Source organism: Phaeobacter sp. JH20_02 (assembly GCF_048056915.1).
In the GTDB taxonomy this organism is placed as follows: Bacteria; Pseudomonadota; Alphaproteobacteria; order Rhodobacterales; family Rhodobacteraceae; genus Phaeobacter; species Phaeobacter bryozoorum.
On record NZ_JAYMVP010000032.1, the window covers coordinates 1 to 56532 of the forward strand.

Here is a 56532-nt window from a genome sequence, read left to right on the forward strand (position 1 = left end):
TTATGGCTGGCGGTTTTTCGGGTCTGGCGCGTGGTGTATGAAACCGGTCGGCAGCCGACAATCGACATATCGCGCCTGGAGTGTGGCTCCCTATGGGGGCCTTGTTTTATTCACTGTCGGGGATATGGTGCCCAGGAGAGGACTCGAACCTCCACGTCCATACGGACACTAGCACCTGAAGCTAGCGCGTCTACCAATTCCGCCACCTGGGCAGGTGTCGTGAGGGGCGTATAAGCAGAAGCGACGGGGCCGTCAAACGGAAAATTCACCGCTGCGATATGTTCTGTTCTGACGATGGTATTCACAGAATACAGCTACCTGTGCAGAGCTGCTGAGTCGTCATGATCTGCGCTCTCCGATCTGATTTGAAATCACCGATACGATCCGCTGGCGTCGCCAAAGCATCATAGCAAGGAAGATCAAATCGGGCGTTAAGCAGCCATAACTTGCAGCGTTGCACCTATTGCCTCGACTTTGGTCGATTTGCGCCTTGTTCCAAAGGGCGCGGGGCGGTAAATCGAAGCAGCAGCTAAGGTAGGAGCCAAAAGATGTCCAAACTGGTCACGATCTATGGCGGGTCCGGTTTTGTCGGCCGTTACATTGCGCGCCGCATGGCCAAGGAAGGTTGGCGTGTGCGGGTGGCCGTGCGTCGGCCGAACGAAGCCATGTATGTCAAACCCTACGGTGTCCCGGGGCAGGTAGAGCCTGTGTTGTGCAATATTCGCGACGATGCGTCTGTTGCGGCGGTGATGCAGGGGGCAGATGCAGTGGTGAACTGCGTTGGCATCCTGAACGAACTGGGCAAGAACACCTTTGATGCGGTTCAGACCGATGGCGCTGGTCGAATTGCGCGAATCGCTGCTGCACAGGGCGTCGGAGCCATGGTGCATGTCTCGGCCATCGGTGCCGATGAAGACAGCGACAGCGATTATGCCCAGTCCAAGGCGGCCGGGGAGCGGGCTGTTCTGGAGCATATGCCCGAGGCCGTGATTTTGCGGCCGTCGATCATCTTCGGGGCTGAGGATCAGTTCTTCAACCGTTTTGCCGCGATGGCACGCCTGTCGCCGGTGCTGCCGATTGCCCATGCCGACACAGAATTCCAGCCGGTGTACGTCGACGATGTTGCCAAGGCTGCCGTCGCCGCGGTTGTCGGGAAGGCAAAGCCTGGCGTGTATGAGCTTGGCGGCCCCGAGGTGAAGAGCTTCGGCGCACTGATGCAGCAGATGCTCGATGTGATTGACCGTCGGCGCCTTGTGCTGTCGCTGCCGGGCCCGATTGCGAAGCTGGTCGCGCTTGGCTTTGATATTCTGCAGTTCGTCAGCTTTCAGCTGTTCGAGAACAAGATGCTGACCCGTGACCAGCTGAAGAACCTCGAGAACGACAATGTGGTTGCCGAGGGCGCAAACGGGTTCGAGGCGCTGGGCATCCACCCGGTTTCATTGGCGTCTGTGCTGCCGGACTACCTGTGGAAGTTCCGCCCGGCTGGTCAGTACAGTGAGTTGATGGATTCAGCCCGCAACCTGCGCAACGACCTCTGAATTCGCTTAGAGGTCAAGGTTGGCTAAGATTTGAAAGGCGCGGGTTTGACCCGCGCTTTTTTGGTTCTGATGGCCGGATCCGGTCGATCAGGCCTGATAGGCGATCATCAGGAGAATCGCGCCCAGAACGACGCGATAGATCACATAGGGTGTGAAGCTGACCGAGCGCAGCATGCGCATCATCAGCGACAGGGCAGCAAGGGCGGCCAGCATTGAGAGCGCCGCAGCGATAGCTGCATCGCGAATGAGGGCCGGATTTGCCTCGACGGCGACTTCGGCACCCAGCAAAACACCAGAGGCCACGATTGTTGGGATCGACATCAGCATTGACAGCCGTGCTGCATCGATCCGGGCGTAGCCCAGCTGGCGGGCGCCCGTAATAGTGATGCCCGAACGGGAAGTGCCGGGGATTAGCGCCAGCATTTGCCACAGCCCCATGATCAGCGCATCTCGTGGCCCCCAGTTCGCGCTTTCCTTGTCGGTTGGGCCAAACCGATCTGCCACATAGAGTACCAAGCCAAAACCAAGCATCGTCCAGCCGATGACTTTCATCGACCTGAGTGCGTCACTCCATCCGCTGAAATGCAGAAAGGCGCCAAACAGGATTGTAGGGATGGTCGCGATGATCAGCCCCATCGCCAGCCGTGCCCCGGGTGTATCGAGGCGTCCTATGAGGGCGCGCGGCAGACCGATCAGCCCCACCCGCACCTCTTTCCAGAAGAACAGGACCACGGCGACCAGTGTTCCGACGTGAACGGCGACGTCGATAACCTGCCCCTGATCGTCGAGCCCGGTCAGTCCCGGCAAAAGGATCAGGTGCCCGGATGAAGAGACGGGCAGGAATTCCGTGATGCCCTGAATCAGGGCGATAAGGATCAGCTGAAAAAGCGGCATGATATAGGTCCGATTGGGGTTCCGCAGGGATGGCAAAGAACGGTCTGGGTGTAAATCCGTTGATTTCATTGGCGGGATTGCGTTAATGGTCCGTATCGGACCTAAAATGTCTGTACATTTCTGCTGGAGAAGGTATCAGGACATAACTGCTGACATATTAGGTCAGCAAAGTTGACTTTTAATTCGCTCCGCTCCGATGGATCATTTATCGCAGCCAGCCCAACATGGAGTCCGCCCCGTGGCCAAGCAACCGATGCTCAAATTCGTGCAGATCGACCGCGACATGCCCAGCAAACGGGCCGCAGAAGATCGCCGGGAAGATTTCGACGAAATCTACGCAGAATTCGCGGCCGCCAAGGCCGAGGAACAGGCCAGCCGTTGCAGTCAATGCGGTGTACCTTATTGCCAGTCGCATTGCCCCCTGCACAACAACATTCCCGATTGGCTCCGCCTGACTGCCACGGGCCGCTTGCACGAGGCCTATGAGATCAGCCAGGCGACCAATACCTTCCCCGAAATCTGTGGTCGTATCTGTCCGCAGGATCGCCTCTGCGAAGGCAATTGCGTCATTGAGCAGTCCGGCCACGGTACTGTCACCATCGGTGCCGTCGAGAAATACATTACCGATACCGCCTGGGACAAAGGTTGGGTGCAGCCCATCGCCCCGGCGCAGGAACGTGGCGAATCCGTGGGGATCATCGGGGCGGGTCCGGGCGGCCTCGCCGCAGCCGACATGCTGCGTCGCGCAGGCGTGAAGGTCACCATCTACGACCGCTATGATCGTGCCGGTGGCCTGCTGACCTATGGTATCCCGGGTTTCAAGCTGGAAAAGGACGTCGTGATGCGCCGCAACCAACTGCTTGCGGATGGCGGTGTTGAATTCGTGATGAATTGCAACGTGGGTCAGGACATCTCCTTTGACGATATCCGCGCCAAACATGATGCGGTGATTATCGCCACCGGCGTTTACAAATCCCGTGATCTGGAAATGCCGGGGTCAGGTTCTGGTGGCATCGTAAAGGCGATCGACTTCCTGACCGTGTCCAACAAAGCGTCGAATTTCGGCGACAGCATCGAGGAATTCGACAACGGCACCCTGAACGCCAAAGGTAAGCGTGTCGTTGTCATCGGCGGGGGCGATACGGCTATGGACTGCGTGCGGACCTCGATCCGTCAGGGTGCAACGTCGGTCAAATGTCTCTACCGCCGTGACCGTGCCAATATGCCCGGTTCGCAGCGCGAAACCCAGAACGCCGAGGAAGAAGGCGTGGTCTTTGAATGGCTGTCCGCGCCCAAGGGTTTCACCGATGAGGGCGGCAAGGTTGCTGGCGTGATGGTACAGAAGATGCGTCTCGGCCAGCCTGACGCCTCGGGCCGCCAGGCTCCCGAGGTCATCGAGGGCGCCGATTACATCGAGCCTGCCGAGCTGGTGATCAAGGCGCTTGGCTTTGAGCCGGAAGATCTGCCGACGCTCTGGGATCAGCCGGAACTGCCGGTCACCCGCTGGGGCACCGTAAAGGCTGCATTCCAGACCGGCGCGACCGATCTCGATGGCGTCTATGCCGTTGGTGACATCGTGCGCGGCGCGTCGCTGGTGGTCTGGGCCATCAAGGACGGGCGCGATTGCGCTGAGGCGATCCTCGACCGTTTCAACACCGCCGCCAGCAGCCTGGCCGCCGAGTAAACAGATTTCTACCGGGCAGGTGCCGCCCTTAGGGGGCCGCCCACCGGAACGGGAGCATGACATGACAAAATATGATGCAGAATGGGTTCGCGCCGAAGAGGCAAAGCGTCAATGGATGGCCGAGAACGGTCTTTATGCCGAGGAGGAAGAGCATTCCTCCTGCGGTGTTGGCCTTGTTGTCTCGGTCAACGGCAAGCGCAGCCGCAAGGTGGTTGAGGCCGGCATCAATGCGCTGAAAGCGATCTGGCACCGAGGTGCAGTTGATGCGGACGGCATGACCGGCGATGGCGCCGGTATCCACGTTCAGATTCCGGCACCGTTCTTCTATGATCAGGTGCGCCGCACCGGCCACGAGCCGCGCGAAGATCAACTGATGGCGGTAGGCCAGGTCTTCCTGCCACGCACGGACTTTGGCGCTCAGGAACGCTGCCGGACCATCGTGGAAAGCGAAGTTCTGCGGATGGGCTACTACATCTACGGCTGGCGCCATGTGCCGGTGGATGTCACCTGCCTCGGCGAGAAGGCCAACGCCACCCGCCCTGAGATTGAGCAGATCCTGATCTCCAACTCAAAGGGTGTGGACGAGGAAACATTCGAGCGCGAGCTCTATGTTATTCGCCGCCGCATCGAAAAAGCCGCTGCCGCTGCGCAGGTCGGCCAGCTCTATATCGCGTCGCTGTCCTGCCGCTCGATCATCTACAAGGGCATGATGCTGGCCGAGCAGGTTGCCGTGTTCTACCCCGACCTGATGGACGAACGGTTTGAAAGCGCCTTTGCAATCTATCATCAGCGCTATTCCACCAACACGTTCCCGCAGTGGTGGCTGGCCCAGCCCTTCCGCATGCTCGCCCATAACGGCGAGATCAACACGCTGAAAGGCAACATGAACTGGATGAAGAGCCACGAGATCCGTATGGCCTCTTCGACCTTTGGTGACTATGCCGAGGATATCAAACCCATCGTCGCCAGCGGGTCCTCCGACTCCGCGGCACTGGACTCGGTGTTTGAAGTTCTGGTCCGCGCCGGTCGTTCGGCGCCGATGGCAAAGACCATGCTGGTTCCCGAAAGCTGGTCCAAGCAAGCGGTGGAGCTGCCGCAGGCCTGGCGCGATATGTATTCCTATTGCAACTCCGTGATGGAGCCCTGGGATGGCCCGGCCGCGCTGGCGATGACCGATGGCCGCTGGGTTTGCGCCGGTCTGGACCGCAACGGCCTGCGCCCGATGCGCTACGTGGTCACCGGCGATGGTCTGGTGATCGCAGGCTCCGAGGCGGGCATGGTTCCGATTGACGAGGCCACCGTGGTTGAAAAGGGTGCGCTTGGTCCGGGTCAGATGCTGGCTGTCGACATGAAGAAGGGCAAGCTGTTCCACGACACCGCGATCAAGAACAAACTGGCCTCCGCGCTGCCGTTTGGCGATTGGGTGAAGAAGATCAACGATCTGGACAGCACCCTGGCCACCGTTACCGAAAAGCCGTTGTTCAGCGGGGACGCACTGCGCCGCCGCCAGATTGCCGCTGGCTATACCATTGAGGAACTGGAACAGATTCTTGCGCCGATGGCCGAGGACGGCAAGGAAACTCTGGCCTCAATGGGGGATGATACGCCGTCGGCAGTGCTGTCGAAAATGTACCGCCCGCTGAGCCATTTCTTCCGCCAGAACTTCTCTCAGGTGACCAACCCGCCGATCGACAGCCTGCGCGAATACCGTGTGATGTCGTTGAAGACCCGGTTTGGTAACCTCAAGAACGTGCTTGATGAAGACAGCTCCCAGACCGAGATCATCGTGCTGGAAAGCCCCTTTATCGGCAATTCCCAATGGGATGAGCTGGTCAAGAACCTGAACGCGCCGCTGGCTGAAATCGACTGTAGCTTTGCCCCCGGCCAGGGGTCTCTCAATGCGGCGCTGGCCCGTGTCCGCGCCGAAGCGGAGGAGGCTGTCAGCTCCGGGGCCGGTCACATTGTCCTGACCGATCAGCATTCGGGCGAGGGCCGCGTGGCGATGCCGATGATCCTGGCGACCTCCGCCGTGCATTCGCATCTGACCCGCAAGGGCCTGCGGACCTTCTGTTCGCTGAATGTGCGCTCTGCCGAATGTATCGACCCGCATTACTTTGCGGTGCTGATCGGCTGTGGTGCCACCGTTGTAAACGCCTATCTGGCCGAGGATTCGCTGGCTGACCGTATTGAGCGTGGCCTGCTGGATGGCAGTCTGACCGAGAATGTCGCCCGTTACCGTGAAGCCATCGACCAGGGTCTTTTGAAGATCATGGCGAAAATGGGCATCTCGGTGATCTCCTCCTATCGTGGTGGTCTCAACTTCGAGGCGGTTGGCCTCAGCCGTGCGATGTGTGCGGAATATTTCCCCGGTATGGTTTCCCGGATTTCTGGTATCGGTGTCACCGGCATTCAGACCAAGCTGGAAGAAATCCACGCCAAGGCATGGTCGGGCGGTCAGGATGTCCTGCCCATCGGTGGCTTCTACAAGGCGCGCAAATCCGGCGAAACCCACGCCTGGGAAGCGACCTCGATGCATATGATGCAGATGGCCTGCAACCGGGCCTCGTTTGAGCTGTGGAAGCAATATTCGGCAAAGATGCAGTCGAACCCGCCGATTCACCTCCGCGATCTGCTGGACATCAAGCCTCTGGGCAAGCCGGTGCCGATTGAAGAGGTCGAGAGCATCACTTCGATCCGCAAGCGCTTTGTCACGCCGGGGATGAGCTTGGGCGCGCTGTCGCCTGAGGCGCATAAGACTCTGAACGTCGCAATGAACCGCATCGGTGCCAAGTCCGACTCCGGCGAGGGCGGCGAAGATCCCGCACATTTCGTGCCGGAGCCGAACGGCGACAACCCGTCGGCAAAGATCAAGCAGGTGGCGTCGGGCCGCTTTGGTGTGACCGCTGAATATCTGAACCAGTGCGAAGAGCTGGAAATCAAGGTGGCCCAGGGCGCCAAGCCCGGCGAGGGCGGCCAGCTGCCGGGGATGAAGGTCACCGACCTGATTGCCCGCCTGCGCCACTCGACCAAAGGTGTGACCCTGATTTCGCCGCCGCCGCACCACGATATCTACTCGATCGAGGATCTGGCGCAGCTGATCTACGACCTGAAGCAGATCAACCCGCGCTGCAAGGTGACGGTGAAACTGGTGGCGTCCTCGGGCGTTGGCACCATCGCGGCCGGCGTGGCCAAGGCAAAGGCCGACATCATCCTGATTTCCGGCCACAATGGTGGCACCGGGGCCTCGCCTGCGACCTCGATCAAATATGCTGGCCTCCCGTGGGAGATGGGCCTGACCGAGGCGCATCAGGTGCTGAGCATGAACAACCTGCGTGACCGGGTGACGCTGCGCACCGATGGCGGTCTGCGCACCGGCCGCGACATCGTCATGGCGGCCATGCTGGGCGCCGAGGAATATGGTATCGGCACCGCTGCGCTGATCGCCATGGGCTGCATCATGGTGCGCCAGTGCCAGTCCAACACCTGCCCGGTGGGCGTGTGTACTCAGGATGAGGCCCTGCGCGGCAAGTTCACCGGCAATGCCGACAAGGTGGTAAACCTCATCACCTTCTATGCGCAGGAAGTACGGGAAATTCTGGCTTCCATTGGCGCGCGGTCGCTGGAGGATGTCATTGGCCGTGCCGATCTTCTGGCGCAGGTGTCGCGTGGCTCTGCCCATCTGGACGACCTCGACCTGAACCCGCTTCTGATCACGGTCGATGGCTCTGCCAATATCGTCTACAACCGCGATAAGGAGCGCAACCCGGTGCCGGATACGCTGGATGCGGAGATCGTACGCGATGCCGCCCGCTTCCTGCAGGACGGTGAGAAGATGCAGCTGTCCTATGCGGTGCAGAACACCCACCGGACCGTGGGCACCCGCACCTCCAGCCATATCGTCCGCAACTTCGGTATGCGCAACACGCTGCAGTCAGACCACCTGACGGTGAAGCTGCAAGGCTCCGCCGGGCAGTCGCTCGGTGCCTTTGCGGCCCCCGGTCTGAAGCTTGAGGTCTCCGGGGATGCCAATGACTATGTGGGCAAGGGTCTCTCCGGTGGAACCATCGTGGTGCGCCCGCCGATGGCATCGCCGCTGAACGCCAGCGAAAACACCATCGTCGGCAATACCGTTCTCTATGGTGCGACGGCTGGCTATCTCTTCGCAGCGGGTCGTGCCGGCGAGCGGTTCGCGGTTCGTAACTCAGGGGCGAGCGTGGTTGTCGAGGGCTGCGGTGCCTGCGGCTGTGAATACATGACCGGCGGGATCGCGGTGATCCTGGGCAAGATCGGCGCCAACTTCGGCGCGGGTATGACCGGTGGTATGGCCTACATCTACGATCCCGAAGGCAAGGCAGAAACCCTGATGAACATGGAGTCACTGGTGACCTGTCCGGTGACCGTGGCGCATTGGGAAGATCAGCTGAAAGGTCTGATCGAGCGCCATCTGGAGGAAACCGGCAGCCGCAAGGCCGCTGAGATCCTGCAGCATTGGGAAAATGAGAAGGGCAATTTCCTGCAAATCTGCCCGAAGGAAATGCTGAACAAACTGCCCCAGCCTTTGGCGATCGAGGCAGCAGCCGTTCCGGCGGAATAGGCCCCGCCACTTCCTCTGCATGTGCCTTGGATGGGCTCCGGTCGCTGCTGCGGTCGGGGCCTTTTCACCTCAGGGCGCTTGCTCTGGGCAATCTCTTGCGGGCCAAGGGATTTCGCGGTTGGAGCGGGCCCGTTCTGTGCCGTATAGAGACCCTATGGCGAAGGCAGGAAAATCAACCGGGGCATCCAAGGCTCCCCCCAAGGGCAAAGCCCGCAGCAAGGCAGCAGCCAAGGGTAAACCCCGCGCAAAGCTGTCACCGCGTCGTCTCCTGCGTCGCTGGCTGGGACGGGCTGCGCTGGTCTTTGTTGCGCTGACCCTGCTGCCGATCCTGCTGTTTTCCGTGATCAACCCGCCGATCACCCATACCATCTGGTCTGAATATCGCCGTCTTGGTGATATTGACCGCGAATGGGTTCCCATCGAACATATCGCTCCGGCCTTGGGGCGTTCGGTTGTCGCCGCCGAAGATGCCCGGTTCTGCCAGCATTGGGGCCTTGATGCGGAGGCCATCCGCGCGGCAATCGCCGAAGGCGGCCAGCGTGGAGGGTCGACCATCTCTCAGCAGGTGGTGAAGAATGTCTTTCTGTGGCAGGGGCGCAGCTGGTTCCGCAAGGCGCTGGAAACACTGATGACGCCGATGGTTGAGGCGGTCTGGAGCAAACGGCGCATTCTGGAAGTCTACCTGAATGTCGCTGAAATGGGCGAAGGTGTGTTTGGCGCCGAGGCGGCCGCGCGGCATTATTTCGGTGTCGGTCCGGATGAGCTGAGCCGCAGGCAGGCTGCCCTTCTGGCCACCGTTCTGCCCAATCCCAAAGAGCGTTCGGCAGCAAAACCCACTGCGTTCATGCGCAAGCGGGCGGCGCAGATCATGGATGGGGCGGCCACCATTCGCGCAGATGGCAGGGCGGCCTGTTTCGAGGATTGAAACTTCTGGCGCTTTTAGGCATTGCTGTCTGATCCCAGCCACCCGCAACAGGAGATCCGCTGTCCCATGGCCCGCCTCTATCATGTGCCCCTCTCCCCCTTCTGCCGCAAAGTGCGCCTGTCCCTGGCCGAAAAGCGGATCGAGGTCGAGCTGGTCGAGGAACGCTACTGGGAGCAGGAGGCCGATTTCCTGCGCCGCAATCCGGCGGCGAAGGTTCCGGTGATCCGCCTGGATGGCAAGCTGATGGCCGAAAGTGCCGCGATCTGCGAATACCTTGAGGAAACCCGCCCGGAACCCTCGTTGATGCCCAGCGATCCCGATGGTCGCTACGAGGTGCGCCGCCTGGTCAGCTGGTTCGATGATAAATTTCACCATGAGGTCACCTCAAAGCTGCTCTATGAGCGGGTGAACAAGAAGGTGACCGGGCAGGGCTACCCCGACAGTGGCAACGTCAAGGCGGGTGCGCGGGCGATCAAATATCACCTCGACTATCTGGCCTGGCTGCTGGACCATCGCCGCTGGCTGGCTGGCGATCAAATGACCCTGGCAGATTTCGCCGCCGCCGCGCATCTGTCGTCGTTGGACTATATCTCCGATGTTGATTGGAACCGGTCCGCCGTGGTGAAGGACTGGTACGCAAAGATCAAGTCACGCCCGGCGTTCCGGTCGATCCTTGCCGATCAGATCCCCGGTTTCAGCCCACCGGCCCATTACGCCGATCTGGATTTCTGATAGACACGGGCAGAAGGGGGCTGTCTGCCCCCTCTTGAGTCCCTTGGACTCAATTCACCCCCGAGGATATTTCTAGCCAGATGATAGCAACACACGGCATCAAGGACAGGTTGGTGAAACAGGCCCTTGCCGAGGGGTTTGTGGCCTGTCGGATCTGTCGTCCCTGGGATGTGCCGCAGGTGCCCGCTCGGCTTCAGGCGTTTCTTGAAGCGGGATATCACGGTCAGATGGGCTGGATGGAGGAACGCAGCCACTGGCGCGGCGATCCAGCCCAGCTCTGGCCTGAGGCGCGCTCTGTGATCATGCTGGCTGAAAGCTACACGCCAGAGGTGGATCCGATGGCCGTTGTGGGGCAGGCAGAGCGCGGCGCGATTTCCGTCTATGCGCGCAACAAGGATTATCATGATCTTGTGAAGAAGCGCTTGAAACGGCTGGCACGCTGGCTGATCGCGGAAGCCGAGCGGGCGGATGAGCCTGCCGAGGTCAAGGTATTTGTCGACACCGCGCCGGTTCCGGAGAAGCCGCTGGGCCAGGCTGCGGGCCTTGGGTGGCAGGGCAAACACACCAATCTGGTCAGCCGGGACTGGGGCAACTGGGCCTTCATAGGCTCTGTTTTCACAACATTGGACCTGCCTGCCGACCCGGCAGAGCGCGACCATTGCGGATCGTGCCGGTCCTGTCTGGCGGCCTGCCCGACAGATGCGTTCCCCGCCCCGTATCAGCTGGATGCGCGGCGTTGCATTTCTTACCTCACCATCGAGCACAAGGGCCCGGTCGATGAGGAGCTGCGCGCCAAGCTGGGCAACCGGATCTACGGCTGTGATGATTGCCTGGCGGCCTGCCCCTGGAACAAATTTGCAGTCGCCGCCAGCGATATGCGCTATGCGGCGCGACCCGAGTTCGAGGCTCCGCAGCTGGCGGAGCTGGCTCGGCTGGACGATGCCGGGTTCCGGGCGTTGTTTTCCGGTTCCCCCATCAAGCGGATCGGGCGAGATCGCTTTGTGCGCAATGTGCTTTATGCCGTCGGTAACTCCGGCCTGTCGGCCCTGCGGCCCGTGGCCGAGGCTCTGGTCGCGGATCCTGACCCGACTGTGGCGGATGCGGCCCGCTGGGCGGTTCAGCGACTGAGGTGACGCAAACAGGATGGATCGTCGCGGCAGCTTCGCTAAACCGATGACCAGGATCAAGATTAAGGCGAACGGAGGACGGGCATGGCGCTTTTGCTTGGGGTGGACACGGGCGGAACCTATACCGACGCGGTATTGATTCGGGATGATCGCGATGTGCTGGCAAAGGCCAAGGCGCTGACGACGCGGCAGGATCTGGCCATCGGAGTTGGGGAAGCCGTCGCTGCCGTACTTGCGCAGGCGCAGGTAGCACCGTCTGAGATCGCGCTTGCAGCTTTGTCCACGACGCTTGCGACCAATGCGCTGGTCGAAGGGCAGGGGGGCCGCGTTGCGCTGATCTATATCGGGTTCGGCGAGGCGGATTTGGATCGTCACGGCCTGCGCGAGGCGCTGAAGGGCGACCCGGCGCTGGTGCTGGAGGGGGGGCACAGCCATTCCGGTAGCGAGGCGGCGCCCTTGGACCGGGAGACACTGCGCGCGTTTCTCCAGCACGAGGCCGCATCGGTCAGCGGTTTTGCAATTGCCGGCCAGTTTGCGACGCGCAATCCAGCGCACGAGCTGGAAGTTGCCCGGATCATCGCCGAAGAAACTGGCGTTCCGGTGACCTGTTCGCACCAGCTGTCGGCGCGGCTCAACGGGCCGAAGCGGGCGTTGACGGCTGTGCTGAACGCGCGGCTCATCGGAATGATCGACCGGTTGATCGGGCGCGCTGAATCCCGCCTGAGCGAGCTCGGCGTGACTGCTCAGATGATGGTTGTGAGGGGTGATGGCGCCTTGATGTCGTCACAGCAGGCCCGCGCCCGTCCAATTGAAACCATCCTGAGCGGACCGGCTGCATCGCTGGTCGGTGCCCGCTGGCTGACCGGCGTCGAGACTGCGCTTGTCAGTGATATCGGCGGCACCACCACCGATGTCGCATTGATCGAGAACGGCAAGCCCAAGATTGATCCGGCCGGCGCCGAGGTTGGCGGCTATCGCACCATGGTTGAGGCCGTGGCCATGCGCACCAGCGGCCTGGGCGGTGACAGTCAGGTGCATCCGATCGCTGCCGGTATGAGTGGCGGTGTGACCCTTGGCCCGCGTCGCGTGCTGCCGATTTCCCTGATCGCCGATATGTCCCCTGAGGTGGTTCATGCAACGCTCGACAGTCAGCTGCGCGCAGTGACTGTTGGCGAATATGACGGGCAGTTTGTTCGCGCGATTCCGGGACAGACACCAGTGGGGTTGAGCGACCGGGAGGCCCGGGTTCTGGACCGGATCGGGACGCAGACACATCCGCTGGGCGCCGTGCTGCACACCCGGATCGAGCAGGGCGCGCTGATGCGGCTGGTGGATCGCGGCCTGGTGCAGATCGCCGGGGTCACCCCGTCCGATGCCAGCCATGTCCTTGGACGGATTAGCAGCTGGGATGGCGATGCAGCGCAGAAGGCGCTGACGCTTTTTGCCCGCCGCCGCGTGGGGTCGGGGGACCGGCTGGCACCGGATGCTGTGACATTGGCACGGATGATCGTAGATCAGATGACGGAACAGACGTCGCTCACCCTGTTAGAGACTGCTATTGCCGAAGATGCTCCGGCCTTTGGAACCTCGCCGGATCAGCTTGCCCGCCATGTTCTGATGCAGCGCGGGCTATCCCGACATCAGGGGCTGGTCGCTCTCAGCGCTGGCCTCAATGTCGATGTCGTCGGGCTTGGAGCCTCGGCGCCCAGCTACTATCCGGCGGTCGGGACCCGGCTTCATTGCCGTATGATCCTGCCGGAACACGCAGGCGTGGCAAATGCCATTGGCGCGGTGGTGGGCCGTATCACCATGCGGCGCAGCGGCACGGTTACCGCACCTGAGGAAGGCCGGTTTCGCGTCCATCTGGAGAATGGCCCGGAGGATTTCACCGGTTCGCAGGAGGCTCTTGAGCGGTTGGAAGCCGAGCTGCGGGCCGAAGCCCGTGCCGCCGCAGAGGCCGCAGGCGCGCAGGATATTTCCATCCAGGTGAACAGGGATATCCGCATCGCCGAAGTCGAGGCGCGGGAGGTTTTTGTCGAGGCCTTTCTGACGGTGGAGGCGAGCGGTCGTCCGCGCATTGCCCACGGCTGACCGGCAGAACATGCGCAAGGCAGCAAAAGGCCCCGCCGATTGGCGGGGCCTTTTATCTAGAATGCCGGATATCGCATGGTGAGCCGATTACTCGGCAGCGGTCTCGTTCCTGCGGGGCAGAACCCAATCCGGGCGCGCAAAGTGGCAGGTGTAGCCGTTTGGCTGCCGTTCCAGGTAATCCTGATGCTCCGGTTCGGCCTCCCAGAAATCGCCAACGGGTTCGACCTCGGTCACCACCTTGCCGGGCCAGAGACCTGACGCATCGACATCCGCAATGGTGTCTTCGGCAATTTCTTTCTGGCGGTCGTCAACATAGTAGATCGCAGAGCGGTAGCTCATGCCCAGATCATTGCCCTGCTGATTGACCGTGGTTGGATCATGGATCTGAAAGAAGAACTCCAGCAGCGTGCGATAGCTGGTCTGGCTCGGGTCAAAAATCACCTCGATCGCCTCGGCATGGGTGCCGTGGTTCTTATAGGTCGCATTGGGCACATCGCCGCCGGAATATCCAACCCGGGTGCTGATGATACCGGGGCGCTTGCGGATCAGGTCCTGCATGCCCCAGAAACACCCACCGGCCAAGACGGCGCGTTCTGTTGTGCTGCTCATCTAATATCCTCCACTTGATCGATATAGTCGCCGTAGCCTTCCGCCTGCATATCGTCCAGATGGACGAACCGCAGGGAGGCCGAATTGATGCAATAGCGCAGACCGCCGCGATCTGCCGGGCCGTCCGGGAACACATGGCCCAGATGGCTGTCTCCATGGGTCGAGCGGACTTCGGTGCGGATCATCCCCAGGCTCCGGTCTTCCAGCTCCTGAACATGGGCGGTTTCGATGGGTTTGGTAAAGCTGGGCCAGCCGCAGCCGGACTCATATTTGTCTGACGAGGCAAACAATGGCTCACCGGAGACGATATCCACATAGATCCCCGGCTCCTTGTTGCCCAGCAGCTTGCCGGTGCCGGGGCGTTCGGTGCCGGATTGCTGGGTGACGTAATATTCTTCTTCCGAGAGGGCCGCAATGGCGTCCGGGTCTTTGGAATAACTGCGCATCATGTCCTCCGATCTTGGCTGTTCAGCTGTAAATGGTGTCCTTCGGGGCAAAAGCAAAGCTGTATTTCATCCGCTCGCGTTTGTGTGTGACGAAAGAGGCAGGGCACGTGTCACCCTCAGGGGCGCTGCTGCGCCGATTGCCGCGCCAGCTGGACCGCCAGAATGCCAAAGGTGACGATACCGACGCCGATCAGGTCCAGCAGCCCCAACTTTTCGCCCAGCAGCAGACTGGCAACAGCCACACCGAAGACTGGGTTGAGAAAATGGAAGGTGGCGGCCCGCACGGCACCGATCCTGTTCAGCAGCAGAACCCAGATGAAGGTCGCCGTCAGCCCCGGCACCAGGGTGGTGTAGAGAAAGGCCAGCGCCAGCGGCCAGCTGGGGTTCAGCCGGAAGGTTTCCACCATCGGTGCAACTGCGAACAGCACGGCAGAGCCGACCAGCATCTGCAACCCCACCACCATCATGAAGTTGCCACCCGAGGTTGCCCCCCGCAGCGCCAGGGTGGCCAGCGTCAGGGCCAGAACACCGATCCCGCAGAGCGTGACGCCAAAGAGGTCGACACCCGCGCTGATGCGGGTTCCCATGATCAGGGCAACCCCCACCACCCCGGCCAGCAGCCCGGCAACACCCAGCCGGGGCAGCCGCTCACCATAGGCCAGCCAGAGCGCGATGGCGACCAGCATCGGCATGGTCGATGCGATGATCGCGGCCAGCGAGGCTTCGATGGTTTCCATGGCGACGAAGTTGAGGCCCAGATAGAGCGCGTTCTGGCAGATGCCAAAGACGATGGTGGCGCGCAGCTGGCCGCGTGTCAGACGCCAGCTCTGGCCCATGTAGCGGGCAACAGCGACACCGATCAGGCCGGAAATAAGAAAGCGGAAGGCAAGCGAGTATAGCGGCGAAGCATCGGCGACGATGATCCGCGCCGAAGTAAAGGCAGACGACCACATGAAGGCAAAGGCCAGCCCCATCGCCAAAGCGCGCAGATCCATCGACATATCCCCCTGCCGGTCCGGTGCCGCAGCCCGTTCGGGTGTGGTCGCGATATGTTTAGCAAGGCAAGCATTCGCTGGGAACCGAATTCGGCTGGCCGGTCGGGGATCTTGACTTTTTCGGGAGCTGCGCTGTTCAGGCACAAAAAAGGGCCGCCCGAAAGGCGACCCGAAACACGGTCAACCGTGCCTTGACCCTTAGCCGTTCACGCTGTCTTTCAGCGCTTTGGCGATGGTCATCTTGACCACTTTGTCGGCCTCTTTGGTGAATTTCTCACCGGTGGCCGGGTTGCGCACTTCGCGCTCGGGGCGCTCGCGGCAGTAGATCTTGCCAACGCCGGGCAGAGTCACGGCACCACCGCCGGAAACTTCGCGGGTGATCAGCGCGCAAACGGCGTCAAGCGCAGCGCCTGCCGCTTTTTTGTCGCTGTCCATCTCTTCAGCCAGTGCGGCAACAAGCTGGGTCTTGGTCATCGGTTTGGACATTCTTAGGTCTCCTTGTCACTGCCCGAGTTATGGGGCCTCATCGCGTAACTCTAGCGTTATGTTGTGGCCGAACACAACGAGTAGTGTTGTCAAAAACCCCATAAAATAGGGGTTTTTGAAGAATTAGCGGGAAAATCACCCTCAGAGAAAGGCTGTTTCGTCAAAGGAACGCAGTTTTCGGCTGTGCAAACGTTCCAATGGCATGCCACGCAACTGCTCCATCGCCTTTATCCCGATCTGCAAATGGCGGGCAACCTGGGTGTGATAAAACTCAGATGCCATCCCCGGTAGCTTCAGTTCGCCATGCAGCGGCTTGTCCGACACACAGAGCAGCGTTCCATAGGGCACCCGGAAACGATAGCCATTGGCGGCGATGGTGGCGCTTTCCATATCCAGCGCGATGGCACGGGATTGCGACAGTCTCTGCACGGGGCCGGATTGATCGCGCAGTTCCCAATTGCGGTTGTCGATGGTGGCAACGGTGCCGGTCCGCATGATCCGCTTCAGGTCGTAGCCTTCAAGCTCCGTCACCTCGGCCACCGCATCCTCAAGCGCGACCTGGATTTCCGCCAATGCCGGAATCGGGGTCCAGATCGGCAGATCGTCGTCCAGAACGTGATCCTCGCGCAGATAGCCGTGCCCCAGCACAAAATCGCCCAGCGTCTGAGTGTTGCGCAGCCCGGCACAGTGACCGACCATCAGCCAGGCGTGCGGGCGCAATACCGCGATATGGTCGGTGGCGGTCTTGGCGTTCGACGGGCCGACGCCGATATTGACCAGCGTGATGCCCGAGCCGTCCTGCCGTTTCAGGTGATAGGTCGGCATCTGCGGCAGCTTCGCAATCGGCGGGATCTCCGCGTCCGCGCTGGTGATTTCATGATCGCCGGTGCTGACAAAGCTGCTGTAGCCAGAGTCCGGATCCGCCAGCTGCGCACGGGCGTAGGCTTCGAATTCGGCGACATAGAACTGGTAGTTGGTGAACAGCACGTGATTTTGAAAATGCTGCGGGTCGGTTGCCGTGTAATGCGACAGCCGGGCCAGCGAATAATCAATGCGCTGCGCGGTAAAGAGCGACAGCGGACCAATATTGTCCGGCGACTGATAGGTGCCGTTTACAATGTCGTCATTGGTGGTCGCCAGGTCCGGCACGTCGAAGACATCGCGCAGCGTGAAACCGGCAGCGCCTTCCTGTGGGACCGTCAGGCTGGGATCGGCCGCCACGGCAAAATGCACCGGGATTGGCGTATCTGAGACAGCGATGGTCACCGGCTGTCCGTGGTTGCGGATCAGCAGGCCGATTTGCTGGGTCAGGTAATGCCGGAACAGATCCGGGCGGGTCACCGTGGTTGCATAGGTGCCGGGGGCCGACACATGCCCATAGCTCAGTCGGCTGTCGACCTGTGCAAAAGACGACGTGGTAAAGCGGATCTCGGGGTAGAATGCGCGGATACGCGGGGTGGTCCCGGTGCTGCCGACGGAGGGACCATCGGTCAGGATGCGCGAAAACTCGGCGCATAGAAACTGTGTCGCCTCACGGTACAGCTGCTCCAACCGGGCAACGGCCGCCGCGGCATCTGTAAACTCTTCTGCTGCCGGAAGCTGCGGGATCTTAACTGTTGTCATGATTATGCTCGATCACTGAAAAACGGGGGCACTCTGCCATCGGATGACGGGGTGGCTCTGGAATGGACACGGGGGCCGGCCGACACGCGCCGGGGGTCAGGACGGCCCGGCGCTTGCGATGACTGGTATCTTCTCGAAGCTGCGCACATCCACCAGTCCCAGATCGGAAATTCGCAATTCGGGGATCACCACCAGCGCCAGCAGGGAATGCTGCATATAGGCGTTGTTGAGCTTGCAGCCGCAGGTCTCCATCGCCTCGACCATCTTCTGCGCCTTGGCGGCAACCTCCGTCGCGGGGCTGTCGGACATCAGCCCGGCGATGGGCAGCTCAACCAGAGCCAGCTCCTGTCCTTCGCGGAAGATGGTGATGCCGCCGCCCACCTCGGCCAGACGATTGGCCGCCAGCGCCATCTGCGCGCGGTCAGTGCCGACCACGATCATATGGTGGCTGTCATGCGCCACGGTGGAGGCCATCGCCATCTTGCCGCTGTAGCCAAAGCCGGAGACAAAGGCGTTGGTGACGCCACCCGTCGCCCGGTGGCGTTCCACCAATGCAATCTGGCAGATGTCGCCCGCCTCGGCCAATGTGGCCTCGACCAGCCCGTCCTGCACCGGCAGCTCTGCCTGTAGCGCTTTGGTCGGGGCCTGGTTCTCAACCACACCGATGACATTGGCGGTGATCACATTTGCGCCCTCAGGCGCGGCGATCTCAAAATCCTGAGCACCCAGCTGATGGCCCAGATGCACCGTGCCACGCGCGGTTTCGGGCCAGTCCAGATGCGGGCAATCCACGGTGATCTCGCCATCCTTGGCTACGATCTCGCCACGGGCAATCACCAGCTCGATCGGCAGGGTCTTCAGATCGGAGGTCAGGATCACATCCGCGCGCCGACCCGGGGTGATAGAGCCGATGTCACGCTCCAGCCCGAAATGCGTCGCGGTGTTGATCGTAGCCATCTGCAAGGCAATCAAAGGGTCACAGCCGCAGTCAATCGCGTGGCGCACCACCCGGTTCATATGGCCGTCATTGACCAGCGTGCCGGAGTGGCAATCGTCGGTGCAGAGAATGAAATTGCGCGGATCCAGTCCCTTTTCGGTGATCGCGGTGATCTGCGCCTCAACGTCATACCAGGCCGAGCCGAGCCGCACCATCGCGCGCATCCCCTGTCGCATCCGGGCAATCGCGTCCGCCTCGCAGGTGCCTTCGTGGTCATCCGCCGGACCGCCAGCCACATAGGCTGCGAAATCCGGCCCCAGATCAGGCGAGGCATAGTGCCCGCCAACGGTCTTGCCCGCGCGCTGGGTTGCGGCGATCTCTGCCAGCATCTTGGGATCGCCCGCTGCCACACCGGGAAAATTCATCATCTCGCCCAGCCCGATGATGCCCGGCCAGCTCATCGCCTCGGCCACATCCTCGGGCGAAATCTCATATCCGGTGGTTTCCAGCCCGGGCGCTGAGGGCGCGCAGCTCGGCATCTGGGTAAAGATATTGACCGGCTGCATCAGCGCCTCGTCATGCATCAGGCGCACGCCCTCCAGACCCAGCACATTGGCGATCTCATGCGGGTCGGTGAACATCGAGGTGGTACCATGTGGGATCACCGCACGGGCGAATTCTGCGGGGGTCAGCATCCCGCTTTCGATATGCATATGCGCATCACAGAGGCCGGGGATCATATAGCGCCCATTGGCCTCGATCACCTCGGTGTCGGGGCCGGTGCAATAGCTGGCATCGGGGCCGACATAGGCGATGCGCCCGGCCACGATGGCGATGTCATGATCGGGCAGTTGTTCGCGGGTGTGAACATTGACCCAGACCCCCTGGCGGATCACCGTGTCCGCAGGGCGGCGACCTGCCGCAACTTCAATCAATTGGGGGGCTACATCGGGCCAGCTTGGGAATGCGATATCTGTCATGGCCCAATTGTTCTGATAACCCGCGCAAGCGCAAGACCCCTTGCGCGCTAGCGCAAACAATAGCTGCTTTTTGCAAATCAAGAAAACCACCAGCCTGCGTTGCGGCTGCTATCTCCGGGTGCGGCGCAGGTCTCTTGGCGTTGTGGCAAAGACGCTGCGAAAGGCGCGGGTCAACGCGCTGGGGTTCTCATAGCCGCAGCGCAGGGCGATCTCCGAGATGCTGAAATCCGTCTCTAACACAAGCCGTCTTGCCTGTTTCAATCGCAGATGCCGATATAGCGTCTGCGGCGTTGTGCCCAATTCACCCTGCGTGCGACGTGCCAGATCCCGCAGGCTCCGCCCAACCCGTCGCGCGACTTCGCCCAGCGGGAGCGGGGTTTCCAGATTGGCCTCCATCACCGCAATTGCACGCCCGACAGAGGCGCTGCGCACGGGTCTGGATGTCCCGGTCCCCCCTGGCTCGCCGCTCAGGAACAGGGTGGCAACATCCAGTCGCAGGGCCTGCCCGTGCTGTCGCGCGATCATGTCGAGGATCCCGTCAAAGGCCGCCATCGCGCCTGAGCATGTCAGCCGGTCCCGGTCCCACAGAAACCGGTGCATCTCGGCCTGAACGGTCGGAAACGCCTCGGCAAAGGCGTCGATCTCCGCGCTGTGGATGGTGGCGCGGTAGCCATCCAGAAGCCCGGCCTCAGCCAGCAGCCAGGCACCGGTATCGAATCCCGCCAATACGCCATAGCGCCGCTGCGCCGCCCGCAACCCGCGCGATGTGGCTTCGGTTGCATGGCGCAGATAGCGGTAGCTCGGCATGGCGATCAGCATATCGCCCTCAGCTTTGCTCAGCGGCGCCTGCGCGCTGACCTCCATCGCCGCCGATGACATCGCGGTATTGCCATCAAGCGTCACGAACCGCCAAGAGTACAGCGGTCGGCCTGCAAACGTGTTGGCGGCCCGCAGCGGCTCCACCGTATTGGCAAGGCAATGGCCAGAGAACTGATCGAACAGCAATAGGTCGATCTGCTGCGTTGCAGCGTGTGGTTTCTTCCAGTTTGGCACGAAAATGTCCGATGCTGCACGATACTGACCGTATCCAGCCCTAGGCTCAGGTCAACGTCAACAGGGATCCCATCACGGGGGAGCAAGACATGCAATTTGGTCTGTCTGAAGAGCAGGCGATGATCGTGGAAACCACGCGCGCCTTTGTCACCAGGGAGCTCTATCCTCACGAGCTGGAGATCGAACGCAGTGGCCATCTGCCGATGGAACGGGTCCGCGACATCCAGGCCAAGGCGATAGAGGCCGGGCTATACGCCGCCAACATGCCCGAAGAGGTGGGGGGTGCCGGCCTCGATACACTGACCTGGCTGCTCTATGAAAAGGAGCTGGGCCGCGCCAATTACGCCCTGCACTGGACCTGCGTCGCACGCCCCTCGAATATCCTTCTGGCCGGCACGCCGGAGCAGAAAGAGAGATACCTCTACCCCTGCATTCGCGGTGAAAAATGGGACTGTCTTGCGATGACCGAACCGGGGGCTGGCTCTGACCTGCGCGGTATGACCGCGACAGCGCGCCCGGACGGCGATGACTTCGTTCTGAACGGGACCAAGCATTTCATCAGCCACGCGGATATCGCGGATTTTGCCATCGTTTTCATGGCCACGGGGGAAGACGACACAGCGCGCGGCCCGAAAAAGCGGATCACCGCCTTTTTCGTCGACAAGGGCACGCCGGGGTTCACTGTCCGTGACGGCTATCGCAACGTAAGCCACCGGGGCTATACCAATGCGGTGCTGGAGTTTGACGACTGTCGCCTGCCAAAAACCGCAGTGCTGGGCGAGGTCGACAAGGGTTTTGATCTTGCCAACACCTGGCTTGGCGCCACCCGTCTTCAGGTGGCTGCGACCTGTCTGGGCCGGGCTGAGCGCGCCTTTGATCACGCGGTGTCCTACGCCGCAGAGCGTCGCCAGTTCGGCCAGCAGATTGGCAAGTTTCAGGGCATTTCCTTCAAACTTGCGGATATGGCAACAGAGCTGAAGGCCGCCAACCTGCTGACCTGGGAAGCCGCTTGGAAATTCGACCAGGGCAGTGTGACCGAGGCCGACATGTCGATGGCCAAGCTGAAGGCAACAGAAATGCTGGCGATGGTCGCGGATGAGGCGATCCAGATCCATGGCGGTATGGGGCTGATGGATGAACTGCCACTGGAGCGCATCTGGCGGGATGCTCGGGTGGAGCGCATCTGGGAAGGCACCAGCGAAATCCAGCGTCACATTATCAGCCGGGAGCTGTTGCGTCCGCATGGTGGTTGAAAGCATGGCGGCGAACGGTCTCAGGCTCTACCCGGACGCGTCGGGCGGGCGGGTCAGATTTCGCCTTCGGCGAGGATATTTAAGGCCAGAAGATGCAGAAAGGATCAAGCCCCCGGAAGGGCGCTGCCGCAACCGGGGGCCATCTCCTGGCGCGGTCATCGGCGTCCCCGCCTGTACCGCCTGTCGAGGCTCGTCGATTCTGGTTAATGAAACCCTACCCATCTTCTGGCTCCAAATATCCTCGCCGAAGGCATCGGGGCCTCTGTTCAGGCGGGAGCCGTGGCAATGATACATGACTTCAGCACTTTGTTTCGGCCCTCTTCCATCGCGGTGATCGGTGGCGGTGCCTGGTGTCGTCAGGTGATCGAGCAATTGCAGAAGATCGGGTTTTCCGGCCAGATCTGGCCGGTGCATCCGAAGGCTGCGGAGGTCTGCGGCTTGTCGGCGTTTGCATCGGTGGATGATCTGCCCGCCGCGCCCGATGCCAGCTTTATCGGCGTCAACAGACACGCCACCGTCGAAGCGGTGGCGGCGCTCTCTCGCCGGGGGGCTGGGGGGGCGGTCTGTTTTGCCTCCGGTTTTCGCGAGGCCCAGAGGGAGGCCGGTGATGGGGCCGACCTGCAGAACCATCTTTTGCAAGCGGCGGGAGAGATGCCCATCCTCGGCCCTAACTGCTATGGGTTCATCAACTATCTGGATCAGGTGTTGCTATGGCCGGATCAGCACGGTGGCGTGCCGGTGGAGCGCGGCGTGGCAATCCTCACCCAGAGCTCCAATATCGCGATCAATCTGACCATGCAGGCGCGTGGGCTGCCGATTGCTTATGTGGTTACCGTTGGCAATCAGGCGCAAAGCGATATCGCACAGATCGCGCGCGGCCTGCTGGAGGATCCGCGCGTAACCGCCATTGGCCTGCATATCGAAGGTGTCCGCGACCTGCGTGCCTTTGAATCGCTGGCGCATCAGGCGGCCGCCTGTGGAAAACCGATCGTGGCGCTGAAGGTCGGACGCTCGGATCAGGCGCAGGCGGCGACGCTGTCCCATACGGCGTCGCTTGCCGGTCAGGAGGCCGGTGCCGATGCGCTGTTGCGGCGCTGTGGTGTGGCACGGGTGGATGATTTGCCGGTATTTCTGGAAACGCTGAAGGTTCTGCATGTGCTTGGCCCGCGCGCCGGATGCCGGGTTGCGACGATCAGCTGCTCCGGGGGTGAAGCGAGCCTTGCTGCCGATCTCGGGCAGGCGCAGTCTGTGGTCTTTCCGCCGTTGTCCGACGGCCAGCATCAGGCGCTGCGCGCAGCCCTGGGCCCGATGGTCGCGCTGGCCAATCCTCTGGACTACCATACCTATATCTGGCGGGACGTGCCTGCGATGACCCGGGCGTTCAGCGCCATGGTGCATCCTGATCTGGATATGGTGATGCTCATCGTGGATTTCCCACGAGCAGACCGGTGTTCGGCCGAAGACTGGGCCTGCACGGTTGAGGCCGCAATAGCAACGCGGGCGCAAACCGGTGCGCCAATGGCCATGGTCGCCAGTTTGCCGGAACTGATGCCCGAAGAGACCGCGCAGCGGCTTATGGCGGCGGACGTGGTGCCGCTCTGCGGCCTGCGAGAGGCCATGGGCGCGGCGGCGGCGGCCAGTCGTATCGCGGTGCCATCTGATTTTCCCCTGGCCCTTCCAGGTCCGGTCTCAGGGGATGGCGACGCCAGTTTGATCCCCGAAGGCCTCGCGAAACAGCGTCTTGCGGCGGCCGGTCTGCGGGTTCCCCGAAGCCACAGGCTAAGCCGTGATGCGCTGGCAGAGAGCCTGCATGACATCGTGTCTGGGGTGGGGTTTCCGCTGGTGCTGAAGGGCGAAGGTTTCGCGCATAAGAGCGAGGCCGGGGCAGTGCGGTTGAACCTCCACTCGCCTGAGGCGGTCATGGAGGCGGCGCAGGAGATTGGCGCGGAACAATTGCTGCTGGAGGAGATGATCACCGGGACCGTGGCCGAGCTGCTGGTGGGGGTCATCAGGGATCCCGCCCATGGGTTCGTGCTGACGCTGGGTGCCGGGGGGGTGCTGAGCGAAGTGTTGCAGGACAGCCTGTCGATGTTGCTGCCGGTGCATGAGGACATGCTGGAAGAGGCGCTGGATCAGCTGCGCATTGCCCCGCTGCTTGGCGGGTATCGCGGCGGCCCTGCGGCGGATCGTGCCGCAATTCTGCGCGCGATCCGCGCGGTTGAAGGCTATGTGCTTGCCCATCTGGACAGGCTGGAAGAACTTGAAATCAATCCGCTGATCTGTACGACCAGCGATGCCATAGCAGCGGATGCACTGCTGCGAGAGAGGGAAACCACCGATGACTGAAATCCCCATTCGGACCCGCCGCGATGGCGCCATTCTGGAGGTCACGCTGGACCGTCCAAAGGCCAACGCCATTGATCTGAAAACCAGCGTGGCCATGGGCGAGGTGTTTCGGGATTTTCGCGATGACCCCGACCTGCGCGTGGCAATTGTGACCGGGGGAGGCGAGAAATTCTTCTGCCCCGGCTGGGATCTGAAGGCCGCCGCCGACGGAGATGCGGTGGATGGCGACTATGGTGTCGGCGGCTTTGGGGGCCTGCAGGAGCTGCGCGATATGAACAAGCCGGTGATTGCGGCGGTGAATGGCATCGCCTGTGGCGGTGGTCTGGAATTGGCGCTGTCGGCGGATATGATTCTGGCCGCAGATCACGCGACATTTGCCCTGCCAGAGATCCGGTCGGGCACGGTGGCCGATGCCGCATCAATCAAACTGCCCAAGCGCATTCCCTATCACATTGCCATGGAACTCCTGCTGACCGGACGCTGGTTTGACGCCGAGGAGGCGCACCGCTGGGGGCTGGTGAACGAAATCCTGACTTCAGATCAGCTGATGGATCGGGCCTGGGAGCTGGCGCGGCTGCTCGCCTCCGGCCCGCCATTGGTCTATGCCGCGATCAAGGAGATTGTCCGCGACGCCGAGGATGCGAAGTTTCAGGATGCGATGAACCGGATCACCAAACGCCAGCTGCGCAGCGTTGATATTCTCTATGACAGCGAGGACCAGATGGAGGGCGCGCGCGCCTTTGCTGAGAAACGCGATCCGGTGTGGAAGGGCAGATAAGGCGCCGATGCGGCAGATGACCCCGCTGTTGTCCTGCGATCAACCTCAGCGCAGCCTAGACCCGATGGGCGCTATTAAGTGTGGGCCCCGGCCCACAGCGAAGGTCAGCATGGCTGTGTCGCATCGGAGCCTGCATAGCCTCGGCGCTGCGCTTTGAGAGAGATGCGCTGCACAATGCAGGCTGCTCCTAGACCTTGGTAAACACCGCAATCAGCGCCTTGTCCGTGCTGTGGGGGCCGGTGGCTTTGGGACCGTAGATGGCCACCTCCGGCAGGGTCAGCCCACGGATCCAGCCGCCCTTCTCAAGACGTTTGAGAGCCGCAGCAAAGCCGCAGCGGGCGGAAAAACGGGCATTGATGGCAAGCGCAAACACCGACCTCGGTCGGGCAAGGCGCAGGATACCCGGCAGAACCTCTGGTCCGACATGGCCGTGGGTGAAGGTTCCAGAGGAGACGACACCGGCATATGTGCCGCGTGGCACCGGGACGCCGGTGGTCAGATCCGCTTCGATGATATCGCGGTAGACATCCTTGCGCAGTGCCTGTGCCAGCATTTCAGGGCTGATATCGGTCGCATCTATCGGAGCAATGCCCTGCCGCTCCAGCGCGACGCCGCAGAGCCCGGTTCCTGCGCCGACATCCAGAACAGGGCCGCGCCCGTCGGCCGCAGCGAACAGGCGGGCCACCTGATCCGGCAGGATGTAATCCGATCCTGCGGCAAAGCTGCTGTCGTAGCTCTCGGCCCAATCGGCATAGAGCTGCCGGGAGTGCTGCGGCGTCTCCAGCCCGTAGGCGGCGGCCAGCGTGATCTGTTTTTGCGCCATGGCCACAGGAAATGCGGTTTTGACGCTTGAATCAAGTCTTGCACCCGCACAGGCTCGCGCGCATCTATGGCACATGACAAAAACGCTTCTCTGTCTTGGCCTTGGCTATTCCGCCCGCGCATTGGTCCCGCAGCTGCTTCGGGCCGGTTGGCGGGTCATAGGCACCACCCGATCCGCCGAGGATGCGGAACCTCTTGCAGGCGTTGAACTGATCACCTGGCCCGGTGCCCCCCTCTCGCTGGATGGGGTGACGCATATCCTGTCGTCCATCGGGCCGACCACTGACGGCGATCCTGTGCTGAACGAACTGGCCGGTGCTCTGGCAGAGGCGGCGCAGGGCGATACCCTGGAATGGGTGGGGTATCTCTCCACCACTGCTGTCTACGGCGACCATGACGGTGCCTGGGTGGATGAGAAGACGCCTGTAACCCCTTCCAGCCAGCGTGGCCGCTGGCGTGCCGCGGCCGAGACAGGCTGGCAGGCCATCCCCGATCTGCCGCTTCATATCTTTCGCCTCGCTGGGATCTACGGCCCCGGACGCGGCCCCTTTGCCAAGCTGATGGCGGGTAAGGCGCGCCGTATCGTGAAACCCGGTCAGGTGTTCTCGCGCATCCATGTGGACGATATCGCACAGGTTATCGCCGCTTCCATCGCACAGCCTGATCCCGATGCGATCTACAACCTCTGTGATGATGATCCGGCCCCTCCACAGGATGTGCTGGGCTTTGCCGCCGAGCTGCTGGGCCTGCCGATCCCTGCCGAAGTCCCCTTCGATGAGGCCGGTATGACCCCGATGGCGCGCAGTTTCTATGGCGAGAACAAGCGCGTCAGAAACCAGCGTATCAAGGATGATCTGGGGGTGGAGCTGCTTTACCCCACCTATCGAGAGGGCCTGCGCGCGGTCCGCGCCGCCGAGGACCTCGAGACCTTCGTCCCGCCGCAGGAAACGACGGGGGTTTAGGCCCGCTTCTCGCCGATCGTTGCCACACCCAGAACCTCCAGCACCTTGGCCTCGATCTGCGGTGCGTTCATCGCCGCCACCTCATACATATCCGCGGGGCTGGCCTGGTCGATGAAGGTGTCGGGCAACACCATGGAACGGAACTTCAGCCCGCTGTCAAAGACGCCTTCCTCGGCCAGAAGCTGCGCCACATGGGAGCCGAAACCGCCCACTGCGCCTTCTTCGATGGTGATCAGCGCCTCGTGATCAGCGGCCAGCTGCAGGATCATGTCGCGGTCCAGCGGCTTGGCAAAACGTGCATCCGCAATTGTCGGGGTGATGCCTCTGGCGGCAAGCGCCTCGGCGGCCTTTTTCACCTCACCCAGCCGGGTGCCAAAGGACAGGATCGCCACGCGTTTGCCCGCCTGGATCATCCGGCCTTTGCCGATCTCCAGCACCTCCGGCACCTCGGGCATATCAACACCTTCGCCCTCACCCCGGGGGTAGCGGAAGGCAATCGGGCCGTCATCATAGGCGGCAGCGGTGGCTGTCATATGGGCAAGCTCGGCCTCATCAGCGGCGGCCATCACCACCATGCCCGGCAGGTTGGCCATATAGGCAATGTCGAAACTGCCCGCATGGGTCGCCCCGTCCGCACCGACCAGACCGGCGCGGTCGATGGCAAAGCGTACGGGCAGGCGCTGGATCGCCACGTCATGCACCACCTGATCATAACCGCGCTGCAAAAACGTGGAATACATCGCACAGAACGGCTTCATCCCGCCGGCGGCCAGCGCGGCGGCAAAGGTCACGCCGTGCTGCTCGGCTATGCCGACGTCAAAGCAGCGCGAAGGGTAGCGTTCGGCCATCAGGCTCAATCCGGTGCCATCGGGCATCGCCGCCGTGACGGCGCAGATCTTGTCATCCTCAGCCGCCAGCCGCACCAGCTCCTTGCCAAAGACCGAGGTATAGGAGGGCGCGTTGGAGGGCGCTTTCTTCTGTTCGCCGGTCACCATGTCGAATTTTGCGGTGGCGTGGCCCTTGTCGCGGGCGCGTTCCGCCGGGGCATAACCTTTGCCCTTCTTCGTCAGCACATGGATCAGGATCGGACCGGTGGCGCGCGCCTTCACGGTGCGCAGGACCGGCAACAGCTGGTCCATATCGTGACCATCAATCGGCCCAAGGTAAGAAAAGCCCAGGCTTTCAAACAAGGTGCCGCCCACCGCCATGCCTTTCAGCATATCCTTGGCGCGCTTGGCGCCCTCGCGGAAGGGTTCGGGCAGCAGGGATGCGGCCCCCTTTGCCACCGCTTTCAGTTCCTGAAAGGGTTCTTCGGCATATAGGCGCGACAGATAGGACGACAGCGCGCCAACCGGCGGCGCAATCGACATTTCATTGTCGTTCAGAATGACAATCAGCCGCTTGCCCAGATGGCCTGCGTTGTTCATCGCCTCAAACGCCATGCCGGCCGACATCGACCCATCGCCGATGACGGCAATTGCATCGCCGCTGCCTTCGGGAATGACACCGCCCAGATCCCGTGCCACGGCAAAACCAAGCGCGGCGCTGATCGAGGTGGAGCTATGGGCCGCGCCAAAGGGATCAAAGGGCGATTCCGAACGTTTGGTGAAACCGCTCAGCCCGTCCTTCATCCGCAATGTGCGAATGCGGTCGCGGCGACCAGTCAGGATTTTATGCGGATAGCACTGGTGCGAGACGTCCCAGATGATCTTGTCGCGGGGCGTGTCAAACACCGCATGAAGCGCGGTGGTCAGCTCGACAACACCCAGACCTGCGCCCAGATGGCCACCGGTGACGGAAACGGCGGAAATGGTTTCCTGCCGCAGTTCCTGTGCGACCTGCGTCAGCTGTGCATCGCTCAAGGATTTCAGATCCGCCGGGCGGGTGATCTGATCCAGAAGAGGGGTCTGGGGCCGGTCTGACATGGCAGCTCCTTGAGCGTTTGGCGGGCGTTTGGCTCTGACGAGGCGCGGTCTCTTGCGGCTCAGCTATCGCGCGAGATAACGAAGCGCGCGGTTTCCTTCAAGGTTTCGGCGGCATGACCATAGGGGGTCAGCGCCTCACAGGCCTGTTCCATCAGGGTTCTGGCGCGATCCTTCGCCGCGTCCAGCCCCAGAAGAGACACAAACGTGGCCTTGCCCGCTTCCGCATCCTTGCGCACGGCCTTGCCGACCTTGGCAGCATCGCCTTCCACATCCAAAATGTCATCGGCAATCTGAAAAGCAAGGCCAAGCGCATCGGCATAGCGTCGCAGCGGGCTGTCATCCGCCCCGGCCATGACCGCGCCAGCGGTCGCGGACCAGGCAATCAGGCAGCCGGTCTTGCGGTTCTGCAACTGGGTGATCTGATCCAGATCCAGCGGCCGCGCAGCGGTTTCAGCGGCGATATCCAGCATCTGACCGGAGACCATACCATCCTTGCCGGAGGATTGCGCCAGCCCGCGGATCAGGGGCAGCGCATGGGGTCCGATCTTGGGATCGGCAAGCAGCTCAAACGCAAATGTCTGCAGACTGTCGCCCGCCAGAACCGCCATCGCCTCATCCCATTTCCTGTGAACGGTGGGCTGGCCCCGGCGCAGATCATCGTCATCCATGCAGGGCAGATCGTCATGCACCAGCGAATAGGCGTGAATACATTCGATCGCCAGCGCCGCTTCAAGCGCGGCCTGTTCGGCAACCCCATGCAGGCGCGCGCTTTCCAGAACCAGAAACCCGCGCAGCATCTTGCCGCCGGTGATGGCATAGCGCATGGCCGCATGCAGCGGATCATTGCCGCCCAGCCGGGCCTCCATATGGGCGGTAATCCGGGTCTGGGCTTCTTTCAGCGCCTGGGCAAAGGGCCGGCTCTGCGTGTCTGCGGCGGCGCTCATGACTCAGCCGGCATCCAGCGGCTGGGTCCCGGTCGGCGTGCCCGCGGCATCAAGCGTAATTGCCGCCACCTTTTCCTCGGCCCGCTTCAGCTCGTCCTCGCAGCGCTTCTTCAGCGCGGCACCGCGCTCATAAAGCGCAATGGACGCATCCAGCGCCACATCGCCGCGCTCCAGCTGATCCACCACGGTTTCAAGCGCGCGCATCGCCTGCTCAAAACTCAGCTCGTCAACGGGTGTTTCTGGACTGGTGGTGTCGGTCATCTGGCTGCCTCTATCAATTCTTCCACATGGGCTTTGGCCGCTGCGGCCAGCGCGTTCAGATCATATCCACCTTCCAAAGTCGAGACGATACGCCCCGCGCAGATCTCCGCCGCCAGCGCGCAGAGTTCGCGGCTGAGCCAGCGGAAATCCTCGGTGCTCCAATTGAGTTCGGCCAGCGGATCATCCTGATGCGCGTCAAAGCCGGCGGAGATGACGATCAGCTCCGGCTTGAAGGTCCGCAGCCGCGGAAACACCTGATCGACATAGGTCGACCTCATGTGCACGCCCCCTGATCCGGGTGGCAGCGGCAGGTTCAGGATCTGGCCGTGTGCGCCGTCCTCCTCGGGGCGACCGGATCCCGGCCAGAGCGGCATCTGCTGGCTTGAGATGAACAGCGCCCGCGACTCATCCCACAATAGATCCTGCGTGCCATTGCCGTGATGCACGTCGAAATCCACCACCGCCACACGCGCCAGCCCATGGTGATCCAGCGCATGTTTGGCCGCCAGTGCGGCATTGCCAAAGAAGCAGAACCCCATCGCGTTCTCCGTCTCGGCATGGTGGCCGGGCGGGCGCACCGCGGCAAAGGCGTTCTGAACCTCGCCCGTCAGGACCATATCGACCGCGCGTACAGCTGCCCCCGCCGCGCGAAAGGCGGCATCCAACGATCCGGGCGACAGGAATGTATCGCCATCAATGCGACCAAATCCCTCCTGCGGCAGGCTGCGGCGCAGCTCCTCCAGATAGCTCTTTGGGTGAATGCGCAGGATATCGTCTTCCGCCGCCATCGGCGCGGTGACCCTGTGCAGGTCCAGCCCCGCCAGCGCATGCAGCACATGCTCCAGCCTCGCCACCCGCTCGGGATGGCCGTCGGGCGTCACATGCAGCAGGCAATCTGCGTGGGTTAACAAAGCGGTCGCCATGGCGCGTCCTTTTCTTCTGGCCGGAAATATCCCCGCCGGAGGCATGAAATCGCCGCGCAGCGGCTCCGGAACTCTGGGCCTAATCCGGTGCCAGCATATATCCTGCGCCGCGCACCGTCTGCAGATATTGCGGCTGCTTCGGGTTGGGCTCGATCTTGCGCCGCAGCCGGGTGATCTGCACATCCACGGCGCGTTCCTGCGCCTGACCACGGTCGCGGCCCAGATCCTCGACCAGTTTGGTGCGGCTCACCGGCTCGCCCGGACAGGCGGAGAAGATCTTCATCAGCTGGTTTTCGGTGCCGGTCAGTCGGATCAACTCCTCACCCTGCCACATCTCGCCGCGCTCGATATCATAGCGGATCGGTCCCAGATGCAGCACTTTGGGCGCGGCATCCTGGGCCGTGGGCTCAGGCATCCGCCGCAGGATTGCATTGATCCGCAACAACAGTTCTTTTGGCTCGAACGGTTTGGACAGATAGTCATCCGCGCCAGCTTCCAGCCCCTCGATCCGGTCATCCGTTTCGCCCTTGGCGGTCAGCAGCAGGATCGGGGTGCTCAGGGTTTCGCGCAGCGACCGGGTGAGCGAGACCCCATCCTCGCCCGGCATCATCACATCCAGGACGATCAGGTCGAAATCCAGCCCTGACAATACCCGCCGCGCATGGGCGGCATCGCGGGCGGCGGTGACCAGAAACCCGGCGCGCATCAGGAACTTCTTCAGCAGGCCGCGAATGCGCTCATCATCATCGACAATCAGCAGATGGGAATCGAACCGGGTCATGTGCCACTCTCCCGCAGCTTGGCATAGGCGCGCCGCATGTCGGCGTCCATCATCGCTTCCAGCACGCGCTTGAAGCCCTGCACCGCTTCCGGGCCGGCATCCTTGTAGGCGGTGCGCATCCGGGCGCGCTGCGCATCCGAAAGCTTGGCCTCCAGCGCACGCCCCTTGTCGGTCAGAAACAGATGCCGCTCGCGCTTGTCGGTGACCCCGACCCGGCTTTCCACCAGGCCATCACCGATCAGGGCCCGCAGCACCCGGTTCAGCGACTGTTTGGTCACCCCCAGAATGCTCAGCAGATTATTGACCGTCGTGCCCGGTGCTCGATTGATAAAATGGATCGCCCGGTGATGTGCCCGACCATAGGCCATCTCAGCCAGAATACGATCCGGGTCTGCGGTAAATCCGCGATAGGCAAAGAACATCGCCTCAATGCCCTGCCGCAACTGCTCATCCGTCAGAAACAGCAGGCTTTCGCCGCCAAATCCCTGCCCCGGTCGCCCTTCTGCCATGGGTCTCTCCCCTGTTGTGTTGAGGCCATTTTAAGTCAGCGTTGTTGACATTCCAAGTCTGAAGATGTATCGAATCGCAGGTTTAGCGCAACATTATGTCCGAACCGGTCATATAATGCGCAACTTCTGGAAATTGGGCGAGGCATTAGGAGGTGCGCCATGGCGGGTTATGATGATCGGGACGGTTTGATCTGGATGGACGGGGAAATGGTCGACTGGCGCGATGCCAAGGTCCATATCCTCAGCCACGCGATGCATTATGCCTCCTCCGTCTTCGAGGGTGAGCGCGCCTATAATGGCAAGATCTTCAAGAGTCGCGAGCATTCGGAGCGTCTGGTCGCCAGCGCAGAAGCGCTGGATATGCCGATGCCCTATACCGTGGATCAGATCGAAGCCGCGAAGCAGGAAACCCTGAAAGCCAGCGGATTGCAGGATGCCTATGTGCGGGCCGTTGTCTGGCGCGGCTCGGGCGAAGACATGGGTGTCGCTTCGGCGAAGAACCCGGTGCGCATGGCCATCGCGGTCTGGGGCTGGGGCGCCTATTATGGCGATGCCAAGATGCAGGGCGCCAAACTGGATATCGCGGAATGGAAACGACCAAGCCCGGAAACCATCCCGGTCCACGCCAAGGCGGCAGGTCTCTACATGATCTGCACCATCTCCAAGCACAAGGCCGAGGCCAAGGGCTGCTCGGATGCGTTGTTCATGGATTACCGTGGCTATGTGGCGGAGGCGACCGGCGCCAATATTTTCTTCGTGAAGGATGGCGAAGTGCATACGCCGAAACCTGACTGTTTCCTGAACGGCATCACCCGACAGACCGTAATCGGTATGCTGAAGGATCGCGGTATCACCGTGCACGAGCGCCACATCATGCCGGAGGAACTGGACGGGTTCGAACAGTGCTGGCTGACCGGCACCGCCGCCGAAGTCACCCCGGTTGGCCAGATCGGTCCGCACAGCTTCGAGGTGGGCGAGATGACGCGTGAGATCGCCAAAGCCTATGAGGAGCTGGTGCGCAGCTGACCCTGCGCCCGGAACGCCAGATCGCTGTTAAAATGCAAAAGCGCGGGGAAAACCCCGCGCTTTTTCCGTATCAGCCCCTTTGGGGGCCGTGGGCATGGTGCCGGGATCAGACCAGCTCGGTGGTGACGGTCACATTGCCGCGCACCGCGTTGGAGTAGGGGCAGATCTTGTGGCCTGCCTCGGTCACCGCCTTTGCCTCCTCGGGGGAGAGGCCGGGCAGGGCCACCTTCAGTGCAACGGTGAGACCAAAGCCGCCTTCGTCGCGCGGGCCAATGCCGACCTCGGCGTGGACCGACACGTCATTCGGTACCTTGGCGAGGCTGTCGTCCTGAGTGGTCGCGAATTTCATCGCGCCGATGTAGCAGGCCGCATAGCCGGCAGCGAACAGCTGCTCGGGGTTGCTGCCCTTGCCGCCGCCACCCATTTCCTTGGGCGGATCCAGATCAAAGCTGAGGTCGCTGTCGTGGATGCTGGCTTTGCCATCGCGGCCACCGGTTGCGGTTGCTGCGGCTGTGTAGACGGGAGAAACACTCATGATGGGATCCTTTCCTGTGTCACTGTCGAAGTAAATTACATCGTGTGCGATATAAATGGATCCTCCGGCGCAAAGGTCAAGTCCTTGAAGAAGTATCGTGCACGATTTAAATTGCACCCATGACCGATACGCCAACATCACCCATACCAGATACGCCGGATCTCCTGTGCTTTGCGATTTATTCGGCAAACCACGCGCTGACCCGGCTCTATCGCCCGTTGCTGGCGCCGCTGGGGCTGACCTATCCTCAGTATCTGGTGTTGATCTCGCTTTATCACACCGATGGGCAGACCGTCGGCGCGTTGGGCCAGCAGCTGGACCTGGAAACCAACACGCTGACACCACTGTTGAAGCGGATGGAGGCTGCGGGGCTGCTGGCACGTGTGGCCAACCCCGAGGATGATCGCAGCCGTCTGGTGCAGCTTACAGCGCGGGGGCGGGATCTGGCGGATAACGCAGGCGAGATCACCTCCTGTATCCTGAAGGAACTGGGGGGCGACCTGCAGGATCTGCTGGACCTGCGGGACCGCATCAACGGGTTGCGCGCCCGTCTGGAGGCGGACTAGCCGCCAGCCTCAACCCTTGGGATCGGTAACCGACCGCGCCTTGCCGCGTTCCAAGCCCAGACGGCTCTCGCGCCAGATTACCAGCACATTGCCCGCGATCACCAGCCCGGCACCGATCAGCATCACCAGCGTCGGCAGCTCATTGAACCAGATATAGCCCAGCAGAATGGCAAACAGCATCGAGGAATAATCGTAGGGCGCCAGCATCGACGCCGGGGCAAACCGATACGAGGAGGTGACCAGAATCTGCGCCACCCCGCCAACCAGCCCGGCGCCGATCAGCAGCGCCAGCGTAACGGGGTCAGGCCAGACCCAGCCAAAGGGCAGCGTGCATAGCGACAGGATCGAGGCGGTCAGCGAGAAGTAGAACACGATGGCGGCCGTATGTTCCGTCATCACCATACGGCGGATATGGATCTGTACCAGCCCGCGCGCCACCGTCGCGATCAGGATCAGGATGGCCCCCAGGGTCGCGGTATCGCCCAGATCTCCGCCCCCCAGTCGCGGCCAGAGCATCACCAGAACACCGATCAGACCGATGATCACCGCGCTGATCCGGATCAGCCGGATCCGCTCCCCAAGCAGAAGTGCGGCCAGAATCAGCGTGAAGATCGGCGTTGCATAACCAATCGCGGTGACTTCGGGCAGTGGCAGCATCCCCAGCCCCATGAAGGTCATCCCCATCGCCGTCGTTCCCAGGATGCCACGCAGGAAATGCCCTCCGGGCCGCGATGTTTTCAAACCACGCGGCAGCTGGCCGCGCAGGGTCAGCCAGATCAGGATCACCGGAATGGCAAAAAACGATCGGAAGAACACCGCCTCACCCGCGGGCACCACATCCGATGTCGCCTTGATGATCGCCGACAGCCCGGTGAACAGGGCAATGGCCGCCAGTTTCAGCGCAATGGCACGGCCCGGTTGATGCGATGTTAAGGATGTCACCATGCGCAGACCCTGCGCCTGCGGACCAAAAAGTGCAACGGGTTGATTTTACCACCCGGCTTTGTCCAAGGTCGCGCAGGGTCATGAAACCCAACCGCACCGCCGCAAGGAGCCCCTGAATGTATGACGCAAATCCCCTGATCCACCATCTGCGCGCCGCCTCTCTTGGTCGCGAAGATGCCGTATTCGCCACCCGTCCCGGTGCCGATCTGCTGCGCTATGGGGATCTCTTCGCCGGGGCTGAGCGTATGGCGGCGGCGCTTGTTTCACGTGGAGTCCAGCCGGGGGATCGTGTCGCGGCGCAGGTGGAGAAATCCCTTGCCGCGATTGAGCTGTATCTGGGTACGGTGATGGCTGGGGCGGTGTTTCTGCCGCTTAACCCTGCCTATACCGATGCGGAGGTGGCCTATTTCATCGGTGACGCAACGCCGCGCGTCTTTGTCTGCGATCCGGCGCGGCGTGAGAGTTTGCGCGCGGTCGCGGGCGAGGCAGCCGTGCTGACGCTGGATGGCGAGGGGCAGGGCAGCCTTATGGAGCTGGCAGCGGGGAAGGCCGGGTTCGATCCGGTGGCGCGGACCCCATCGGATCTGGCGGCGATCCTCTACACGTCCGGCACCACGGGCCGGTCAAAGGGGGCGATGCTCAGCCATGAAAACCTCTATTCCAATTCACTGACCCTGCGGGATCACTGGCGCTTCACCGCTGAGGATGTGCTGATTCATGCGCTGCCGATATTCCACACGCATGGGCTGTTCGTGGCGACCAATGTGGCGCTTCTGGCGGGGGCGCAGGTGGTGTTTCTGCCCCGGTTCGATGCCGAGTCCATTCTTGCAGCTTTGCCGACATCGACCGCGCTGATGGGGGTGCCGACCTTCTACACGCGGCTGTTGGCGCAGGCGCAGCTGACCCCGGATCTGGCGGCCAATATGCGCCTGTTCATTTCCGGCTCGGCGCCGCTCCTGGTGGAGACCCACGAACAGTGGGAGGCGCGCACAGGTCATCGCATTCTGGAACGCTATGGGATGACGGAAACCAATATGAGCACCTCAAACCCCTATGATGGCGCACGCATCGCAGGCACTGTCGGCCAACCGCTGCCGGGGGTGGAGGCGCGGGTGATGCTGGAGGGACAGGAGCTGCCGCAGGGCGAGATCGGCGTGCTGGAAGTGCGCGGCCCGAATGTGTTCCAGGGTTACTGGCAGATGCCGGAGAAAACCGCCGAGGAACTGCGCCCGGATGGCTGGTTCATCACCGGCGATCTCGCGAAGATTGACGACAGCGGCTATGTCACCATCGTCGGCCGGGAAAAGGATCTGGTGATCTCCGGTGGCTTCAACGTCTACCCAAAGGAGGTTGAGACCCTGATCGACGATCTGCCGGGGGTGTTGGAAAGTGCGGTGATCGGCGTGCCGCATCCCGATTTCGGCGAGGCCGTGGTGGCGGTGGTGGTTCCGACAGAGGAAGGCACCGATGCTGCGGCCATTCAGGCGGCTTTGTCCGGGCAGCTGGCAAAGTTCAAACAGCCCAAACATGTCGCGCTGATGCAGGAGCTGCCGCGCAACACGATGGGCAAGGTACAGAAGAAAGCGCTGCGCGAGCGCTTTGCCGGGCTTTTCACCTGATTTGGCCGTCACCCCCGTCTCGCGTCTGATCTTGGCGGCGAGACGGAGACAGGATCAGCCGCCGATGTGGCCCTGGTTTTCCCCCACCTGACCGCGATGCAGCAGCAGGTGATCGAGGATCACACAGGCCATCATCGCCTCCGCCACCGGCACCGCACGGATGCCGACGCAGGGGTCATGGCGGCCCTTGGTGATGACTTCGGCGGCGCTGCCATCCTTGCGGATCGACTGGCGCGGCGTCAGGATTGATGACGTGGGTTTCACCGCAAACCGGACGACAACATCCTGCCCGGTGGAAATCCCGCCCAGAATGCCGCCGGAATGGTTCGACGAATAGATCGGCTGACCATCATTGCCGAGAAAGATCTCATCGGCGTTTTCCGAGCCCTTCAGACGCGCGGCGTTCATGCCTTCGCCGATCTCGACGGCTTTGACAGCGTTGATCGACATCATTGCGGCGGCCAGATCGGTGTCCAGCTTGCCATAGATCGGCGCGCCAATGCCTGCGGGTACGCCACGGGCGACAACCTCAATCACCGCGCCAACTGAATCGTGTTCCTTGCGCAGCCCCTGAAGGTAGTCTTCCCAGTCCTGCACTGCCGCGGCATCTGGGATCCAGAAGTCATTCTGGTCGATGGCGTCCCAGTCGAACCGGCTGCGGTCGATCTCCATCTCGCCCATGCGGGTCATGTAGCCTTTGATCTCCAGCCCTGGCACCAGCGATTTGATCGCCTCCCGAGCAACACCGCCAGCGGCCACGCGGGCCGCCGTTTCGCGGGCTGAAGACCGGCCACCGCCGCGATAGTCGCGGTTGCCGTATTTCTGAAAATAGGTGATGTCGGCGTGGCCCGGGCGGAAGGTCTGGGCGATATCGCCATAGTCCTTGGAGCGCTGATCGGTGTTTTCGATCATCAGCTGGATCGGTGTGCCTGTCGATTTGCCCTCGAACACACCGGAGAGGATTTTCACCGCATCGGGTTCGTTGCGCTGGGTCATGTTCTTATTCTGACCGGGGCGGCGTTTGTCGAGCCACTGCTGCAGCATCCCGGCGTCGACCGGGACATTGGGGGGGCAGCCGTCAACCGTCGCACCCAGAGCGGGTCCGTGGCTTTCGCCCCAGGTGGTGACGCGGAACAGATGGCCAAAGCTGTTGATCGACATGGGCGCGGTCTCCTTTGCGAAAGTGCTTAGCGGGGGTGGGCGGCACCCTCAAGGGGTTTCCTGTTTCGCAGCGTGGGGCGGGGGCGCTGCCCCCGCCGCCCACAGGGCGGCTCCCCCGGGATATTTCCGGCCAGAAGATGGGGTGGGTTAACCTTGCAGAAAGGACAGCCAGACTCCCCCAATGTTTCGCGTGCGAAACAATTGGTCAGCCTTGCTGTCATTCTAGTGAGGGGTGCGAGCCCGCTATCGCTTGTCTTTCAGCTGTCCGGCCCCTAGGGTGCGCGCCACCTCGGGGTGCGTCATCGACGCTGAGATCACACCCGTAGAACCTGAACCGGCTAGAACCGGCGGAGGGAAGGTCTGGAATGGCTCCACCCTTGCCCCACGTCGCATTGGAGGCCGCATTGGAGGATGCCATGAAACATCTTGTACTTGCAGCGGGATTGCTGGGCGCAACGGCAGCCTACGCCGAAACGCCTGAACTTATTGTCTACACCTACGACAGCTTTGTCTCTGACTGGGGTCCCGGGCCTGCGGTGGAGAAAGCCTTTGAGGCGACCTGCGGCTGTGACCTGAAACTGGTCGGCGCAGGCGACGGCGCGGCGCTGCTCGCAAGGGTGAAGCTGGAAGGGGCGCGGTCCGATGCGGATGTGGTGCTGGGGCTCGACACCAATCTGACCGCAGCGGCGAAGGCGACCGGTCTTTTTGCCGAGCACAGCATCAGCGCCGATTATGCACTGCCGTTCGAGTGGGAAGACACCACCTTTGCGCCCTATGACTGGGGGTATTTTGCCTTTGTGCATAATGCGGATGCCACTGCACCGAAGAGTTTTACCGAGCTGGCTGAGAGCGATCTGAAGATCGTGATTCAGGATCCGCGTTCCTCCACCCCCGGCCTTGGCCTCTTGATGTGGGTGAAGGCTGCCTATGGCGACAAGGCCCCCGAGGTCTGGGAGGGGCTGGCCGACAATGTGCTGACAGTGACCAAGGGCTGGTCGGAGGCCTATGGGCTGTTCCTGGAGGGCGAGGCGGATATGGTGCTCTCCTATACCACCTCGCCGGCCTATCACCTGATCGCCGAGGATGACGCCAGCAAGGCGGCGGCGGTCTTCGATGAAGGTCACTACATGCAGGTTGAGGTTGCCGGCAAGCTGGCGGCCAGCGACCAGCCGGAACTGGCGGATCAGTTCCTGGCCTTCATGGTCAGCGATGCGTTCCAGTCAATCATTCCGACCACCAACTGGATGTATCCGACGGTGACGCCGACAGCTGGCCTGCCGCAGGGGTTTGAGACCCTCGTTGCGCCGGAGAAATCGCTGTTGCTGGGTGCAGAGGAAGCGGCGGCGCTGCGTGATGCGGCGCTGGAAGAATGGCTGACCGCGCTCAGCCGCTGAGATCCCGCTGGGGTCTGGGCGTCGCGACCCTGGTCGCGACGTTCATCCTTGGGGCCTTGGCCGCTGTTATCCTGCGGGCCGAGGTCGGGCGCGGTCTTGGGGTCGCCGATTGGGCCGCGATCCGCTTTACCATCTGGCAGGCGGTTCTGTCGGCGGTTGTGAGCGTGACGCTGGCGGTGCCGGTGGCGCGCGCGCTGGCGCGGCGACGGTTTCGCGGGCGGCGGCTGCTGATCGCCCTGATGGGGGCGCCGTTCATCCTGCCGGTGATTGTTGCGATCCTTGGCATTCTGGCCGTGTTTGGCCGGTCGGGCTGGCTGAGCGATCTGCTGGCGGTTTTCGGGCTTGGACCGCTGCAGATCTATGGTTTGCACGGCGTTGTGCTGGCTCATGTGTTTTTCAATTTGCCGCTGGCGACACGGCTGATCCTGCAAGGCTGGCAGGAAATCCCGGCGGAGCGCTTTCGCCTTGCGGCGCAGCTCAATGCCGGACCATTGGCAATGTGGCGGCTGCTGGAGGCACCGATGCTGCGGCAGGTGGTGCCCGGTGCGCTGGCGGTGGTCTTTGCGATCTGCCTGTCCAGCTTTGCGGTGGCGCTGACGCTGGGGGGCGGACCACGTGCCACCACCATCGAACTGGCGATTTATCAGGCGTTCCGCTTCGACTTCGATCTGGGGCGGGCGGCGATGCTGTCGGGTGTTCAGCTGCTGCTGACCGGGGCGGCGGCGCTGGTGGCGCTGCGCGTTGCCAGCGGCGAAGGATTCGGAGCCGGGCTGGACCGGCCCGTGCGGCGCTGGGATGGCGAGGGGCGCTGGGCGCGGGGGCTGGATGCGATCTATCTGTCGGGGGCGGCGCTGTTCCTGGTGTTGCCGCTGAGCGCCATCGTCATCGCGGGGCTGCCGGGGCTTCTGTCGATGGGGGAGTCGGTCTGGATGGCGGCTGCGACGTCGGCGTTGATTGCCGGGCTGAGTACGCTGGTTCTGCTGCTGATCGCCCTGCCGATGGCAATTGCCGTGGCGCTGGGCCGGGGGGCGGCGGTGGAGGTTGCCGGGCTGCTTGGTCTGGCGGTGTCACCGCTGGTGATCGGCACCGGGCTGTTTATTCTGATCTACCCGGTTGCCGATCCCTTTGCGCTGGCGCTGCCGGTCACGGCATTGGTCAATGCGCTGATGGCGCTGCCGTTTGCGCTGCGCATTCTGATCCCCAGAGTGCGCGAGATCCTGGCGCGCTATGGCCGTTTGTCGCTCTCTTTGGACATGCGCGGCGGGGTGTTCCTGCGCCGGGTGCTGTTGCCACGGCTGCGTCCGCAGCTTGGCTTTGCCGCGGGACTGGCGGCCGCGCTGTCGATGGGCGATCTCGGAGTCATTGCGCTGTTTGCCGATTCTGAAACCGCAACGCTGCCCTTGCAGGTCTATCGCCTGATGGGAGCTTACCGGATGGAGGCAGCCTCGGGCGGGGCGCTGTTGCTGCTATGCCTGTCGATGGGGGCGTTTTACATATGCGACCGGGGAGGTCGGCGTCATGCTGAAACTTGATCACTGCAAAATGGATAACGGCGGCTTTATCGTGCGTGCGGATCTGTCGGTTGCGGCGGGTGAGCGGGTGGCGGTGATCGGTCCCTCCGGCGCGGGCAAGACAACGCTGATCGAGGCGATTGCCGGTTTTGTGCCGATTATCTCAGGGGGGCTATCGTGGCAGGGGCGCGCTTTGACGAATGTGAGACCGGGTGCACGGCCGATTGCGATGTTGTTTCAGGACGGCAATCTATTTCCGCATCTGAGCGTGGCGCAGAATGTCGCGCTGGGCATTCGCCCGAACCTGCGGCTGAGCCGCGAAGAGCAGGACAAGGTGCGCGCAGCGATTGCCCGGGTCGGACTGGCCGGAATGGAAGAGCGCAAGCCCGCCGCCCTGTCCGGTGGTCAGCAAAGCCGGGTGGCGCTGGGACGGGTGCTGGTGCAGGGCCGCGATCTGCTGCTGCTGGACGAGCCGTTTGCGGCGCTGGGGCCCGCGCTGAAGGCCGAGATGCTGGATCTGGTGGCGGAGCTGGCTCAGGAGACCGGGGCAACGGTTCTGATGGTCAGCCATGACCCGGCGGATGCGCGGCGGATTGCGGATCAGGTGATACTGGTGGCGGATGGCGTGGCGCATCCGCCGATGGCGACGGCGGAGCTACTGGACAATCCGCCGCCGGCGCTGAAGGCCTATCTGGGCTGATCGCTTGGCCGGGCCTGTAGCGGCCCGACCCGCGCTGCGTCGTGCCCCGTTTAGGCGCCAAGCGCCTCCTGCCGGGTTCTGACGATCATCAGCGCAGCATTGGCGGCCTCGCGTCCCTTGTCGACAAAATGGGCGCGGTAGATGGCGTTGTGGTGATCGGTTTCCTGATAGTGGTGCGGCGTTAGCGAGACGGACAGGACGGGCACGCCAGTCTCCATGCCTGCCTGCATCAGGCCATCCACCACAGCCTGTGCCACGAAGTCATGGCGGTAGATGCCGCCATCCACCACAAAGGCGGCGCAGGCGATGGCGTCGTATTTTCCGGTCTTGGCGAGATCCTTGGCCAGCAGCGGCATTTCAAAGGCGCCGGGCACATCAAACACGTCGATCTGCTCCGCCGGGATCAGCTGCTGAAAGCCCTCCAATGCGCGATCAACGATGTCGGAATGCCAATGTGCCTTGATGAAGGCAAAGCGGGTGTGTGTCATTGTGGTATCTCCTATAGGTTTGACACGTCACCCAAGGCGATCACGAGTGATGAGGGCACACGTCCCCCGTGGCCCTGTCACACGTTCTCTTTCATCCGGACTATGACCGTCGGCTCTGGAGTTGCACCAGATCTGCTGGACATCATTTCCAGCGCGTTCACAGCCCGAAAAGTGGGAACCGGTTGTCGGTTCAAGCTGTGACGGCACTCAAAATGACCGCTCGCGGGCTTACGGGGACATGCCCGCTTACCGCCGGTGGGGAATTTCGCCCCGCCCTGAGAACAGCGCGAACATGGCCGCTCGATATGGCAAAGGCAAGAGGAAGCGTGACCGAAGATGCCGAAGGGGGTGGTCCTGCCGTGAGGCCAGGCTAGAGTGTGCGCAGCCGCGCCCCATGTAAGACATGGTATCATCGTCGTGGATCTGTCTCCAAACCCCGTTCAGAAGGATTTCCGCAATGAAACTCTATCACGCGCCCACCTCCCCCTATGTGCGTAAGGTCATGGTGGTGCTGCATGAAACGGATCAGCTGGCGGATGTCGAGCTGATCCCGGTGGCCACCACGCCGATTGCCCCGGCGAACGACCTGAAGGCCGCCAACCCGCTGGCCAAGATCCCGGCGCTGGAACGCGCGGAGGGTGCGACGCTGTATGACAGCCGGGTGATCTGCGCCTATCTGGCAGAGCGTGCGGGTGGGGCGCTTTATGAGGGCGGCTGGGACACGCGGGTGCTGGAGGCCACGGCGGATGGCATCATGGAGGCGGCAGTGCTGCTGTCCTATGAAAAGCGCCTGCGCCCCGCGGACAAGCAATGGCCGGAGTGGATCGAAGGGCAGAGCGGCAAGGTGCTGGGCGGCTGCGCGGCGCTGAACGCGCGCTGGATGGCGCATCTGAAAGGATCGCTGCGGATCGGGCAGATCGCTGTGGCCTGTGCATTGTCCTATGTGGATTTCCGGCACCCGGAAATGGGCTGGCGCAAGGGGAACGAGGCGCTGGCGGATTGGTTCGCCGAATTCGATTCGCGCCCGTCGATGCAGGCGACGCGACCACCGGAAAGCTGAGATCTGGCGCGGGCGCTCCCCTTGAAATACGGCGTGCCCGCGCAAATATGTGAGGCTGTTTGCAACAGTTGCGCATAATTACTTGCGTGTGCGTCCATCTGCGCGCCTATGACCGCTGGACGAAAGCCCTTCTCCCCGCTAGATACCCGCGATGAGTCACTGCGTTCATTGCGCGGTGTATGCGCATGTTTGCCCTAAACGGGCGCTGGAATTGGAGAAAACCTCGTGTCCCACGCAGAAGACAACGAAGGAACCCGGAGAGATTTCCTCTACTACGCCACTGCCGGCGCCGGGGCAGTGACTGCGGGCGCCGCTATTTGGCCCCTGGTCAACCAGATGAACCCCTCGGCTGACGTTCAGGCTCTGTCCTCGATTATCGTGGACGTGGCAGGTGTGGAAGTCGGGACCCAGATCTCGGTTATGTTCCTTGGCAAGCCGGTGTTCATCCGCCGCCGCACCCAGGAAGAGATCGAAGCGGCACGTGCTGTTGATCTGGCCGACCTGCCCGATCCGGTTGCCCGGAACGTCAACGCAGGCGATGTGCCGGCCACCGACGAAAACCGCACCATGGACGAAGCTGGCGAATGGCTGGTCATGATGGGTGTCTGTACCCACCTCGGCTGTGTGCCTCTGGGTGATGGCGCTGGCGAGTTCAATGGCTGGTTCTGCCCCTGCCACGGGTCGCACTACGACACTGCCGGTCGTATCCGCAAAGGTCCCGCGCCCGAGAACCTGCCGGTTCCGACGGCTGTGTTCCTTGATGAAACTACGATCCAACTGGGATAAGGGAGACATTCATGTCCGGCATTCCGCACGATCATTATGAGCCGAAAACCGGTGGCGAGAAGTGGCTGCACAGCCGCCTGCCCATCGTTGGCCTGATCTATGACACCATTATGATCCCCACGCCCAAGAACCTGAACTGGTTGTGGATCTGGGGTATCGTCCTGGCATTCTGCCTGGTCCTGCAAATCGTCACCGGTATCATCCTGGTGATGCATTACACACCGCATGTCGATCTGGCGTTTGCCTCCGTTGAGCACATCATGCGCAACGTGAACGGCGGCCATATGATCCGCTATCTGCATATGAACGGCGCATCGCTGTTCTTTGTCGCGGTCTACATCCACATTTTCCGGGGTCTCTACTACGGGTCCTACAAGGCACCGCGCGAGATCACATGGATCATCGGCATGCTGATCTACCTGATGATGATGGGCACCGCCTTCATGGGCTATGTACTGCCCTGGGGTCAGATGTCCTTCTGGGGAGCGACCGTGATCACCGGCCTGTTCGGCGCCATTCCCTTTGTTGGTGAAGCGCTGCAGACATGGCTGCTGGGCGGGCCTGCCGTGGACAACGCCACGCTGAACCGCTTCTTCTCGCTGCACTATCTGCTGCCTTTCGTGATCGCGGCGCTGGTCATCGTGCACATCTGGGCCTTCCACACCACTGGCAACAACAACCCGACCGGTGTTGAAGTGCGTCGTGGCTCCAAGGAAGAAGCCAAGAAAGACACGCTGCCGTTCTGGCCCTATTTCGTGATCAAGGATTTCGTAGGTCTGGCGGTTGTGCTGGTTGTGTTCTGGGCGATCGTCGGCTTCATGCCGAACTACCTGGGCCACCCCGATAACTACATCGAAGCCAACCCGCTGGTGACCCCTGCACACATCGTTCCCGAATGGTACTTCCTGCCGTTCTACGCGATCCTGCGGGCCTTCACCTCGGAAGTCTGGGTTGTGCAGATTGCCTCCTTTGTGACCGGTGGCATCATCGACGCCAAGTTCTTTGGCGTGCTGGCGATGTTTGGTGCGATTGCCGTCATGGCGCTGGCGCCCTGGCTGGACACCAGCCGCGTTCGTTCGGGCCGGTACCGCCCGCAGTTCAAGTGGTGGTTCCTGCTGCTGGTCATCGACTTCTTTGCCCTGATGTGGCTGGGTGCAATGCCTGCGGAAGAACCCTATGCGTCGTTCTCCCTGATCGCTTCGGCCTATTGGTTCGCCTACTTCCTGGTGATCCTGCCGCTGCTGGGCGTCATCGAGAAGCCGCTGGCGATTCCCGACACCATCGAAGCGGATTTTGATGCCCATTACGGCAAGAAGTCTGGCGCTGACGCCACGCCGGCCGAGTAATTGAGAAGGACAGCAACCATGTTGAAAAAACTAGCCATTGGTGCCGCCTTCGCACTGTCCCTGGCGCCTGCCGCATCCTTTGCGGCGGGAGGCTCGGGCCATGTCGAGGACTATGACTTCTCGTTCGAAGGCCCGTTTGGCACCTACGACACCAACCAGCTGCAGCGCGGTCTGCAGATCTACACCGAAGTCTGCGCAGCCTGTCACGGGCTGAAGCTGGTGCCGTTGCGCACCCTGGCCGATGAAGGTGGCCCGAACCTGCCAGAAGAGCAGGTCCGCGCCTATGCGGCCGAGAACTTCTCGGTTTACGATCCGGTGGAGGATGAAGATCGTCCGGCCAAGCCGACCGATAACTTCCCGGAAAACAACAACGCAGGCGCGCCTGACCTCAGCATGATGGCCAAGGCACGTGCGGGTTTCCACGGCCCCTACGGTCTGGGTCTGAACCAGCTGTTCAAAGGCATGGGCGGTGCGGAATATATTGCGTCGCTGCTGGCGGGTTACACCGGTGAGACCAAGGAAGAAGCAGGCACCACCTTCTATGGCAACACGGCCTTCCCTGGTGGCTGGATCTCCATGGCGCCGCCGCTGTCGGATGAGCAGGTTGAGTTCGTCGATGGCCACGCCAACGATGTGGAAGCCATGTCGCAGGACGTCGCGGCCTTCCTGATGTGGACGGCGGAGCCGAAAATGATGGCGCGCAAGCAGGCCGGTTTTGTCGGCGTGCTGTTCCTGACGCTGCTGTCGGTGCTGCTGTATCTCACCAACAAGCGTCTGTGGGCGCCGCACAAAGGCAAGAAAACCAGCTAAGCCGGTTTTCCTGAGCAATTACGAACCCCCGCATGGTGTGACCCTGCGGGGGTTTTTCGTATTGGGGGCGCTGCCCCTCTGCCCTGCGGGCATTCACCCCGGAGTATTTCGGGAAAGATGACAGTGGGCGGTGCGTCCTGATGTGCGGCTAGCGGAAAAACCCGGAGGCGGGTAGCGGCTGGTTGATGCGGGTGAGGATGTCGCGCGCAAGCTGTTCGGTGTCGCGGGTGCCGTCGCAGTCCAGATCATACCGCATCCCGGCATGGACATGGGCGGCATCCTGCACGGCGCTGCCCCGCGGCCTGTCACCCCGGCGCTGCTCGCGCTGGTGCAGCGCGGCGAGAGAGGGGCGCAATCCGACGAACAGCATTTGGTGGTCCGCCAGCAGGTCCTGCAACTGGCTGTGCCAGCCGGGTGTGTCGAGGATATGTTCGATGATCAGATCATTACCAGCGTCGGCAAAGCCTGCAACTGCGCGATGGAACCCGTCAAAGAAGGCGGGGCGGGCCGCTTGCCAGTCGGGATAATCGACCTGGCGCCAGGCGCCGCTGCTGCGCAGGTGATCAATGGAGAGGTGCAGGAAGGGGCGGGGTGACTGGCGGCGCAGTTCTGCTGCCAGCGTGGATTTGCCGCTGCTGGAGGGGCCGTGAAGGAAGAGGATGAGGCTCATGATCCTGCCATCCTCCGGCATCGATGCGGGAGGGGCAAGACTGTCTTCGCAGTAGGAGTGGCACCCAGAGTGCTGCCTGTGTGCGGCTTCAATGCGTCGACGCGCGGCCTCAGGCAGTGAGTTGGGTTCCCCTGATGCCGGTGGTGGTGGTGGTGACGATCTCGCCCTCCACCTGCGGGGTTGCAAAGCTGACCTCGGTGAATTGCTCGGTGCGGCCCATGTGCGGGTTTTCCATCAGGATGCGATGCCTGCGGCCGATCTGCGCGGTGAGATGGGCCTGTACCTGCACGTCACCGGCGGCGCGCAGACGGGCGGCTCGCTCCTTGATCACCGTGCCATTCACCTGATTGGGGATCTTGGCGGCCGGGGTGCCCTCGCGCTTGGAATAGGGGAAGACGTGCAGCCAGGTGAGATCGCAGTCGGTAACCAGTTTCAGCGAGTTCTCGAAATGGGCGTCCGACTCGGTCGGAAAGCCTGCAATGATATCGGCACCAAAGGTCATCTCCGGGCGCAGGCGGCGGGCGTCTTCGCAGAATTTGATCGCGTCATCGCGCAGGTGGCGGCGGGCCATCCGTTTCAGGATCAGATCATCGCCGTGTTGCAGCGACAGGTGCAGATGCGGCATCAGCCGAGGCTCTGTGGCGATGGCCTGCATCAGGTTCTCGTCCACCTCGATCGAATCGATGGAGGAGATGCGCAGGCGCGGCAGGTCCGGCACCAGTTTCAGGATCCGCATCACCAGATCGCCCAGACGGGGCGTGGCGGGCAGGTCGGCGCCCCAGGAGGTGAGATCGACGCCGGTCAGGACAACCTCGTTATAGCCCCGGTCCACCAGCCGTTTGATCTGATCGACCACCACACCGGCAGGGACGGAGCGGGAATTGCCGCGACCATAGGGGATGATGCAGAAAGTGCAGCGGTGGTCACAGCCGTTCTGGACCTGCACATAGGCGCGGCTGCGGGTGCCGAAACCGTCAATGAGATGGCCTGCGGTCTCGGTCACCGACATGATATCGTCGACCTGCACCTTTTCCGTGGTGCCGATGAAGTCCGGTCTCTTGGCGATCTGCTGCCAGGTTTTGGCCTGCATCTTTTCGGTGTTGCCGATGACGCGGGTGACCTCTTCCATTGCGGCAAAGGTTTCCGGTTCGGTCTGGGCGGCACAACCGGTGACGATGATCGGCGCCTCCGGGTTTTCACGGCGCAGGCGGCGGATCTCCTGCCGTGCCTTGCGCACGGCCTCGGCGGTGACGGCACAGGTGTTGACCACCACGGCGTTGCTGAGCCCTGCCTGCTGGCTGAGCTCTTTCATCGCTTCGGTTTCATAGGCGTTCAGGCGGCAGCCGAGCGTGGTGAATTTGGGCGCGCTCATGTTGAGAGGCTTTCCAGAAAGTCGCGGGTGAAGCTGCCGTCGAACACGTGGCAGGTCGGGCCGGTCATCCAGACGCCATCGTCGCGCCAGTCAATCCAGAGCGTGCCGCCATCCAGATCTATCTGCACATGGCGACTGGTCAGCCCGCGTCGCGCTGCGGCCACTGCGGTGGCGCAGGACGAGGAGCCCGAGGCCAGGGTGATGCCGACGCCGCGTTCCCAGACGCGCATGCGGATGTGATCTGTGCCGACCAGATGGGCGACCTGCACATTGGTGCGTTCAGGGTAGAGCGGATGATGCTCGTAACGCGCGCCAAATTCGGCGAGAGGGATCAGCTCGGCGTTTTCGACAAAAAAGGTGCAATGCGGATTGCCCATGCCGGTGGCGGTTGGCGCCCCCTCAATCGGCAGCTCCAGCGTGTCCATCTGCTCTGCCAGCGGGATATCCTGCCAGTCCAGTTGTGGCTGGCCCATGTTGACGGCGGTCAGCCCGTTTCCTGCGTCTCTTGCATGAAGCAGGCCGCGATCGGTGGTCAGACGCAGGGCCTCGCGTCCGGTCTGCTGCATCAGGTAACGGGCCACGCAGCGGGTGGCGTTGCCGCAGGCGGCCGAGGTGGATCCATCGGCGTTGTAGAAGGTCAGATGTGCGTCTTCCTCGCCGTGGGTGATGACGGTGAGCTGGTCGAATCCCACGCCCATCTGCCTGTGCGCGATTCCGGCGGCCATGGCCGGTGTGATGGGCCACGACATGTCACGGGCATCCACAACAACGAAGTCGTTGCCGAGGCCGTGCATCTTCATGAAGGGCAAGCGGGTGTCTGATCCTGTGGTCATTTCGCGCATATAGACCTCCGTCGAAGATGAATCCAGCCTTGTGGCAAGAAAGTTGAAAAAAGGGGTTGACCGTCTCAGCCCTTACCCCTAGATACGCCGCCTATCGGGACAGCATGACTGACACGGTCGCGCCGCTCCGAAGCAAATTAAGTGCTTGATCCTTTTGGATTATGTCCTTAAAGAGCGACCAGGGAACAACACGATGTTCCGAAGAAGAAGTGGGCCGTTAGCTCAGTTGGTAGAGCAACTGACTTTTAATCAGTGGGTCGCAGGTTCGAATCCTGCACGGCTCACCACTTCCTCCAATAAGATCAATCCACTGAACATTCGTATTTGTACTATGCCGGTAGATCTCGGCCAGAGTGCCGAGTGAATACTGTATTGAAGATCCGCCTCCTTTGATTGCTCGGAAGCAGCACGTTTCCCATACTGCTATAGCTACATTGCCTGTCCTCAGACGGGACGCCAGCCGCCTTAGCACAGTCGAGCCCTCCTTGGCTGTGACATCTAGTCCGAAAGCCTGGAAGCAGAGAGCGGGCTATGCGGTTGCCCGCGCAGCCCGCCTGCGGTCGATCAGTGAACCTACTAGGTGAAGACGATATTGCTATGCAGGTCCTGTAGCTGCAGATTCAACAGGGTTAGGCTGTCACCATCACCGAAGTCGAAAATCACGCTCCCTGACACGTCATTTGCATAGCCAAGCGCATCCTGCTCAGTAGAGAAACCGAACCCGCTCAGCAAAAGCGTGTCATTGCCGAGGCCAAAATCGGTGATCCGGTCGGCGTCTTCTCCCTTCGTGAATACAAATGTGTCGGCACCGTTGCCGCCGGTCAGAGTATCGTCGCCGGAACCGCCGTAAAGCGTGTCCCGGCCGCTCTTGCCATTCAGCACGTCGTCGTCCTGATTTCCCAGCAACTTGTCGTTGCCAGTGCCACCAAAGACTGTGTCGTTGCCCTTGCCACCCAGCACTCGGTCATCACCATCTTGACCGCTGATATGGTCATTTCCGGTATTGCCATAGACAGTGTCATTTCCGTCACCACCTGTCATGACGTCATTGCCGCCCTCACCACGCAGAATATTGGCGCCAGTGTTGCCGGAAATCGAGTTGTCCGCCTCATTGCCAGTGCCATTGATGTTGGCACTTCCGGTGAGGGTCAGGTCTTCGATATGTGCGCTGTGAGCAGTCAGATCGAAAGTTACTGAGCTATTGACCCGGTCCTGACCTGCGCCCGCATTTTCGGCCACCTGGTCTGCGGCATCGTCCACCCAGTAGGTATCGTTGCCTGTGCCTCCTGACATACTGTCGGCGCCGGTACCTCCATTCAGAGTGTCGCTGCCGGAACCGCCGTAAAGCGTGTCCGCACCTTCTTTGCCATTCAGCACGTCGTCGTCCTGATTTCCCAGCAACTCGTCGTTGCCAGTGCCGCCAAAGACTGTGTCGTTGCCCTTGCCACCCAGCATCCGGTCATCACCGTCTTGACCGCTGATATGGTCATTTCCGGTATTGCCAAAGACGGTATCATTACCTGCACCGCCTGTGATGGTGTCGTTGCCACCCTCACCACGCAGTAAATTGGAGCCGATGTTGCCCGCGATTACGTCGTTGCCAGTGCCACCTATGGCATTTTCGATCAGCGAACGCCTGTCACCATTATGGAGAAGTGCATTGTAGATATTGCCGCTAGCGTTATATCCATATCCCAGATGGGCCGTCTGTGCAGCGCTGAAGCGTGAGGATTCGCCGGGGTTCAGATCAATGTTTAGATTCTCGGCGTAGGCCGAAAGATCATAGGTGTCGACGCCGCCCCCATCCCAGATGGTGGCGAAAATCCGGTTGCCGACCGCATCGATTGCAATTTCACCATTGACCAAAGTGTCGCCTGAATTGGGGGACCACTTGTAGACCGTATCGTTGCTGTTGGTGGTGTAATCGGCACCATACATATGCTGCAGGGCCGCGATATCCAGCATCATGTAGGTTTGTGCAAAGCTCGAGGGTTCATTTCTATATCCACCTAGCGGGCTATTTTCGTAGCTCAGATAGCTCATGATCGTGTATTCCATGTGGTCGTACTCAGATGGAACAACACCGAATCCGTTAATGTTTTCATGTGAATGCGTCAGTCCCAGAGCATGTCCGGTTTCATGCAGCACAGTATGCCAGGCGTAGTTGCCCGCTGCCGGGGATCGGTAAACCGTGTTTCCAAACCAGACGTCCCCTGCGGCTGGACTGTTTTGCGGGTAATATCCATGAGCACTGAGAACATCGGGTGAGGACGTGTTGCCGTACCGAATAGCCTCCGGGCTGGTCGTATCCGGTGTTGCGTCATGCTCAATATTCAGCTTTGTAATACCTTCAACAGAAAAGCCCCTTGCTGCGGCGGGGCCGAGATCAGAGTCCAAAGCGAATTTGATCGCAGATTTCTGCAGATCGGAAACCTCTGAAAACGCAGCTGCCTCATTATAAGAAGCTGAATAATTATAGACACCGGGCTCAGACGGGTAGGCATAGTGAATAGTATCATCGCTCCATTTTTGCCCAAAAAACAAGCCGTCGACTCTTTGATCTCCGATCTGGAGAAATGATGAGACAGAGTTCAAACCTTTAGCCATGAAATTTTCCTTCAAGGGGAATTGCGTCAGTAAATGAGTTGTCGCGTCGGAAAACGGGTCAGCCTTCCCGTGACTATGTCGATGAATGCATAAATATAGATAGACATGTCGTGACATTAAAATTCACAGATGAAAGCAACCAGAAGGAGACAGCGTGCCCGGCGGCTCAGCTCTACTATCGTCAGGCGTTAGGGCGCGCAATACAAACAACGCCCAGCCATGAGCCCGGTTCTGCAACGCCTGGCGGCAATTGAGACAGCGCTGGCCGGTACGCCCTCCACCGCAAAAGTCATCGGCGCCCGGGGCACTGGATAGGTCGCCCTCAGCGCTTCTGTCCGCTGCGTCTTTATTGCGCCTGCTTGCGGTACTGTTGAACCGGCAGGCCACCGACACCCCAGTCCTCCAGCGGAACCTCGTCGATCACTACAAATGTGGTTGCCGGGGTCTTGCCCAGAATATCCTGCAGCAGCCCCGTCACCCCGGCGATCAGCTGCGCCTTCTGGTCTGCGCTTGGGCCGGTGCCTTCGGGGCCGCCCTCGCGGGTCACTTTGATATTCACATAAGGCATTGTTCAGTCCTTTCGCGGAACATAGGAAAACACTTTGGCCACGATACGCCATTCGGCACCGTAGCGGACAAGGGTCAGCAGGTCGTGGAAATCCCGCCCCATCATGGTCATCCGGGCGCTGACACGGGCCAGCCGATCGCTGGCAAAGGCAATCTCCAGGATCTCCTCCTCGCGCGCCTCACCGCGTTCGGCCGGCGGCACACGCCCGTCGACGCGGGCCATGTAAGTCTCAAGATCCAGATACAGCTCGTCGCCTTCGGTGGCGCAGACATAGGCCAGCTGCGGGTGAAAAACCTTGCGCAGCAGGGCGCTGTCGGCTTGATGGAGGCCCTCGAAATAGGCCTCCATCAGGGCGCCGACCTCATTGTGGGCGGCAGGCGTCATTGGATCAGGCCCTCTGCGCGCATCGCCGCCTGGGCCGACGGGCGGGCAGCACTGCGGCTGACAAAGGCGGCCAGATTGGGCCAGCGGGCCAGGTCGATGCCGGTGAAGTTCGCCCAGTTCGAGACCACGAACAGATAGGCATCGGCCACCGAGAACCGGCCCTCGACCAGCCACTCCCGGCCATCAGCCAGCTGGACCTCTATGAAATCGAACTTGCCCGCAACCGCGCTGCGCGCGTCGTCCTTGCCGGCTTCGGACGTGGCCTCGCGGAACAGCGGGCTAAAGGCCTTGTGCAGCTCGGTCCCGATCCAGTTGAGCTGTTCCTGCATCCGGGCCCGGCCCAAGGTGCCCGCCGCCGGCGCCAGACCTGCCTCCGGATGGCTGTCCGCGATATACTGCAAAACCGCTGCCCCTTCAGTGAGGACGCTGCCATCGTCCAGGCCCAGGGCCGGAACATAGCCTTTGGGGTTGATCGCACGGTAATCTGCGCCGCTTTCGGTCCGCCCCGCCGCGGTATCGACGGCTTCGATGTCAAACGGGCGGCCGGTTTCATAGAGGGCGATATGGCTGGCCAGCGGGCAGGCACCGGGTTTGTAGTAGAGTTTCATGACAGTCTCCTGTTGCAGTGATGCCCTCTGACTACCTTCAGATATGATTGATTGATAATATTGTGTTTGCAGCATAACGATTAGGCAATCTGATCATGTTGGAAGCCGATGAAACACGACCAGCTCCTTGCCCTCGAGGCCATTGTCGCAACCGGCACCTTCCGCGGTGCGGCGGAGCGTCTGAATAAATCCCAGTCGGCCATCAGCCATGCAATCCGCCTGCTGGAAGAGGAATTGGAGCTGGAGCTGTTCAGCCGCGAAGCCTACCGGCCGTCTCTGACCCCGGCGGGCGAAATCTTCTATCGTGAGGCGTCGCGGGTGCTGCGGCAGATGCAGGGGCTTCGATCTACCGCCGCCCGGCTGCGCGCCCGCGAAGAACCGGAACTGACGCTTGCCGTCAGTGCCACCATGGATCTGGACCCTTTGCTGCCGGCGCTTGCGGAGACCGGGCGGCGCCACCCTGCGACCCACCTCCGGCTGCGCATGGAAATGATGGGCGGCCCGATTGCCCGGCTGATGGAGGGCAAGGCGGATATCGCGCTTGCGTCGCTTGACGGGGTGCCGCTGGACGACGTGGAGGCAGAGCCGGTTGCCGAGGTCACGATCCGGCCGGTGGCCAGCCCCGCCTTGAACCTGCCCGTCGGCCCCCACGCCTTGTCGGCATCCGAAATGCAAAGTCATGTGCAGGTGGTCGCCGCCGGCACCGGCGGCGCGGCGCATGACCAAAGCCGCGATCTCTTGTCCGGGAGCCTGAAATGGACGGTGTCTGATCTCGCGGCCAAGAAAAAGGTGATCCTCGCCGGGCTTGGCTGGGGCGGTCTGCCAGATCACATGACAGAGGAGGAGCGGCGTTCCGGGGCTTTGCTGTCCCTGAACCTGGACGGGTTCCCGCTGCGACGGACAGTGATATTCAAGATGCGGCGCAGGGACCAGCTCATTGGGGTTGTTGCCGAGGAACTCTGGAACAGGGTCGGTGCGGCTGTCTCAGCTGCGAAGCCGGTTGCCGCAGACACAGCAAGGCGCTAAGCAGGAGGCAGGCACGGTCCGAGTTGCGAGGCGAATGTGAAAGCTGTTTCTGGATGTCCCGGTGCTATAGGCTTGATCAGGAAGCGCTCTCTCTCCTTCACGCTGCTGCGCGTGATCCGCTACCATCAAAACTCCGATCATATCGCGCTTGGCACCTTTCTGGAGCAGCTTGGCGACAGGTCCTTCGGATGGGCAATCTTGCTGTCGTGCCTGATCAATCTTCTTCCTTTGCCTCCAGGGTCAACCCTTGTCACCGCTCTGCCGCTCTTGTTTTTCTGCGCGCAGATGGGACTGGGATTTTCCAGCGTCCGGCTGCCGCGACGCATCGCGCGGATCCGGTTTTCCGGCACAGGCATGCGCCGTATCGTGCTGCGCTTGCGCCCCGTGTCGCGGCGGCTGGAGCGGGTTGCCCGACCGCGCCTGCGGGCGGTGTTTCAGCCACGAAGAGAACAGCTGACCGGAGGCCTGCTGTTTCTGGTTTCCCTGGCGCTGTTCGTGCCGCTGCCGCTCAGCGGTTGGTTTCCAGCAATTGCCCTGTTTGTTGCCAGCATCGGGCTGCTGGAACGGGATGGGATCATCGTGCTGGCGGGTGTCTGCGCCGGGATGTTGTCGATTGCCTTGACGGTGTTTGTGGGCGCTTCGATCCTGATCGGGGCGAACAGTCTGATACACTAACGTTTTTCTGATGAACAATCGAATGCTGTTGCGCTGATAGGTGCGATCGCAGCGGTAGCGCAACGCCTTCCGTGTTCACGACATTTGCAAGACCTGCCTCAAGGGAATGATCTTTGGTCGCCCGATCCTTAGGCGCGCTGTCTTTGGCGAGTGCGACCGCCAGCCTGTTTCATTTTGAGACGCCGGTGATCATCGAGACGATTTCATTCTTGTCGGTCTTGTCTGTCTCGCGGATCCCGATCTGCTCGCCGCGGCGCAGGACACAGATATGGTCCGACAGGCGGAAGACCTGATCGAGACTATGGGAGACGATGAAGATTGCGAGGTTGCGTGCTTTCAGTGATTCAACTGTTGCTTCGACCCGGGCGGTTTCAGCGACGCCAAGCGCGGCAGTGGGTTCGTCGAGCAGGATTAGTTTTCTTGCCCAATGCGTTGCGCGTGCGATTGCGACACCCTGGCGTTGTCCCCCTGAAAGGTCGCGAATCGTAGCGGATGCGGACGGGATGCGCACATCCAGTTCACGAACAAGCGCGTCCGTTTCGGCGATCATTCTCTTGCGATCAAGCAGCCGCAGCGGCCCCTTCACGGGTTCACGACCAAGAAAGAGGTTCATGTAGACAGTCTGTTGATCGGCCAGTGCCAGATCCTGATAGACAACCTCTACCCCCCGTTCCCGAGCAACTGAAGCGTCAGGAAAGTTTGCTGGCTTTCCATCCAGAAGCATCTCGCCTGAACTGGGTGTGTAGACACCTGAGATCATCTTGATGAGAGTTGATTTGCCGGCGCCGTTGTCGCCGACAAGGGCCACGACTTCACCTGCGAGCATGTCGAGCGAGAAATCCTGGATCGCCGTGACTCCGCCAAAGGATTTGCGGATATTTCTGAGTTGAAGAACCGGGGTCATCTTGTCGCATTCCGGATTCTGAGCCAGGGTTCTGCCTGCCCGTAGCTGTTTTCGATCGACACCACGCGCGGCTTGCCCTTCGATACGCCCTCGATGCCGACCGAGTGGGCGCGGGTGACGAAGGCCTGGCCGCGGAAGCCGAAAACGACCGTGTCACCGGGTGCGGGAGCGTTGGCGCCTGTGGCGTCGATCATCCCGTAATAGTCAATCGCAGATGGCGGCGGGATCTCGACGCATCTCAAATCAGTAGTGTCTACGCTGGGGGATGTGGTGACCAATGCCTTGATGTCATATTCGGGAAAGACCGGATCGACATATAGACCTCCGCCGAAGCAATAGGCGCGGCCGCCATGAAGGTGGCTGACCTCGCTGAGGTAGAGAACAGCTGGCATCTCGGGCAGATCCTCGACGGCATGGAGAGGTGTCGTGCCGTGCAGCCCGTTGCCGGGTTCGACCTGGGTTGCTCCGGCTTCAGCAAGCGCCTCAAGTGTGACAAGAGATGTCGTGCCGGGTGCGTTGATTTCGATCTTGTCAAAGCCCGCGCGCTGCAGAGCATCAGCGGTCCGCTTCAGGGTGCCAAGGTTTGGTGTATGTCTAATCTTGCCTGTGGTGTGGTCATAGAGCTGCGCAGGAAACGTGGTGATGCCAGCGAAACGCGCGCCGCTCAGCTGGGACATCCAGCCTGCGGCTGCGACCGCATCCTCCGCGGGA

General features: G+C 61.7%; 51 protein-coding genes, 2 tRNA genes and 2 riboswitches (1 of these 55 only partly in view). Of the genes, 24 read left to right on the forward strand and 29 right to left on the reverse strand.

Features of this window, described 5'->3' with window-relative positions; translation table 11 throughout:
- Positions 1–125: 125 nt before the first annotated feature.
- Positions 126–212 (reverse strand) — tRNA-Leu (locus tag VWY34_RS19755).
- A gap of 336 nt (positions 213–548) precedes the next feature.
- Between VWY34_RS19755 and VWY34_RS19760 the strand changes: the two genes are divergently transcribed.
- Positions 549–1538 (forward strand): complex I NDUFA9 subunit family protein, encoded by a 990-nt coding sequence (locus VWY34_RS19760; RefSeq protein ID WP_416544151.1) that lies wholly within the window; start codon positions 549–551, stop codon positions 1536–1538.
- A gap of 87 nt (positions 1539–1625) precedes the next feature.
- Here VWY34_RS19760 and VWY34_RS19765 read toward each other — a convergent pair whose 3' ends face one another.
- Positions 1626–2432, reverse strand: coding sequence for an undecaprenyl-diphosphate phosphatase (locus VWY34_RS19765; protein WP_416544152.1), 807 nt, complete (start codon positions 2430–2432; stop codon positions 1626–1628).
- Between the two features lie 238 nt (positions 2433–2670).
- Here VWY34_RS19765 and VWY34_RS19770 point away from each other — a divergent pair, with 238 nt between their 5' ends.
- The 6 genes from VWY34_RS19770 to VWY34_RS19795 all read left to right on the forward strand — a co-directional run bounded on the left by VWY34_RS19770 (position 2671) and on the right by VWY34_RS19795 (position 13585).
- The gene (locus VWY34_RS19770; protein ID WP_340547033.1) at positions 2671–4116 is read left to right on the forward strand and encodes an NAD(P)-dependent oxidoreductase; all 1446 of its coding nucleotides are present in this window, start codon (positions 2671–2673) and stop codon (positions 4114–4116) included.
- Positions 4117–4177: 61 nt separating this feature from the next.
- The gene (gene gltB / locus VWY34_RS19775) at positions 4178–8710 is read left to right on the forward strand and encodes a glutamate synthase large subunit (RefSeq protein ID WP_416541437.1); all 4533 of its coding nucleotides are present in this window, start codon (positions 4178–4180) and stop codon (positions 8708–8710) included.
- Between the two features lie 154 nt (positions 8711–8864).
- Positions 8865–9635 carry a monofunctional biosynthetic peptidoglycan transglycosylase gene (gene mtgA, locus VWY34_RS19780; RefSeq protein ID WP_340547031.1) on the forward strand — a complete coding sequence of 257 codons (771 nt, stop codon included), beginning with the start codon at positions 8865–8867 and terminating at the stop codon, positions 9633–9635.
- A gap of 66 nt (positions 9636–9701) precedes the next feature.
- The gene (locus VWY34_RS19785) at positions 9702–10367 is read left to right on the forward strand and encodes a glutathione S-transferase family protein (protein ID WP_340547030.1); all 666 of its coding nucleotides are present in this window, start codon (positions 9702–9704) and stop codon (positions 10365–10367) included.
- 80 nt (positions 10368–10447) lie between these two features.
- Positions 10448–11500, forward strand: a complete 1053-nt coding sequence (gene queG / locus VWY34_RS19790; protein WP_416544153.1) for a tRNA epoxyqueuosine(34) reductase QueG — start codon at positions 10448–10450, stop codon at positions 11498–11500.
- 78 nt (positions 11501–11578) lie between these two features.
- Positions 11579–13585, forward strand: coding sequence for a hydantoinase/oxoprolinase N-terminal domain-containing protein (locus tag VWY34_RS19795; RefSeq protein ID WP_416544154.1), 2007 nt, complete (start codon positions 11579–11581; stop codon positions 13583–13585).
- An 87-nt stretch (positions 13586–13672) separates the two neighbouring features.
- On the opposite strand, the gene msrA is transcribed toward VWY34_RS19795, so the two are convergent.
- From msrA to VWY34_RS19830, 7 genes are all read right to left on the reverse strand, one after another.
- A complete protein-coding gene (msrA, locus tag VWY34_RS19800) occupies positions 13673–14194 on the reverse strand; it encodes a peptide-methionine (S)-S-oxide reductase MsrA (protein ID WP_340547026.1) in 522 nt (173 codons plus the stop codon).
- Positions 14191–14640 (reverse strand): peptide-methionine (R)-S-oxide reductase MsrB, encoded by a 450-nt coding sequence (gene msrB / locus VWY34_RS19805; RefSeq protein ID WP_340547249.1) that lies wholly within the window; start codon positions 14638–14640, stop codon positions 14191–14193. The genes msrA and msrB overlap by 4 nt, the downstream gene beginning before the upstream one ends.
- A gap of 116 nt (positions 14641–14756) precedes the next feature.
- The gene (locus tag VWY34_RS19810; RefSeq protein ID WP_416534399.1) at positions 14757–15635 is read right to left on the reverse strand and encodes a DMT family transporter; all 879 of its coding nucleotides are present in this window, start codon (positions 15633–15635) and stop codon (positions 14757–14759) included.
- Between the two features lie 198 nt (positions 15636–15833).
- Positions 15834–16121 (reverse strand): HU family DNA-binding protein, encoded by a 288-nt coding sequence (locus VWY34_RS19815; protein ID WP_014876311.1) that lies wholly within the window; start codon positions 16119–16121, stop codon positions 15834–15836.
- A gap of 141 nt (positions 16122–16262) precedes the next feature.
- Positions 16263–17744, reverse strand: coding sequence for an AMP nucleosidase (locus VWY34_RS19820; protein WP_416542671.1), 1482 nt, complete (start codon positions 17742–17744; stop codon positions 16263–16265).
- A gap of 96 nt (positions 17745–17840) precedes the next feature.
- Positions 17841–19661, reverse strand: coding sequence for an adenine deaminase (ade, locus tag VWY34_RS19825; RefSeq protein WP_416542670.1), 1821 nt, complete (start codon positions 19659–19661; stop codon positions 17841–17843).
- A gap of 108 nt (positions 19662–19769) precedes the next feature.
- On the reverse strand, positions 19770–20714 hold the full coding sequence (locus VWY34_RS19830) for a GlxA family transcriptional regulator (RefSeq protein ID WP_416542669.1): 945 nt from the start codon (positions 20712–20714) through the stop codon (positions 19770–19772).
- 89 nt (positions 20715–20803) lie between these two features.
- On the opposite strand from VWY34_RS19830, the gene VWY34_RS19835 reads away from it, so the two are divergent.
- The 3 genes from VWY34_RS19835 (at position 20804) to VWY34_RS19845 (ending at position 25091) form a co-directional block, all read left to right on the forward strand.
- Positions 20804–21967 (forward strand): acyl-CoA dehydrogenase family protein, encoded by a 1164-nt coding sequence (locus tag VWY34_RS19835; RefSeq protein WP_416544155.1) that lies wholly within the window; start codon positions 20804–20806, stop codon positions 21965–21967.
- 285 nt (positions 21968–22252) lie between these two features.
- On the forward strand, positions 22253–24313 hold the full coding sequence (locus VWY34_RS19840; RefSeq protein WP_416544156.1) for an acetate--CoA ligase family protein: 2061 nt from the start codon (positions 22253–22255) through the stop codon (positions 24311–24313).
- Positions 24306–25091: a carnitinyl-CoA dehydratase gene (locus tag VWY34_RS19845; protein ID WP_416544157.1), complete on the forward strand. Its 786-nt coding sequence runs from the start codon at positions 24306–24308 to the stop codon at positions 25089–25091. Before VWY34_RS19840 ends, VWY34_RS19845 begins: the two co-directional genes overlap by 8 nt.
- A 187-nt stretch (positions 25092–25278) precedes the next feature.
- Here the strand turns inward: VWY34_RS19845 and VWY34_RS19850 are convergent, their stop codons facing one another.
- Positions 25279–25914 carry a class I SAM-dependent DNA methyltransferase gene (locus VWY34_RS19850; RefSeq protein ID WP_416544158.1) on the reverse strand — a complete coding sequence of 212 codons (636 nt, stop codon included), beginning with the start codon at positions 25912–25914 and terminating at the stop codon, positions 25279–25281.
- 73 nt (positions 25915–25987) lie between these two features.
- Between VWY34_RS19850 and VWY34_RS19855 the strand changes: the two genes are divergently transcribed.
- Positions 25988–26875: an SDR family oxidoreductase gene (locus tag VWY34_RS19855; protein WP_416544159.1), complete on the forward strand. Its 888-nt coding sequence runs from the start codon at positions 25988–25990 to the stop codon at positions 26873–26875.
- Here the strand turns inward: VWY34_RS19855 and dxs are convergent.
- The 6 genes from dxs to VWY34_RS19885 all read right to left on the reverse strand — a co-directional run bounded on the left by dxs (position 26872) and on the right by VWY34_RS19885 (position 32218).
- A complete protein-coding gene (gene dxs / locus VWY34_RS19860) occupies positions 26872–28800 on the reverse strand; it encodes a 1-deoxy-D-xylulose-5-phosphate synthase (protein WP_340547016.1) in 1929 nt (642 codons plus the stop codon). The genes VWY34_RS19855 and dxs overlap by 4 nt on opposite strands.
- Positions 28801–28859: 59 nt before the next feature.
- Positions 28860–29744: a polyprenyl synthetase family protein gene (locus VWY34_RS19865; RefSeq protein ID WP_416544160.1), complete on the reverse strand. Its 885-nt coding sequence runs from the start codon at positions 29742–29744 to the stop codon at positions 28860–28862.
- A gap of 3 nt (positions 29745–29747) precedes the next feature.
- The gene (locus VWY34_RS19870) at positions 29748–30005 is read right to left on the reverse strand and encodes an exodeoxyribonuclease VII small subunit (protein WP_061050169.1); all 258 of its coding nucleotides are present in this window, start codon (positions 30003–30005) and stop codon (positions 29748–29750) included.
- The gene (locus VWY34_RS19875; protein WP_416544161.1) at positions 30002–30928 is read right to left on the reverse strand and encodes a histone deacetylase family protein; all 927 of its coding nucleotides are present in this window, start codon (positions 30926–30928) and stop codon (positions 30002–30004) included. Before VWY34_RS19875 ends, VWY34_RS19870 begins: the two co-directional genes overlap by 4 nt.
- Positions 30929–31007: 79 nt before the next feature.
- Positions 31008–31709: a response regulator gene (locus VWY34_RS19880; RefSeq protein WP_260102750.1), complete on the reverse strand. Its 702-nt coding sequence runs from the start codon at positions 31707–31709 to the stop codon at positions 31008–31010.
- Positions 31706–32218 carry a MarR family winged helix-turn-helix transcriptional regulator gene (locus tag VWY34_RS19885; protein ID WP_260102749.1) on the reverse strand — a complete coding sequence of 171 codons (513 nt, stop codon included), beginning with the start codon at positions 32216–32218 and terminating at the stop codon, positions 31706–31708. Before VWY34_RS19885 ends, VWY34_RS19880 begins: the two co-directional genes overlap by 4 nt.
- Before the next feature lie 159 nt (positions 32219–32377).
- On the opposite strand from VWY34_RS19885, the gene VWY34_RS19890 reads away from it, so the two are divergent.
- On the forward strand, positions 32378–33244 hold the full coding sequence (locus VWY34_RS19890; protein ID WP_260102748.1) for a branched-chain amino acid aminotransferase: 867 nt from the start codon (positions 32378–32380) through the stop codon (positions 33242–33244).
- A 106-nt stretch (positions 33245–33350) separates the two neighbouring features.
- On the opposite strand, the gene VWY34_RS19895 is transcribed toward VWY34_RS19890, so the two are convergent.
- A complete protein-coding gene (locus VWY34_RS19895; RefSeq protein WP_340547013.1) occupies positions 33351–33779 on the reverse strand; it encodes an organic hydroperoxide resistance protein in 429 nt (142 codons plus the stop codon).
- Between the two features lie 119 nt (positions 33780–33898).
- On the opposite strand from VWY34_RS19895, the gene VWY34_RS19900 reads away from it, so the two are divergent.
- On the forward strand, positions 33899–34345 hold the full coding sequence (locus VWY34_RS19900) for a MarR family winged helix-turn-helix transcriptional regulator (protein WP_416537817.1): 447 nt from the start codon (positions 33899–33901) through the stop codon (positions 34343–34345).
- Between the two features lie 9 nt (positions 34346–34354).
- Here the strand turns inward: VWY34_RS19900 and VWY34_RS19905 are convergent, their stop codons facing one another.
- Positions 34355–35290: a DMT family transporter gene (locus VWY34_RS19905; RefSeq protein ID WP_340547011.1), complete on the reverse strand. Its 936-nt coding sequence runs from the start codon at positions 35288–35290 to the stop codon at positions 34355–34357.
- Between the two features lie 116 nt (positions 35291–35406).
- On the opposite strand from VWY34_RS19905, the gene VWY34_RS19910 reads away from it, so the two are divergent.
- A complete protein-coding gene (locus VWY34_RS19910; RefSeq protein ID WP_416544162.1) occupies positions 35407–36909 on the forward strand; it encodes a malonate--CoA ligase in 1503 nt (500 codons plus the stop codon).
- Between the two features lie 54 nt (positions 36910–36963).
- Here the strand turns inward: VWY34_RS19910 and aroC are convergent, their stop codons facing one another.
- A complete protein-coding gene (gene aroC, locus VWY34_RS19915) occupies positions 36964–38070 on the reverse strand; it encodes a chorismate synthase (RefSeq protein ID WP_340547009.1) in 1107 nt (368 codons plus the stop codon).
- A 280-nt stretch (positions 38071–38350) separates the two neighbouring features.
- Positions 38351–38443: riboswitch (TPP riboswitch) on the forward strand.
- Between the two features lie 43 nt (positions 38444–38486).
- Between aroC and thiB the strand changes: the two genes are divergently transcribed.
- The 3 genes from thiB to VWY34_RS19930 are packed head-to-tail and all read left to right on the forward strand — an operon-like array spanning position 38487 to position 41675.
- Positions 38487–39464, forward strand: a complete 978-nt coding sequence (gene thiB, locus VWY34_RS19920; protein WP_416546647.1) for a thiamine ABC transporter substrate binding subunit — start codon at positions 38487–38489, stop codon at positions 39462–39464.
- Positions 39440–40996 carry a thiamine/thiamine pyrophosphate ABC transporter permease ThiP gene (locus VWY34_RS19925; protein WP_416546493.1) on the forward strand — a complete coding sequence of 519 codons (1557 nt, stop codon included), beginning with the start codon at positions 39440–39442 and terminating at the stop codon, positions 40994–40996. The genes thiB and VWY34_RS19925 overlap by 25 nt, the downstream gene beginning before the upstream one ends.
- Entirely contained in the window at positions 40983–41675 is a 693-nt protein-coding gene (locus VWY34_RS19930) for an ATP-binding cassette domain-containing protein (RefSeq protein WP_416546495.1), read from the forward strand. The genes VWY34_RS19925 and VWY34_RS19930 overlap by 14 nt, the downstream gene beginning before the upstream one ends.
- A gap of 50 nt (positions 41676–41725) precedes the next feature.
- Here the strand turns inward: VWY34_RS19930 and VWY34_RS19935 are convergent, their stop codons facing one another.
- The gene (locus tag VWY34_RS19935; RefSeq protein ID WP_340547005.1) at positions 41726–42163 is read right to left on the reverse strand and encodes a 6,7-dimethyl-8-ribityllumazine synthase; all 438 of its coding nucleotides are present in this window, start codon (positions 42161–42163) and stop codon (positions 41726–41728) included.
- Positions 42164–42242: 79 nt separating this feature from the next.
- Positions 42243–42450, reverse strand: a riboswitch (FMN riboswitch).
- Between the two features lie 170 nt (positions 42451–42620).
- On the opposite strand from VWY34_RS19935, the gene VWY34_RS19940 reads away from it, so the two are divergent.
- The 4 genes from VWY34_RS19940 to VWY34_RS19955 all read left to right on the forward strand — a co-directional run bounded on the left by VWY34_RS19940 (position 42621) and on the right by VWY34_RS19955 (position 46165).
- Positions 42621–43223, forward strand: coding sequence for a glutathione S-transferase (locus VWY34_RS19940; protein ID WP_416548997.1), 603 nt, complete (start codon positions 42621–42623; stop codon positions 43221–43223).
- A gap of 225 nt (positions 43224–43448) precedes the next feature.
- On the forward strand, positions 43449–44009 hold the full coding sequence (petA, locus tag VWY34_RS19945; protein ID WP_340547003.1) for a ubiquinol-cytochrome c reductase iron-sulfur subunit: 561 nt from the start codon (positions 43449–43451) through the stop codon (positions 44007–44009).
- Between the two features lie 11 nt (positions 44010–44020).
- Complete coding sequence (gene petB, locus VWY34_RS19950; protein ID WP_416546499.1) at positions 44021–45355, forward strand: cytochrome b; 1335 nt, start codon at positions 44021–44023, stop codon at positions 45353–45355.
- Between the two features lie 18 nt (positions 45356–45373).
- Positions 45374–46165 carry a cytochrome c1 gene (locus VWY34_RS19955; protein WP_340547001.1) on the forward strand — a complete coding sequence of 264 codons (792 nt, stop codon included), beginning with the start codon at positions 45374–45376 and terminating at the stop codon, positions 46163–46165.
- 148 nt (positions 46166–46313) lie between these two features.
- Here the strand turns inward: VWY34_RS19955 and VWY34_RS19960 are convergent, their stop codons facing one another.
- The 3 genes from VWY34_RS19960 to dapF form a co-directional block, all read right to left on the reverse strand.
- Entirely contained in the window at positions 46314–46835 is a 522-nt protein-coding gene (locus VWY34_RS19960) for a chloramphenicol phosphotransferase CPT family protein (protein WP_416548996.1), read from the reverse strand.
- A 109-nt stretch (positions 46836–46944) separates the two neighbouring features.
- A complete protein-coding gene (mtaB, locus tag VWY34_RS19965; RefSeq protein WP_416548995.1) occupies positions 46945–48207 on the reverse strand; it encodes a tRNA (N(6)-L-threonylcarbamoyladenosine(37)-C(2))-methylthiotransferase MtaB in 1263 nt (420 codons plus the stop codon).
- Positions 48204–49049 (reverse strand): diaminopimelate epimerase, encoded by an 846-nt coding sequence (dapF, locus tag VWY34_RS19970; RefSeq protein ID WP_416548994.1) that lies wholly within the window; start codon positions 49047–49049, stop codon positions 48204–48206. The genes mtaB and dapF overlap by 4 nt, the downstream gene beginning before the upstream one ends.
- 211 nt (positions 49050–49260) lie before the next feature.
- Here dapF and VWY34_RS19975 point away from each other — a divergent pair.
- Positions 49261–49336: transfer RNA gene (locus tag VWY34_RS19975), tRNA-Lys, on the forward strand.
- Positions 49337–49625: 289 nt separating this feature from the next.
- Here the strand turns inward: VWY34_RS19975 and VWY34_RS19980 are convergent.
- From VWY34_RS19980 to gstA, 4 genes are all read right to left on the reverse strand, one after another.
- Positions 49626–51656 (reverse strand): M10 family metallopeptidase, encoded by a 2031-nt coding sequence (locus VWY34_RS19980; protein WP_416546504.1) that lies wholly within the window; start codon positions 51654–51656, stop codon positions 49626–49628.
- A 346-nt stretch (positions 51657–52002) separates the two neighbouring features.
- Positions 52003–52224, reverse strand: a complete 222-nt coding sequence (locus VWY34_RS19985; RefSeq protein ID WP_416541457.1) for a tautomerase family protein — start codon at positions 52222–52224, stop codon at positions 52003–52005.
- A gap of 3 nt (positions 52225–52227) precedes the next feature.
- The gene (locus tag VWY34_RS19990; RefSeq protein WP_416546506.1) at positions 52228–52608 is read right to left on the reverse strand and encodes a nuclear transport factor 2 family protein; all 381 of its coding nucleotides are present in this window, start codon (positions 52606–52608) and stop codon (positions 52228–52230) included.
- On the reverse strand, positions 52605–53216 hold the full coding sequence (gstA, locus tag VWY34_RS19995; protein ID WP_416546508.1) for a glutathione transferase GstA: 612 nt from the start codon (positions 53214–53216) through the stop codon (positions 52605–52607). Before gstA ends, VWY34_RS19990 begins: the two co-directional genes overlap by 4 nt.
- Before the next feature lie 108 nt (positions 53217–53324).
- On the opposite strand from gstA, the gene VWY34_RS20000 reads away from it, so the two are divergent.
- Together VWY34_RS20000 and VWY34_RS20005 are read left to right on the forward strand one after the other, a co-directional pair.
- Positions 53325–54242, forward strand: coding sequence for a LysR family transcriptional regulator (locus tag VWY34_RS20000; RefSeq protein ID WP_416546510.1), 918 nt, complete (start codon positions 53325–53327; stop codon positions 54240–54242).
- A 72-nt stretch (positions 54243–54314) separates the two neighbouring features.
- On the forward strand, positions 54315–54917 hold the full coding sequence (locus VWY34_RS20005) for an exopolysaccharide biosynthesis protein (protein WP_416534424.1): 603 nt from the start codon (positions 54315–54317) through the stop codon (positions 54915–54917).
- Between the two features lie 169 nt (positions 54918–55086).
- On the opposite strand, the gene VWY34_RS20010 is transcribed toward VWY34_RS20005, so the two are convergent.
- Together VWY34_RS20010 and VWY34_RS20015 are read right to left on the reverse strand one after the other, a co-directional pair.
- On the reverse strand, positions 55087–55821 hold the full coding sequence (locus VWY34_RS20010; RefSeq protein ID WP_416546512.1) for an ATP-binding cassette domain-containing protein: 735 nt from the start codon (positions 55819–55821) through the stop codon (positions 55087–55089).
- On the reverse strand, positions 55818–56532 hold the 3' portion of the coding sequence (locus VWY34_RS20015; RefSeq protein WP_416546514.1) for an alanine racemase. It continues 503 nt past the right edge of the window; 715 of the gene's 1218 nt are visible here — the last part of the coding sequence; its start codon lies beyond the right edge, outside the window; the stop codon is at positions 55818–55820. The genes VWY34_RS20010 and VWY34_RS20015 overlap by 4 nt, the downstream gene beginning before the upstream one ends.

Bases quoted from the DNA above. Each gene is read 5' to 3' on its own strand.
- VWY34_RS19760 (WP_416544151.1), top strand. From the start codon at position 549: ATGTCCAAACTGGTCACGATCTATGGCGGGTCCGGTTTTGTCGGCCGT.
- VWY34_RS19765 (WP_416544152.1), bottom strand. From the start codon at position 2,432: ATGCCGCTTTTTCAGCTGATCCTTATCGCCCTGATTCAGGGCATCACG.
- gltB (WP_416541437.1), top strand. From the start codon at position 4,178: ATGACAAAATATGATGCAGAATGGGTTCGCGCCGAAGAGGCAAAGCGT.
- mtgA (WP_340547031.1), top strand. From the start codon at position 8,865: ATGGCGAAGGCAGGAAAATCAACCGGGGCATCCAAGGCTCCCCCCAAG.
- VWY34_RS19785 (WP_340547030.1), top strand. From the start codon at position 9,702: ATGGCCCGCCTCTATCATGTGCCCCTCTCCCCCTTCTGCCGCAAAGTG.
- queG (WP_416544153.1), top strand. From the start codon at position 10,448: ATGATAGCAACACACGGCATCAAGGACAGGTTGGTGAAACAGGCCCTT.
- VWY34_RS19795 (WP_416544154.1), top strand. From the start codon at position 11,579: ATGGCGCTTTTGCTTGGGGTGGACACGGGCGGAACCTATACCGACGCG.
- msrA (WP_340547026.1), bottom strand. From the start codon at position 14,194: ATGAGCAGCACAACAGAACGCGCCGTCTTGGCCGGTGGGTGTTTCTGG.
- msrB (WP_340547249.1), bottom strand. From the start codon at position 14,640: ATGCGCAGTTATTCCAAAGACCCGGACGCCATTGCGGCCCTCTCGGAA.
- VWY34_RS19810 (WP_416534399.1), bottom strand. From the start codon at position 15,635: ATGGATCTGCGCGCTTTGGCGATGGGGCTGGCCTTTGCCTTCATGTGG.
- VWY34_RS19815 (WP_014876311.1), bottom strand. From the start codon at position 16,121: ATGTCCAAACCGATGACCAAGACCCAGCTTGTTGCCGCACTGGCTGAA.
- VWY34_RS19820 (WP_416542671.1), bottom strand. From the start codon at position 17,744: ATGACAACAGTTAAGATCCCGCAGCTTCCGGCAGCAGAAGAGTTTACA.
- ade (WP_416542670.1), bottom strand. From the start codon at position 19,661: ATGACAGATATCGCATTCCCAAGCTGGCCCGATGTAGCCCCCCAATTG.
- VWY34_RS19835 (WP_416544155.1), top strand. From the start codon at position 20,804: ATGCAATTTGGTCTGTCTGAAGAGCAGGCGATGATCGTGGAAACCACG.
- VWY34_RS19840 (WP_416544156.1), top strand. From the start codon at position 22,253: ATGATACATGACTTCAGCACTTTGTTTCGGCCCTCTTCCATCGCGGTG.
- VWY34_RS19845 (WP_416544157.1), top strand. From the start codon at position 24,306: ATGACTGAAATCCCCATTCGGACCCGCCGCGATGGCGCCATTCTGGAG.
- VWY34_RS19850 (WP_416544158.1), bottom strand. From the start codon at position 25,914: ATGGCGCAAAAACAGATCACGCTGGCCGCCGCCTACGGGCTGGAGACG.
- VWY34_RS19855 (WP_416544159.1), top strand. From the start codon at position 25,988: ATGACAAAAACGCTTCTCTGTCTTGGCCTTGGCTATTCCGCCCGCGCA.
- dxs (WP_340547016.1), bottom strand. From the start codon at position 28,800: ATGTCAGACCGGCCCCAGACCCCTCTTCTGGATCAGATCACCCGCCCG.
- VWY34_RS19865 (WP_416544160.1), bottom strand. From the start codon at position 29,744: ATGAGCGCCGCCGCAGACACGCAGAGCCGGCCCTTTGCCCAGGCGCTG.
- VWY34_RS19870 (WP_061050169.1), bottom strand. From the start codon at position 30,005: ATGACCGACACCACCAGTCCAGAAACACCCGTTGACGAGCTGAGTTTT.
- VWY34_RS19875 (WP_416544161.1), bottom strand. From the start codon at position 30,928: ATGGCGACCGCTTTGTTAACCCACGCAGATTGCCTGCTGCATGTGACG.
- VWY34_RS19880 (WP_260102750.1), bottom strand. From the start codon at position 31,709: ATGACCCGGTTCGATTCCCATCTGCTGATTGTCGATGATGATGAGCGC.
- VWY34_RS19885 (WP_260102749.1), bottom strand. From the start codon at position 32,218: ATGGCAGAAGGGCGACCGGGGCAGGGATTTGGCGGCGAAAGCCTGCTG.
- VWY34_RS19890 (WP_260102748.1), top strand. From the start codon at position 32,378: ATGGCGGGTTATGATGATCGGGACGGTTTGATCTGGATGGACGGGGAA.
- VWY34_RS19895 (WP_340547013.1), bottom strand. From the start codon at position 33,779: ATGAGTGTTTCTCCCGTCTACACAGCCGCAGCAACCGCAACCGGTGGC.
- VWY34_RS19900 (WP_416537817.1), top strand. From the start codon at position 33,899: ATGACCGATACGCCAACATCACCCATACCAGATACGCCGGATCTCCTG.
- VWY34_RS19905 (WP_340547011.1), bottom strand. From the start codon at position 35,290: ATGGTGACATCCTTAACATCGCATCAACCGGGCCGTGCCATTGCGCTG.
- VWY34_RS19910 (WP_416544162.1), top strand. From the start codon at position 35,407: ATGTATGACGCAAATCCCCTGATCCACCATCTGCGCGCCGCCTCTCTT.
- aroC (WP_340547009.1), bottom strand. From the start codon at position 38,070: ATGTCGATCAACAGCTTTGGCCATCTGTTCCGCGTCACCACCTGGGGC.
- thiB (WP_416546647.1), top strand. From the start codon at position 38,487: ATGAAACATCTTGTACTTGCAGCGGGATTGCTGGGCGCAACGGCAGCC.
- VWY34_RS19925 (WP_416546493.1), top strand. From the start codon at position 39,440: ATGGCTGACCGCGCTCAGCCGCTGAGATCCCGCTGGGGTCTGGGCGTC.
- VWY34_RS19930 (WP_416546495.1), top strand. From the start codon at position 40,983: ATGCTGAAACTTGATCACTGCAAAATGGATAACGGCGGCTTTATCGTG.
- VWY34_RS19935 (WP_340547005.1), bottom strand. From the start codon at position 42,163: ATGACACACACCCGCTTTGCCTTCATCAAGGCACATTGGCATTCCGAC.
- VWY34_RS19940 (WP_416548997.1), top strand. From the start codon at position 42,621: ATGAAACTCTATCACGCGCCCACCTCCCCCTATGTGCGTAAGGTCATG.
- petB (WP_416546499.1), top strand. From the start codon at position 44,021: ATGTCCGGCATTCCGCACGATCATTATGAGCCGAAAACCGGTGGCGAG.
- VWY34_RS19955 (WP_340547001.1), top strand. From the start codon at position 45,374: ATGTTGAAAAAACTAGCCATTGGTGCCGCCTTCGCACTGTCCCTGGCG.
- VWY34_RS19960 (WP_416548996.1), bottom strand. From the start codon at position 46,835: ATGAGCCTCATCCTCTTCCTTCACGGCCCCTCCAGCAGCGGCAAATCC.
- mtaB (WP_416548995.1), bottom strand. From the start codon at position 48,207: ATGAGCGCGCCCAAATTCACCACGCTCGGCTGCCGCCTGAACGCCTAT.
- dapF (WP_416548994.1), bottom strand. From the start codon at position 49,049: ATGCGCGAAATGACCACAGGATCAGACACCCGCTTGCCCTTCATGAAG.
- VWY34_RS19980 (WP_416546504.1), bottom strand. From the start codon at position 51,656: ATGGCTAAAGGTTTGAACTCTGTCTCATCATTTCTCCAGATCGGAGAT.
- VWY34_RS19985 (WP_416541457.1), bottom strand. From the start codon at position 52,224: ATGCCTTATGTGAATATCAAAGTGACCCGCGAGGGCGGCCCCGAAGGC.
- VWY34_RS19990 (WP_416546506.1), bottom strand. From the start codon at position 52,608: ATGACGCCTGCCGCCCACAATGAGGTCGGCGCCCTGATGGAGGCCTAT.
- gstA (WP_416546508.1), bottom strand. From the start codon at position 53,216: ATGAAACTCTACTACAAACCCGGTGCCTGCCCGCTGGCCAGCCATATC.
- VWY34_RS20000 (WP_416546510.1), top strand. From the start codon at position 53,325: ATGAAACACGACCAGCTCCTTGCCCTCGAGGCCATTGTCGCAACCGGC.
- VWY34_RS20010 (WP_416546512.1), bottom strand. From the start codon at position 55,821: ATGACCCCGGTTCTTCAACTCAGAAATATCCGCAAATCCTTTGGCGGA.